We start from the raw sequence: 57,286 nt of genomic DNA on the forward strand, positions 1-57,286 counted from the left end.
GGCGCAGGTCGACCTGCGCCGCGTCGCCTGCGAGAAGTCAGAGTGGGTTGTTGTCTGCTTTTGCGGCCTCTTGAACCTTGTATTGGACCGTCACGCTGCCCACCTCGCTGAGATAGCCGAGGGGCGCATCCTGCGGATCGTAGCCAATTTGATTGGTATCGAGGCTCAGGAACGTCACCTGCAGCTTCGGGAAACTCCATTTTGCGCTGTAGTAACTTTTCAGTGTTCCCGCAGGGGTTTGAATCGTGAATTTTTCAGTTGATGCGGGTGGCCCGTACTTCTTCGACACGGTTTGAAACGCATTCTGTTCGTTTCTGTTTTGGAAATAAAACCGGACGCCGGTCAGTTTCGAGTCCTGGATTCCGATCCAGATATCCTCGCTGTCGGCGATCGCAGGTCTCGAACTGTCTGCGTAGACAAGCTTGACCTTCTGATTGTTGGGCGGCAGTGCCGGCGGCAAGCTTGCCCCGGGGGTTGGCGAGCTGGTGTAGAAGGGCCCGACCCTCTGGAAGCATTTGTCGGCTGACGGCTTTGCCTCGGTATAGCGATACATTTTCGAGATGTGATCGGGTTTGCCGAGCAGGCCTCTGTTGCGTTTTGCGACCGCGATGCCTTCCATGCCCATCTGCTGTTCGAGAACTTCGTATTTGCATTCCCTGATGTTGAATGGCTCTCCCAGAGTCAGATCGAATACCGACGTGGGGCCCGAGTCTTTAGCGAGGGCCGTGGTCGAGGACAGCAAAACAAAAACGAACGCAAACGCGATTGGTGCAAATTCTGGCCGGCGCATGTGAATCTCCCTTTGAGATGCTTGGTTCTATTCGATGCCCGAGTCGTTTTCCTTGCTCACGTTGACTGGAGGGCGGGACGCAGGCATGCGTAGATTTTGGACCGCCCACCCTGGATCCAACTTTCAATTGCCCTCGACGGATGCCGCATCAGCCAGCGGCGCGATCGAGCAGATACTGCGCGAGCAGCGGCACCGGCCGACCCGTCGCCGAGCCCTTGCGGCCTTCGTCCCAGGCGCTGCCGGCGATGTCGAGATGGGCCCAGCGGAAGCCCTCGGTGAAGCGCGCGAGGAAGCAGCCCGCGGTGATCGCGCCGGCGTACTTGCCGCCGATATTGGCGACGTCGGCGTAGCCGGTTTCGAGCTGGCTCTGGTAGTCATCCCACAGCGGCAGGCGCCAGGCGCGGTCGAGCGTGGCCTGGCCTGCGGCGAGCAGTTCGTCGGCGAGCGTGTCGTCCTGGGTCATCAAGCCGCTGGCGTGCTTGCCGAGTGCGACGACGCAGGCGCCGGTCAGCGTGGCTACGTCGATGATCGTCTGCGGCTTGTACTTCTGCACCCAGGTCAGCGCGTCGCACAGGATCAGGCGGCCTTCGGCATCGGTGTTGAGCACTTCGACGGTCTGGCCCGACATCGTCGTGACCACGTCGCTCGGCCGCTGCGCGTTGCTGCCCGGCATGTTCTCCACCGCCGGCACGACGCAGACGAGGTTGAGATTGAGCTTCAATTCGACCGCGGCGAGGAACGCGCCGAGCACGCCGGCCGCGCCACACATGTCGAACTTCATTTCCTCCATGCCGGCGGAGGGTTTGATCGAGATGCCGCCGGTGTCGAAGGTGACGCCCTTGCCGACCAGCGCGTAGGGTTGCTCGTCGGCCGCGCCACCCTTCCACTCGAGCACGATCAGCCGCGGCCTGTTCGCCGAGCCCTGGGCAACGCCGAGCAGCGCGCCCATGCCGAGTTTGTACATCTGCTCCTCTTCGAGCACCTCGCAGGTGACGCCGGGGTGATCCAGGGCGAGCTGGTGCGCTTCGCCGGCGAGATAGGCCGGGGTGCAGATGTTCGGCGGCAGGTTGCCGAGCCCGCGCGCGAAGCGCACGCCGCGGGCGATCGCGCTCGCCTGCACGAGCGCGGCTGCGTCGGTGTCGGCCGGCGCGGCGAAAGCGAGTGCATGCAGTTCCGGGCGCGAGCTTTTTTCGCGCGGCTTGAAGGTCGCCGTGTACTTGTAGGCCTGCGCGTCGCCGGCGAGCGCACCGGTGCGCAGTTTCCAGGCGAGGTCGCGGCCCGGCACGTCGATGTCGCTCAAGTACGACACGGCGGAGTCGATCGGCAGGTTCTTCAAAGCGCGCGCGGCATCGGCGCTGGTTTTCGCATAGCGCGCGGCGTCGAACTTCCTCGCTTCGCCGAGACCGACGACGAGCACGCGCTCGGCCTTGATGCCGGCAACGCCGAACAGGGCCTGGGAGGCGCCGGGCTTGGAAGACAGATCGCCCGATTCGAGCAGGCGCGTGAGCGTGCCGGCGGACGCCGCATCGATGCGGCGCGCGGCGGCAGAGAGCATATGGTCGTCGAACACGCCGACGACAACGCAGGGCGTTTCCGCGGTTTCCGGGAGGCGGGAATCGAGGCTGAACTGGAGGATCATCAGGTTACCGTCGTTGGTTGTGGGTCGGCTCGGCTACAATTAAGGTTGGGTAAACGTGCCTGCGTGTGCAATCGCGGCGCGCCGCGGCCAGAGCGCAAACACAAGAGAGCAAGTTTACCGCAACATGCGATTCCTCACCCTGCGCATCATCGACCGCTATCTCGCGCGCGAGCTGCTGGTCAGTTTCGTCGCCGCGACCGCGATCCTGCTGCTCGTCAGCATCGGCGGCACCGTGGCCGACCTGCTCAACAAGATCGCACGCGGGCGCATTCCGGCCGAACTGCTGTTCTCGCTGATCGGCTTGCGTACCGTCGATGCGCTGACCCTGCTCGCGCCGCTTGCCGTGTTCATCGGCGTGCAGATCGCCTACGGGCGCCTGTACCGCGAGAGCGAGATGGCCGTGTTCGCCGCTTCCGGGTTGCCCGTGACCGGGCTGCTGCGGCCGCTGGCGTTGCTCGCCGTACCGTTGGCTGCGGTGATGGCGCTGATCTCATTCTGGCTGGCGCCGGCCGCGGTGCGCCTGTCGCAGAATCTCGTGCTGCAGGCGAACCGTTCGTTGATCATCGCCGGGCTCGAGCCGGGCAAGTTCGTCGAGCTGCCGAACGGCGACGGCATGATGTACGTCGAGTCGATGAGCCCGGACGGCACGCAGTTCAAGAAGATGTTCGTCGCCAGCGAGCGCGCGCTGGGGATCGACAAGAACACGCCCGATGCCAGGGCGAAGGCCACCACCGCGCCGGTGCGCATCAACGTGATCACCGCGGCGGACGGCGAACTGTACCACGACGTCAACGGCGCCGAGCGCTACCTCGGCCTCAACAACGGCTTTCGCGTCGAAGGCATCATCGGCCAGGACAACTACCGCCTGCTGCGCTACGCGCGCAACGACGTCAAGCTCACCGACTCCGAACCCGACGCCAGCGCCGACGCGGTCAAGCGCGCCGCGCCGACCGCCGACCTGCTGCGCAGCGAGGACCTCGTGCAGCGCACCGAATTGCACTGGCGCCTGGCGGCGCCGATCTCGACCTTGGTGCTGATCCTGCTCGCGCTGCCGCTGTCGAAGTCGAGTCCGCGGCAGCCGCGCTATGCCGGATTGATCATCGCCGGCCTGTCCTGGGCGATCTACTACGCGTTCATGAACATCGCACGCAACCAGCTGGTCAGCGGCAAGCTCAGCTTTGCGTTGGGCATGTGGTGGGTGCACGTGCCGGTGTTGCTGATCGCGTTGTACCTGCTCTGGCGCAGCCAGCAGCTGCCGCGGCCGAAGCCGGCCAGGGCGATGCCCGTGGCGGGGGCGGCATGATGGCCCTCGTTCGCGCCATGCGTCGCGGCCTCGACCGGATGCGCTTCAAGAAGGTCGACAAGGTCGTCGCGTTGTCGGTGATCGGCGGCGTGCTGCTGGCCTGGTGCGTCGTTGTCGCGCTCGATGCGATGCAGGCTTTCGTCGGCGAGATCAACGACGTCGGCACCGGTGACTACACGCTGGCCAAGGCGGTGGCCTATATCCTGCTCACCGTGCCGCGGCGCATGTACCAGTACTTTGCCTACGGTGCCTTGATCGGCGGCCTGATGGGCATGGGCGCGCTCGCCGCCAGCGGCGAGCTGACCGCTTTGCGTGCCGCTGGCATGTCCAAGCTGCGCATCTGCGCGTCGGTCGTGCTCGCGCTGACCATCCTGACCGCGTTCGTCGCACTGATGGGCGAGGCGATCGCGCCGCGCGCGCAGCAGAAGGCCGAGTCGCTGATGCAGACGGCGAAGAACCGCGACATCGCCATCGGCAAGGGCGGCACGCTGTGGGCGCGCGATGGCGACACGGTGATCAATGCCAAGCGCGGGCGCACTCGCCGCGGGCACGACGGCACGCCGACGATCGAGCTGTCCGAGGTGCGCGTATTCGAATTCACCCCGGGTGGCCAACTGTCCGCGTTGTCGATCGCGAAGACGGCGACGCATGTTGCCGGCGAGTGGACGCTGCACGATGTGCGTCGCACCGAATTCGTCGGACGCTCGGCGACGAGCACGACGCAGGAGACGGCGCAATGGAAGTCGCGGCTCGACCCGGACGTGCTCGCCGTATCGATGATCCACCCGGAATACCTGTCGATGAACGATCTGGCGCGCAACATCGACTACATGAACCGTAACCGCCAGGATGCGACCAGCTACAAGCTCGCCTACTGGAGCCGCATCTTCTATCCCCTCAACGTGCTTGTGCTGGCCTTCTGCGCGGTGCCGTTTGCATTCGGTTCGCTGCGCACCGGCGGCCTCGGCAAGCGTCTGTTCATGGGCATGGCGCTGGCAATCAGTTACTACTTCTTCCAGAAATCCGTGGTCAGCATGGGTGCGGTATACAATTTCAACCTTGCACTCGTGAACGCGCTGCCGTCGCTGTTGCTTGCGCTGGCGGCGTTCGCCTATTTCCGCAGGGATGCGTAGACAAGGGCCGATGCGCGGGGCCGAAAAGCGGACAGGTGAGCTGCGCTGAGTACGGTCTGCCGCCGTCAGCCCCCAGTCTTCAGTCATTTCTCCATGCGCACGAGCAGTGTGCCGGTCGCGATGTCGTGCCAGGCGCGGCGCTCGCGGTCGATCAGACACCAGAGGAAGCCTGCGCCGAGCGCAGCGAACGAAACCAGGGCGACGGCGAAGCGCAGCAGCGCGCGGCGCAGGTCGATCGCGCCGCCGTCGGCGCCTACCACGCGCAGGCGCCAGGGCTTCATGCCGACGGTCTGGCCGCCGCGCAGCCAGGAGACAACGAAGTAAGTCGCGGTGATCGCCAGCACGAGCGCCTGCACGAACAGCTTGTGCGCGACACGGTGCACGTCGAGCGTGCCGCCGGTCAGCGCGAGCGCGAGCAGCACCGCGCAGAACCACAGCGCGAGCAGCGGAAACAAATCATAGACCGCGGCAATCAGGCGCCAGCCGAGTTGGGCGGGAGTGGCGGCGGCCCGCGCGGAAGTAGAATCCATCGGATATCTCGAAGGTCGTCATGTCCGCCTTCGCGGGTACGACAAAGCCAAGCCTCAAACGTGGCAGTTTATCCTCGACGCAGCGATGAAGAAATCCGCACGCCAATCCGCCACCGCCGCGCTACGCGTCAGCGACCGTATTGCGCCGGACGAGGGCCGCCTGATCGAGGACTTTCTCGAGCGCGCCTGGTCCGAGTCGGGCCTGGCCGAGAATTCGCTCGCCAGCTACCGGTGCGACCTCGAGGGCCTCGCACGCTGGTGCGCGGCCAATTCCAGCGGCCTGCTGCATTGCTCGCGCGAACATCTGCACCGCTACCTCGCCGAACGCGGTGAAGGCGGCTATTCCTCGCGCAGCAACGCGCGCCTGCTCTCGAGCCTGCGCCATTTCTACCGCATGCAGCAGCGCCTCGGTGCGATCGAGGCCGATCCAACCCTGTTGCTCGACACGCCCAAGCTGGCACGACCGCTGCCGAAGGCGCTGACCGAGAGGCAGGTCGAGGCGCTGATCTGCGCGCCAGATATCGCCACGCCGCTGGGCCTGCGCGATCGCGCGATGTTCGAGCTGCTGTATGCGACCGGCTTGCGTGTTTCCGAACTCGTCAACCTCGGCACCGACCAGATCAACCTGCGCCAGGGCGTGCTGCGCGTGACCGGCAAGGGCGGCAAGGATCGCCTCGTGCCGATCGGCGAGGAAGCGATGGACTGGCTCGAACGCTACTATCGCGACGCGCGACCGGTGCTGCTTGCCGGCAAGGTCGTCGATGCCGCTTTCGTCACGCGGCGCAAGGCGGCGATGACCCGGCAGATGTTCTGGACGATGGTCAAGCAGCATGCGGCCAGCGCCGGCATCGACGCCGGGCGCATCTCGCCGCACGTGCTGCGGCACTGCTTCGCCACCCATCTGCTCAATCACGGTGCCGATCTGCGCGCGCTGCAGATGTTGCTCGGCCACAGCTCGTTGTCGACCACGCAGATCTACACGCTGGTCGCGCGCGAAGGCCTGAAGCGCCTGCACGCGCAACATCACCCCCGAGGGTGAGCGCAAGCGTCTACGCGATGCCATGAATGGCATCGCCTGCGCGAGCGAACGCCCGAGGCAGGATGCGCGGGGCGGGGTTGTCTGGCGAGGCCGGGATGGCCGAGCGCGAGCACCTGTGCGGCGCGCGCACGCCGACTCGTGCGATAATCGCGGTGTTGGCGGCTGATCTGGTAATCGGCGTGCCGGATTCTGTAATTTGCTGTGCACAAGACGGGTCGTATCCGTCAGTCGCGCACGCTCCATCTGTCGGGAACCACCATGCTCAAACATTTGATTGTCGCCGCCAGTCTCGCTCTCGCCGCCTCCACCGCTTGCGCCCAGAGCAACGGCACGTTCGGCGATGTCGCCAGCAGCATTGCTGCGGCACCGGCTTCGGGCGAAGAGAAAGTCGTGCGCGATGCGCTCGCCAAGCTTGCGCCGGGCATGAAAGTGGAGGCGTTGGCGAAATCCGACCTGCCGGGTTTCTTCGAGGTGGTCATCGGCAATGGCCAGGTGGTCTACGTCAGTGCCGACGGCAAGTATCTGATCCAGGGCGAGGTCTACGATGTCGCGCAGAAGGCGAGCCTCACCGGCCGTGCGCAGGCGGGGATACGCCTGGCTGCGCTGAAGACCCTGCCGCAAAGCAAGCGTCTCGTGTTTGCGCCGGCGAATCCGAAGCACACGGTGACCGTGTTCACCGACGTGGACTGCCCGTACTGCCGCCAGTTCCACAAGCAGATCGCCGCCTACAACCAGGTCGGCATTGCCGTCGAGTACGTGCTGTTCCCGTTGGCGATTCACCCCGGCGCAGACAAGAAGGCCGAGGCCGTATGGTGCTCGCAGGACCGCAACGCTGCCTATACCGCGGCGATGAACGGGCAGGATCCCGGCAAGAAGACCTGTGCAAACCCGATCGCAGAAACGACCGCGCTGGCGATGAAGATCGGCATCGGCGGCACGCCAACCATCCTCAACGAGAATGGGGTGCAGGTGAACGGCGGTGCGGTACAGGACCCGGCAAAATTTCTCGCCGAGCTCGATCGTCTCGCGGCGCAGGCGGGCAAGGGGCCGGTTGCGGCGAAGTGACCGGCCGGATGCCGGCCATGCCGGGGCGACACGCATCCTGCCTGTCGGCTAAAATGCGCGCCCCTTCCGCAAGCAGCCGATGCGCGCCATGTTGGTTTTCGATGGGCAGCCGGCCCTCTCGGCGTTTCGCCTGGAGCGTCTCAATCGCGAATTGAACCGCACGCAGCCCGACTTCCGGGTCGGCGCTGCGCGCTACGTCTATTTCGTCGATCCCGCGCCTGCCGCCCAGGTCGACCGCGATGCGCTCAGTCGCGTGCTGCGTGCGCTGAATGCCGAGGCCGGGCCGGCGACGTTGTGGGTGGTGCCTAGGCTGGGCACGCGGTCGCCATGGTCGACCAAGGCGACGGAGATCCTGGGTGGTTGCGGCATGCCCGTGCGCCGCGTTGAACGCGGCGTCGCGTTCACGATCGCCAGGCCGCCGATGGCGGGTTCTACGCCGTGGCGCAAGCTCGCCGAGGCGCTGCACGATCCGATGACCCAGTCGGTGCTGGCCACGCTCGATGATGCGCGGGCCTTGTTCCGTTCCGCTGCACCGGAACCGCTGGAGCGCATCGTGCTCGGCGGCGATCCGGCATCGGCGCTGAACGAGGCGAACGCGCGCCTCGGCCTCGCTCTCGCCGCCGACGAGATCGAGTATCTGATCTCGCGCTATGCGGAACTGGGTCGCGACCCGACCGACGTCGAACTGATGATGTTCGCGCAGGCGAACTCGGAGCACTGCCGGCACAAGGTGTTCAACGCAAGCTGGACGATAGACGGCGCAGCCAAGGACAAGTCGCTGTTCGCGATGATCCGCAACACGCATCAGGCCTCACCCGCGCATACCTTGTCCGCGTACAAGGACAACGCAGCGGTGATCGAGGGCAATACCGCCGCGCGTTTTTTCCCGCGCGAAGACGGCCGCTTCGTCGCGGGTGTCGAAGCCGTGCCGTACGCGATCAAGGTCGAGACGCACAACCACCCGACCGCGATCGCGCCGTTTCCAGGGGCAGCGACGGGTGCCGGCGGCGAGATCCGCGACGAAGGTGCGACCGGACGCGGGGCCAAGCCCAAGGCCGGCCTCGTCGGCTACACCACCTCGTACCTGCGCATCCCCGATTTACCGCGGCCGTGGGAGAAGGAGCGGCCGTTGCCGCCGCGCATGGCGAGCGCGTTCGAGATCATGCGCGACGCGCCGATCGGCGCAGCGGCGTTCAACAACGAATTCGGCCGGCCCTGCCTCGGCGGCTATTTCCGCACGTTCGAGCAGGAAACGGCCGATCCGAACTACCGGCGCGGTTACGACAAGCCGATCATGATCGCCGGCGGCCTCGCCAACATGCGCCTGGCGGATGTGGAAAAGGGCTCGCTGTCGGCCGGTGACGCGATCGTCGTGCTCGGTGGCCCGGCCATGCTGATCGGCCTCGGCGGCGGCGCGGCGTCGTCGCTCGCCGGCGGCGATTCGAGCGAAGCGCTCGACTTCGCCTCGGTGCAGCGCGACAACGCCGAGATGGAGCGACGCTGCCAGGAGGTGATCGACCGCTGCTGGGCGCTCGGCGCGGCCAATCCGATCGTCAGCATCCACGACGTCGGCGCGGGCGGTCTGTCGAACGCGATTCCGGAAATCCTCAACGATTCGCATGTCGGTGGACGCATCGAACTGCGCCGCATTCCGTCGGCCGATCCGGCGCTGTCGCCGATGCAGATCTGGTGCAACGAATCGCAGGAGCGCTACGTGCTCGGCTTGCATGCCGCCGATGTCGCGCGCTTCGCGGCGCTGTGCGAGCGCGAGCGCTGCCCGTTCGCCGTGGTCGGCGAAGTCACTGCCGAACGCGTGTTGTTGCTCGATGACGCGGCGAATCCGCAGGCGCAGCCGATCGATCTGCCGATGGACGTGTTGTTCGGCAAGGCGCCGAAGATGCAGCGCGACGCCAAGCGCAAGGCTGCGCGTCTCGACATCGTGCCGGACCTCGACGGCATTGCGCTCGAGGATGCGCTGCAGCGGGTGCTGCGCGCGCCGGCGGTCGGCTCGAAATCGTTTCTCGTCACCATCGGCGACCGTACCGTCGGCGGCCTGTGCGCCCGCGACCAGATGGTCGGGCCGTGGCAGGTTCCGGTGGCCGATTGCGCGGTGATGCTGACCGATTTCGAGGGCTACGCGGGCGAGGCGATGGCGATGGGCGAGCGCGTGCCGGTAGCGATGCTGTCGGCGCCCGCTTCGGCGCGCCTCGCGGTCGGCGAGGCGATCACCAATCTGGCCGCCGCACCGATCGCGGACATCGGCGAGATCCGGCTGTCGGCGAACTGGATGGCAGCGGCCAGCGTGCCCGGCGAGGACGCGGCGCTGTTCGACGCGGTGCAGGCGGTGGGCATGGAATTGTGCCCGGCCCTTGGCATCTCCATTCCGGTCGGCAAGGACTCGCTGTCGATGGCGACGGTCTGGCAGCTCGACGGACGCAAGCAGAAAACCGTTTCTCCGGTTTCGCTCAACGTCACCGCGTTTGCGCGCGCGACCGATGTGCGTCAGGCACTGACTCCGCAACTGCGCACCGATGCGGGCGAGACCGAGCTGTGGCTGATCGATCTCGGCGCACGCAAAAACCGCCTCGGCGGCTCGATTCTCGCCCAGGTCTACAACCGCGGCGGCGGCTTGCCTGCCGACGTCGAGGATCCGCAGCGATTGAAGAATTTCTTCGCCGCGATACAGCAGGCAAACGCGAATGGGTTGCTGCTCGCCTACCATGATCGCGCCGACGGCGGCGTGCTCATCACCTTGATCGAAATGGCGCTGGCCGGGCATTGTGGTCTCGATGTCGAGATGAACGGCTGGGGTGAGGCGATTCTCGCCTCGCTGTTTTCCGAAGAACTCGGCGCCGTCGTGCAGATCCGTGCCGGTGACCGCACGGCGTTTCTCGCCCTGCTCGCCGAACATGGTCTCGACAAGTTCGCGAATTTCTGCGGCGCCCCGCACAAGCGCATGCGCGTGAAGCTCTGGCTAGGCGGCGAGCGCCTTGCGCGCTGGCCGTGGGAAGACCTGATGAGCGCGTGGTCGGAGACGAGTTTCCAGATGGCGGCGCGGCGCGACAATCCGCAGTGCGCGCGCGACGAAGACGGCCTGCGCAGCGATGACGGCAGCCCGGGCATCACGCCGAAACTGACATTTGATCCGGCTGACGACGTTGCCGCGCCGTACATCCACACCGACGCAAGACCGAAGATCGCGATCCTGCGCGAGCAGGGCGTCAATGGCCAGGTCGAAATGGCGGCGGCGTTCACGCGTGCGGGCTTCGATGCCTACGATGTGCACATGAGCGACCTGCAGAGCGGGCGCCGCAAACTTGCCGATTTCCGCGGCTTCGCCGCCTGCGGCGGATTTTCGTATGGCGACGTGCTCGGCGCGGGCCGCGGCTGGGCGACCTCGATCCTGCTCAACGCGCGGTTGCGTGACCAGTTCGCCGCGTTCTTCGCCGATCCGGCCCGGTTCGCGCTCGGCGTGTGCAACGGTTGCCAGATGCTCGCGGCGCTCAAGGAAATCATTCCCGGCGCCGAAGGCTGGCCGAGCTTCGAACGCAATGCATCCGAGCAGTACGAGGCGCGCTTGGTCACGCTCGAGGTGGTCGAATCGGCGTCGCTGTTGTTCAAGGGCATGGCGGGTTCGCGCATTCCGGTCGCGGTCGCGCACGGCGAGGGCCGCGCCGAGTTCGCCAGCGGCGCCGACCTGCGGCGCACGGCGGTGTGCCTGCGCTACGCCGACAACTATGGCCGCGCGACCGAGGCCTATCCGCTCAATCCGAACGGTTCGCCGGGCGGTCTTGCTGGCATCACCGCGGCGCAGGGCCGCGTAACCGCGTTGATGCCCCACCCGGAGCGCGTGTTCCGCAGCGTGCAGATGTCGTGGGCGCCGCGCGAGTGGGGCGAGGATTCGCCGTGGATGCGCATGTTCCGCAACGCGCGCGTGTGGGCGTGTTGAGCCTGCCGCTTGCGAACGCGTCGTCCGATCATGCCATCTGAGACGGGGCGATGACGATTTCCCCGCTCCGGCGCTTCCTGCTCGCGGCCGTGCTCTGGCTGCCGTTCGCGTTCTTCCTCTGGTTCGCGTTCCGCGCGCAGTTCGCCTGGCCGGTCGTGCAGATCGCCAAGGTCGCACTGCTGCATCTCTGGCCGGGCCTGTATCTCGACGTGCTCATCGGCGCCGACGAGATCAGCCAGGCGACCGGCCAGCTGATCGCGCATCATGCCGACTGGATGCAGATCAACAGCAACGTCCTCTACAACGCGGTCAGGGACGGCGCGCCGAAGTATGCGTTCTTCGATTTCATCGTCAATCCGATGATCTACGGCTACAGCGTGCCGTTGTTCGCCGGTTTGGTCATGGCCACCCCGCTGGAAAAGTGGCAACGCCTGGCGCAGATCGGCGCGGGCCTGGCCGTGCTCTGGCTGGTGCAGGCGTTCGGCGTCGTCGCGGAAACATTCAAGGTGCTCGGTTTGCAATTGCCCGAGGGCACGGCGAAGATGCACGAGCTGGGCTATTCGCTGGAGGCGATCGCGCTTTGCTATCAGTTCGGCTACCTGATCCTGCCCCCGCTGGTGCCGGCGGTGCTGTGGATCCTGTTCAACCGCCCGTTCATCGAAGAGCTGACGCAGCCGCCGCCAGCGGCCGCGGCGGAACCTAATCGCGAGACCGCGGTCGAAACGCGGCAGCAGGGGAACTGAAACGATCATGTCTGCCGTACAACCATTGTCAGCCCCTCGGCACGAGGAGCACGAAACCCTGGACGAGCGCATTTGCGCGTACCTCGTCGCCCGCGGCCGCCTGAAGGAAAACGACCTCGCGCGCGCGCGGCGCCTGCTCGAGGAAAACGGCGAGGGCAATCTGGTTCCGCTGCTGACGCGTCTGGGCCTGGTTTCCGAGCGCGAGATGGGCGATGCGCTGAGCGAGGTCATGGGCCTGCCGCTGGTCACGGCGAAGGAGTTTCCCGACGCGCCGCCGCAGAACGTGTCGATGTCGATCCGCTTCCTCAAGCAGCATCACATCGTGCCGATCGCCGAAACCGACGACAAGGTCACCTGGGTCGTTGCCGATCCGGCCGAGGAATATCCGATCGAGGCGGTGCAGCTTGCGACCGGCAAGAGCGCCGAGGTCAAGGTCGGTTTCCGCTCGGAGATCGACGATCTCATCGAGCGCTACTACGGCCAGGGCCGTTCGGCGATGGGCTCGATCGTCGAAAGCCTGTCCGAGGACGCGCAGCGCAGCGAGGACGACATCGAACACCTGCGCGACCTCGCCTCCGAGGCGCCGGTCATCCGCCTGGTCAACCTGATCATCCAGCGCGCGGTCGAGCAGCGCGCATCCGACGTGCACATCGAGCCGTTCGAGAGCCGCCTCAAGGTGCGCTACCGCATCGACGGCGTGCTGCTCGAGGCCGAATCGCCGCCGGCGGCATCGACCGCGGCGGTGATTTCGCGCATCAAGATCATGGCCAAGCTGAACATCGCCGAGCGTCGCCTGCCGCAGGATGGCCGCATTCCGCTGCGCGTGCAGGGCAAGGAGCTGGATCTTCGCGTGTCGACCGTGCCGACCAGCTTCGGCGAGTCGGTGGTCATGCGTATCCTCGACCGCGAATCGGTCGTGTTCGATTTCCACAAGCTCGGCTTCACCGACGAATTTTTGCCGAAGTTCCTCAAGGTGCTGGAACTTCCGCACGGCATCATGCTCGTGACCGGCCCGACCGGTTCGGGCAAGACGACGACGCTGTACACCGCGCTGTCCAAGCTCAACACGCCGGATGTCAAGATCATCACGGTCGAAGACCCGGTCGAATACCAGATCGAAGGCATCAACCAGATCCAGGCCAAGCCGCAGATCGGCCTCGACTTCAGCCATGCGCTGCGCTCGATCGTGCGCCAGGATCCGGACATCATCATGATCGGCGAAATGCGCGACCTGGAGACCGCGAAGATCGCGATCCAGTCCGCGCTGACCGGCCATCTGGTGCTGTCCACACTGCACACGAACAACGCCGCCGGCGCGGTCACGCGCATGCTCGACATGGGCGTCGAGGACTACCTGCTCACGTCCACCGTGAACGGCGTGCTCGCGCAGCGCCTGGTGCGCCGGCTCGACATCGAGCATGCGCAGAAATACGAGGCCCTGCCCGAGGTGGTCGAGGAATTCGGCCTGCGGCGCTACCAGCCGCAGGGAAAGGTCGAGTTGTACCGGCCGATGCCGTCGTCATTGTCGTCGACCGGCTACCACGGCCGCACCACGATCATGGAATTCCTCGTCATGAGCGAGCCGCTGCGTCGCCTCGTCATGCAGCACGCCGACATGACCAAGCTCGAGGAGCAGGCGCGCAGCGAAGGCATGCGCACGATGTACGAGGACGGCCTGGTCAAGTCGCTGCAGGGCCAGACGACAATCGAAGAAGTGCTGCGCGTGACCTCGGAAAGCTGATGCCGCTCTTTCGCTACAAGGCAGTCACCGCCGACGGCGAAATCGTCGAAGGTCAGTACGATGTCGCTTCGGAAAACGAGGCCGTCTCCAAAATCCAGGACGCGGGCAATATCCCGCTCGAAGTGGCTTCCGCCGACGGCGTGGCCGGCGGTGGCGGACTGGCCGGGCTGTTCAAGCGCGAAGCGATGAACCAGACCCAGGTGCTGCAGTTCACCCAGCAGCTCGCGACCCTGCTCGGCGCCGGCCAGCCGCTCGACCGCGCTCTGCAGATTCTTCTGGAATTGCCGGAGAGCGAAAAGGCCCGGCGCATCGTCGAGCGCATCCGCGATCACGTGCGCGGCGGCGCGCCGCTGTCCGAGGCGCTCGAGGCCGAGCCCGGCGTGTTCACGCGCCTGTACGTGAACATGGTGCGCGCGGGCGAGGTCGGCGGCGCGCTCGACACAACGCTCGCGCGTCTGGCCACCTATCTCGAACGCGCCAAGGCGCTCAAGGAGAGCGTGGTCAACGCGATGATCTATCCGGCGATCCTCGTCGTCATGGTGTTCGCCGCGCTCGTCGTGCTGCTCGTCTTCGTCGTGCCGCAATTCATGCCGATGTTCAAGGACATGAACGTCGAGCTGCCGTTCATCACCCAGATCGTGCTGTTCGCCGGCACGACATTGCAAAGCTTCTGGTGGCTGATCCTCGCGCTCGTCGTATTCATCGTGATGACGATCCGCAGGCGCCTGGCCGATCCGGAGAAAAAACTTGCCTGGGATGCACGCGTGCTGACCATGCGCGTGTACGGCCCGCTGGTCGCCAAGCTCGAAACCGCGCGGCTTGCGCGCACACTGGGGACACTGCTCAAGAACGGCGTTCCCTTGCTCACCGCGCTCGGCATCGGTCGCAACGTGCTCGGCAACACGGCGCTGGCGGAATCGGTCGACAAGGCGGCGGAAGACGTGAAGACCGGCGGCGGCCTCGCCCACGCGCTCGCCCAGAGCAAGCGCTTCCCGAAGCTCGCAACGCAGATGATTTCGGTGGGCGAGGAGTCGGGTTCGCTCGACGACATGCTGCTCAAGGTCGCCGACACGTTCGACATCGAAGCGAAGAACACGGTCGACCGCATGCTCGCCGGTCTCGTTCCGGTGATGACCCTGGTGATGACCGGCGTGGTCGGATTCATCATGATGGCGATCCTGTTGCCGATCATGAGCATCAGCGGTTCGATCCAATAGAATTCCCATCGATCCCACAGGACGAATACTTCCATGAACAAGATTTTCCTTGCACAAACGACGGCGCGGACCCGGCTCGCGCGCGTGCGCGGCTTCACCCTGATCGAAATGGTCATGGTGATCGCGCTGATCGGCATTGTCATGAGCGTGGTCGGCAGCTACGCCGTGCAGCGTTTCAACCAGGGCAAGTACAACGCCGGCAAGGCCGCAGTGCACTCGCTCGACATGAAAATCCAGGCGTACATGCTCGACAACGGCGGGCCGCCGGCGAGTCTCAACGATCTGGCCACGCGTCCCGGCAATGCGGCGAACTGGAACGGCCCGTATGCCAAGCCCGGCGACCTCAACGATCCGTTCAACCATCCGTTCGGCTACAAGGTGCCCGGCGATCACGGCGAGTACGACGTGATCTTTTACGGCAAGGACGGCAAGGCCGGCGGCGAGGGCATGGACAAGGACGTCGGCAACTGGGAGTGATCCCCGGTGAGCGGTCAGGCAGTGAGACGTGAACGGGAAGAACGCGGTACGCATGCGTCCCGCGCAGCGTTTCGCCGCACCTGTCGTTCACCGATCGCCGCTCGCCGCCCGCCGTCGGCACGCGGCTTCACCCTGATTGAACTCGTCTCGGTGTTGCTGCTGATCGCGATCGCGATCGGCATCGTCACGATGTCGTTCTCGCGCAGTTTCGCCGGTGCACGCATCCAGGCGGCAACCCGGGATCTCGTTGCGGCGCTGCGTTATGCCCGGGGTCAGGCGATCGTCACCGGCAAGGAGACGACGTTCGACCTGGATCTTGCGGCCAACAGCTACAAGGCGCCCAGCAAGGCCGTCGTCCAGTTGCCGAAGAACATGCACATGACGATGTACACGGCCGATCAGGAAATCCGCAGCGAGACTTCGGGCAGCATCCGTTTCTTCCCCGACGGGGCCTCGACCGGCGGTCACGTTTCGGTGTTCATGGGGCAGATCGAGTGGCGCATCAACGTCGACTGGCTGACCGGCGTGGTCACGCGCGAGGAATTGCGCAAGTGAAGACGATGCGCCGCATGTCGGGCTTGCGGGGCAGGGCCCATCAGGGCGGCTTCACCCTGATCGAGCTAATTGCCGCGTTCGTGATCTTCGCGCTCGGCTTCGGCATACTGATGCAAATTCTCGGTGGTGCGCTGCGTACCACGCGACAATCGGCGGAGGCGACCCAGGCGGCGCTGTACGCCCAATCGCTGCTCGATGTGCAAGGCATCGGCCAGCCGCTCAAGGAAGGCAGCGGCAGCGGCGATTTCGACAGCACCTATCACTGGCAGCTCAACATCCAGCGCTACCAGCCGCAGGCGGTGCCGGGCTCGACGATGGTGCAGGCGATGGCGGCTCCGGGACAGCCCCAGCTGTTCCAGCTCGAGTTGATCGTGAGTTGGGGCAATCAGTATCTGCAGCATCATGCGCGTTTCGTCACGCTGCGCGAGATGGCGCCGCCGCAGCCGGGCGGCAATCAGCCGCAATCTGGATTGCCACCGGGATTTGGCTAGCATGCGCCTGCAAAATTGCAAAAGCGTATCGGCGGCCCCCCACCATGCTCCGTTGCTGTCTGCGGACACGGCCAGGGGAGTGATCGTCAGGTCGCGCATGCCGCGCACATTCCAGGCGGCCGGCGGTTTCACCCTGCTCGAGATGCTGCTGGTGGTCATTCTGCTCGCAATCCTGCTTGCCGGTGCCTACGGTGGCATCAGCGCCTCCGTGCGCGGCATGCACTCGGGCGAGGCCGCTATCGAGCGCGTCGACAAGGTGCGCACCGTGCAGGAATTCCTGCGCCACCAGATCTCGCGGATCCTGCCGTTTCCGTACGCCCATTCGAAAGACGGCACGCAAGTCGAGATGTTCCGCGGTGATGGCAAATCCATGCGTTTCGTAGCGCCGATGCCCGGCTATCTCTCGCGCGGCGGGGCATATGTGCAAACGCTGGCGCTGGTGCCGGGCGACGACGGCATGCAGCTCGTTTTCACCAGCACCCTGCTCAACGGCTTCAATCTCGACAAGAGCAAGACCAGCGAGGAATCGACCGTGGTCCTGCTCGAGCATATCCGGGAAGGCGGTTTCAGCTACCGCGCGCTGAACGAGCGTGGCGAGCTGATGAACTGGAACCCGAACTGGAAGGATTCGAGCACGACGCCGCTGATGGTCGCGATCGACCTGCGCCTCGCCGCCGGCGGTCGGATCGAATGGCCGCGCATGGCCATTCCGCTGATGATGGATAGCGGCGCGCGACGCAGCGGTCCAACGGGGCTCAGCCGATGATCCGGGGTGGCTCGACGTGCGCCGCGCGGCGCGCGACACCGTCGTTCGAGAAGAGCGACGGCGTTGCCCTGATTCTCGTGATGTGGGTCATCGCGTTGATGGGGGTGCTGCTCGGCAGCTTCGCTCTGATCGCGCGCACGGAGAATCTGCAGTCCCGCCACATGTTCGACACGACCACGGCGCGCTACGACGCGATGGCCGGTGTCGAGCTGGCCCTGTTCCAGCTGCACAATCCCGATCCGCTGCAACGCTGGGTAGCGGACGGGCGGCCGTACGAGTTCCCGTACGAGGGCGCAACGGTGCGCGTGGAGATCACCAACGAGTCGGGCAAGATCGATCTCAACGTCGCCGACAGCACCACCCTGATGGCCCTGTTCCAGTCGGTCGGGCTCGATCTCGGTGCGGCCGAAGCGCTGTCCGATGCGATCCAGGACTGGCGCGATGCGGACAGTCAGGTGCGCCCGCACGGCGCCGAGGCGCCGCAGTACGCCGCCGCCGGCCTCGACTACGGGCCGACCAACCTGCCGTTCCAGACCGTGGCCGAGGTGCAACAGGTGCTCGGCATGAACTACGAGTTGTACAAGAAGATCGAACCCGCGATCACGGTGTACTCCGGTTCACGCACGCCGAACGCGGCCTATGCCCCGTACGAGGCATTGATGGCGATACCCGGAATGACCTCGCAGCTGGCGCAGCAGATCATCGCCGTTCGCCAGGCGGCCCCGCCGGGAACCATGGGGGCGATCGCGGGTCTTACCCTGCCCGGAGGCGCGGCGATCATGGCCACGGGCGGCGGCCTCACGTATAGTATCAAGTCCAAGGCCACCCTCTCCAATGGCGTCAGCATGACCTTCGACGCCACCATACGCGCGGGCGGGGTGAGCTCGTCGGGGAGGCCCTATACGGTGTTGCGTTGGCGCGACGGCGAAGCGTCGTAGCGAGAGAGCGGGCGGCTGCGGCAGTTTCCCGTTGCCTTTCGTTACGTTTCAAGAACTTATCCTTTGCGGCGCAGTCTGTAAGCCGCGCATTGCATTGTGAACAAAAACAGATCCTTGTCCTTCCTGTCGTCCCGATAGATTCTGCTCATGAGTGTGACGTCCGTCATTGACACCCAGCTTGCGCGCCTGCGTGTGCGCTACGCCGGGAGCGGGTTGCCGAAGTTCTTCGCGTGGTGGACGCGCGAGCTGAAAGGCCTGTTGCCTGCGCGCTGGCGTGGGCTGTTCGCCGAAGGTGCGCAGGAACTGCTGGTCGACACGGATGCGGGTGGATTGCGCGTCTGGCGCCAGTCGGGCGAGCGCTGCGTCGAATACGGACGTATCGCGCGTGACCAGGCGGCCGAGGACCTGCGCAACGAGTTCGCGCGGCTGCGCGACCGTATCGACGATCCCGGCGTGCGCGTGTTCCATTGCTTTCCGGCCAAGCGCACGCTGCGTCGCGAGTTGATCCTGCCCGCCGCGGCCGAAGACAGGCTGCGTCAGGTGCTTGCGTTCGAGATGGATCGGCAGACGCCGTTCAAGGCCGACCAGGTGTATTTCGACCATCGCATCGTCCAGCGCGACGCCGCGGCGAAGAATCTCAAGATCGAGTTGCACGTCCTGCCGCGTGGCCAGCTCGACAACGAATTGGCCGCGCTGACCGCAGCCGGCATCGCGCTCGACGGCGTGGATTGCTGGCGTGACGCGCCCGGCAGCGGCCGCGCGGGACTCAACCTGCTGCCGCAGGAGCGGCGCGTGAAGCGCGTCAACCAGCGCCTGCGCCTCAATCTAGCGCTTGGTGCGGCGACGGCGCTGCTGTTCGTCGCCGCCGGTCTGCTCTTTCTCAACAATCGCCAGACCGCACTCGACACGATGGGTGCCGAGGTCGACAAGGCCAAGACCGAAGCGAAGCAGACCGCGATCTTGACCAAGCGGCTCAAGGACAACGCGAGTTCGGCCAGTTACCTGTACCGGCTCAAGCGCGATTCGACGTCGATGACGGCGATGTTGGCCGATCTGACCAAGCGCCTGCCCGACGACACTTTCCTCGAACGCCTGACGGTCGACGAAAAGGGCAAGGTCGAAGTGCAGGGTCAGAGCGGCAACGCGAACAAGCTGATCGAAGGCCTGCAAAAATCCGACGTGCTCGACAACGCAGCCTTCATCGGCACGGTGCAGCCGGACCTGCGCACGAGGAAGGACCGCTTCACGATGAATTTCCAGCTGCACAAGCAGGCCGAGCCCGAACCGCAGGACAAGGACAAGAAGGCGGGTGACCGCAACGGCAGGAAGGCCGCGGAGAGTGTCGATGCGCCTGCTGCCTGAATCCGCGCGTGGCCAGCGTTTTCTCGCCGTGGTCCTGCTGCTGATCACGTTGCTGCTTGCCTACCTGCTGTTGGTGCACTGGTGGCTGGTGTCGCCGTATCTGGCGATGCGCGACGAGTACTATGACCTCAAGGATCAGCAATACCGTTTTGCCGAGCTGATCCAGAGCAAGCCGGTAGTCGAGCAGCAGCTCAAGGACGTCGCCGGACTCGAGCAGCAGAATCAGGCGTTTCTCAACGATGCCGATGCGGCCAGCGCGTTTTCGGACCTGTCGGAGCGGCTCAAGCGCGCGGTCGACCAGAACCTCGATCCGAATGGACGTTGTACGGTCAATGGCATTTCGCCGTCCGGCAGCCACACCCCGGAGGTGTACCTGCGCGTGTCAGCGAACGTCAACATGAGCTGCCAGGCGGAAACGTTCTCGAAAGTGTTGTATACGATTGAATCGAGCAATCCGTATCTGTTCGTCGATCGCCTCGTGATGTACCGGCAGCAACCGATGTTCGTTCCCGGCGGCAAACCCGCGCCGCCCGGCGCGACCCTGGTCAACTCCCAATTCATGCTTTCCGGCTTCCTGCGCCAGCCCGGCGGCGTGAAGGAGGGCAAATGAACCTGCGCGTCTCGCAGGGCCTGACCCTGGCGTTGGTCGGTGCGGCTGCATTCATGCTGCTTCTGGTTGTGCTGTTCTGGCTGGGGGTGGGTCGCGGCTACAGCTGGTGGCCGCTTGATCCGCTCGACCCGGCAGCAGGCAAGAAGAAGTTCGCCAATGCCCAGTTCAGGCTTGGCCCATGGGATAACTTCGCCGAGGTCAACGCACGACCGTTGTTCAACGAGGATCGCAGGCCGACGCCCCCGATGCCCGATATGCCGGGAGGAGAGGCAAAGCCCATTCCGAAGCTCGACGTGGTGCTGTCTGGCGTCATCATCACCTCCAAGGCGCGCCTGGCGATGGTCAAGGAAAAAGGCAAGGAAAAGTCGATGACGGTGAAGGAGGGTGCCGCGATGCCGGGCGAGTGGGCCGCCTGGAGTCTTGCCGAACTCAAGCCGCGCAGCGCGGTATTCAAGAATTCCGCCGGCCAGAGCGAGACAGTGGAACTCATTCCGGTCGCGAGCAGTCAGAGACCGACGCCGCCGCCGCCCTCGCGCGTGGCGAATACGCCGCCCGTGCCCGGACAGCCCGCGATGGCACCGCAGCCGGGCCAGGCGCCGCCGATGCTGCCTGCCCCGGTGCAGGCCGCCCCGGCGCAGCCGCCCTCGCCCGATGCGGCGGCGGCAGCGGATCTGCAGCAGCGCATCGAAGCGCGCCGCCAGCAGATACGCGAGCAGCAACAGCAGGCGCCGGCGCCCGAGGCGCCGCCGCAGCATCAGCAGTAATCTAGGTCTACTTTGGGTATATAACGATGTCGATGAAATCACTGTTTTTTTGCTTGACCGTAGCGCTCGCGCTTCCGTTGGTCGGCTGTGGCCGATCCAAACCGCCTGCGGCGAAGGCCGCCACCGCGGAGATCCCTGCGGAAGGCGAGGTCGCACCCCCTCCTCCACCCGATGAGTTGCCGCCGAAGCCGGTTGCGGCCCCCGTTGTCGCGCCACCGCCCGCGGCGGTCTCGTCGACGCCGGCGGTGTCGTTCACCCCGTTGCCGGCGGGAAGGGATCCCGCAGGCGATGCCGAACGCCAGAAGCAGAGCATGACCCGCGCGAAACAGGCCGAGGCGATCGCGAGAGAGAAGGCGCAACGGGCGGCGGAGCTCCAGAATCAGCCTGAGAGCGAGCAGTAGTGTCAGCCCGTCATTCGAAGGAGTGCTGAAGTGATCCCATGTTATCGCCCCGCCTTCATGGCGGCGTTGTCGATGCTGGTGCTGCTGACCGGCTGCGCCAACCTGCCCGGGATGAAGCAGGACGCCGTGACCGCAGAGCTGAGCACGGAGAAACCGGTGCCTCCGCCTCCGCCCTATCACGCGCCGGACGAGTCCAGACCGATCACGATCAAGCAGGGCGCGAGCGGCAAGCCGCGTACTGATTCGACGCTGACGCCGGGTACCGGGCGGCTGATTAACTACGATGTCGCCGCGGCGCCCGTATCGAAGCAGGCATCGGCGGCGGCGGGCGAAATCACCTTCAATTTTGAAAACCTGCCGATCCAGGCCGTGGTGCAGAACATCCTGGGCGGCCTCCTCAACGAGAACTACACGGTCTCGCCGACGGTCACCGGCAACGTCACGTTCTCCAGCTCCAAGCCGGTATCGATCGACCAGGCTCTGCCGATCCTGGAGATGCTGCTCGCGTGGACGAACAATGCGCTGGTGCGCAAGCAGGGGCGCTATGAGGTCGTGCCGGTCAAGGACGCGATCGCTGGCAGCCTGAGCCCGGGGTTGTACTCGGTCAAGGCCGTACCGGGCTATCAGGTGCGTGTATTCCCGCTCAAGTACATCTCGCCCAGCGAGATGCAGAAGCTGCTCAAGCCTTACGCCAAGCCCGATGCGATCGTCTCCGCCGACAACGCACGCGCGATGATCGTGCTGGCCGGCACCGCGTTCGAACTGCAGAGCTACGAGCACACGATCAACGTGTTCGACGTGGACTGGCTCAAGGGCATGTCGGTCGGCGTGATCGGCCTGCGCAACATGGATGTCGGCAAGCTCATGCCGGAGCTCGACAAGATCTTCGGCGAGAAGGCGGAAACGCCGATCGCGGGCATGTTCCGCTTCATTCCGATGGAGGCGACCAACTCCGTCGTCGTCATCACGCCGCAGGCGGACTACCTGAAGCGCGCGCAGGAATGGATCTACCGCCTCGATCTCGGTGTCGGCGAGAACGGCACCCAGCTTTACGTCTACGATGTCAAGAACGTCAAGTCCGTGGAGTTGTCCGATCACCTGAACGCGATCTTCACCGGCAGAAGCAGCGGTGCGACGAGCAGGAGCACCTCGGGCAATACCGCGCCGGGTCTGCGCGGCGGCACGATCGGCGGCGGCCTGTCGAGCGGCATCGGCAGTGGCGCGCTGAGCATCAACAACCAGCCGCGACCGCCGACGCCGAGTCTCACCACGACCGGAACCGGCACGCCGCTCGGTGGCAACAAGGAAACCGACATCCGCATCACCGCGATCGAGGAAAACAACCAGTTGCTCGTGATGGCGACGCCGGGCGAATACGATTCGATCCTCGCCGCAATCCATCGTCTCGACGTGCCGCCGTTGCAGGTGCAGATCGAGGCGAAGGTGCTCGAGGTCACGCTGCAGGGCGCGCTCAACTACGGCGTGCAGTGGTGGTTCGCCGGTTTGATCAACAACAACGGAAATGCGGCGTCGGGCTCCGGTACCGGATTCGACTACGGTTCCGGATATCAGGGCAACGTGGGAGATCGCCACCGGTTCTCGGCCGGCGGCGGCGGCTCGGCGACGCCGACCAGTGCCGCCGGCGGCATTTTCTACTCGTTTCTGAACAAGGACTTCCAGGTCGCGATCAATGCGCTGCAGACCGATGGCATCGCGAAGACTCTTTCGGCGCCTTCCATGGTGGTGTTGAACAACCAGCAGGCGAGCATCACCGTCGGCAGCCAGGTTCCGATCACGACGACGTCGTTCTATGGCGGCTCGGTCGTCACCTCGGGGACGAATGCCACCAGCAACACCATCGGTTCGACGTCCTACGTCAGCACCGGCACGACCCTGCAGATCACGCCGCGGGTCAATCCCGGCGGCCTGGTCTACATGGACGTGGCGCAGGAAATCACCACGCCCGGAACCCCGGCCACGAGCGGGGGCAACCCGCCGATCAGCCAGCGCAGCCTGAATACCCAGGTCGCGGTCCAGAGTGGGCAGACCGTGCTGCTGGGCGGCCTGATCCGCGAGGACAACGGCACCAACAACACTGGCGTACCCTTGCTCAGCAGCGTTCCCGTGGTTGGCAATCTGTTCAAGAGCTCGACCAAATCGCGCAACCGCACCGAGATCATCGTGCTGATCACGCCGCGCGTCATCTACAACAACGAAGACGCACAGACGATCACGCAGGAATATCAGGACAAATTCGAATCGCTGGCTCCGCTCCGCGCCAAGCAGAAGGCGCAGAAGGTGGAGGGGGCGCCGGATGCGCAAGGGGCAGTCGTCACCCCGCTTCCCGCGGCCGCGCCGATCGAAAAACCCAAGCAGTGAGTATCGACATGACCAGAACCAGGATTCTTCTTCTCGCCAGCGGCATGGGCATGGCGTTGCTCCTCGCGATGGGCTGCAGCCGGAAAGACCCGGCGGAGCTGGTCCGGCAGCGGGCGACCGAGCGTTGGGATTTGCTCGCCGGACGGCATGCCGTCAAGGCCTACGACTATCTCAGTCCGGGATATCGATCCACCCATACGCTCGAACAGTACGTGTCGTTCGTCGCCACCGCGCGGGTTCAATGGAAGTCGGCGAAGGTGGATTCGATCCAGTGCGACGCGGACAGCTGCACCGCCAAACTCACCGTGCTTACGGTTCTGCCCGGCGCGCTCATGCAGCGTCCGAGTGACATGGAGTATCCAGCCCCCGTGGTCGAGCAATGGGTGCGCAGCGACGGCGAATGGTATTTCTTGCCGGACGCGAAAATCGAAGCGAAGAGCATAGCGGAACAGGCGGCATCGCAAGCGGCAGCGCAGACGCCGGCGCCCGCTGCGGAAGTGCCTGCTGCCGAGGCGCCCAAGGCCGCCCCTCCCGCAGCCGCCGAAGCTGGAAGCAAGGATGACCGGAAGTAGCGGATCGATATCGGATTTCGGTATCTATCCAATTGTTTTTCCGGGGGTTCCGTCCGCGACGGGCGTGGCGCGGACGCGCCGGAGGTGCGTTCGTCCGGCCGCCAGCCGGCGGCGATTCGGCGAGCCGGGAAATTCGGCGCTGTCGGGGAGTTGCGCGGGCAATTCGGATATCGTAGACTTGAAGCGCTGTTGCTTGGGCTCGTCGGGACTTCTTGCAGAAAAAGCAGAAGCGCGAATGGGCGGGCCAGCAAAAACATAAGCCCTGTGACCGAAAGGAGTTTAGTAATGAAAAGAACCAGTCTTACGACTGCCGTCATCGCCGGTATCGCCGGTGTTGCTGGCATTTCCAACATGGCGAGCGCCGTCTATTTGAACAACGACGGCCTGGGCCAGGTCCTCATCTACCCGTACTACACCGTCAACGCCGGCAACACCACGTTGCTGACGGTCGTCAACACGACCGCTCAAGGCAAGGCCGTCAAGGTCCGCTTCCTTGAAGCCTACGACAGCCGCGAAGTCCTCGACTTCAACCTGTATCTGTCGCCGCACGACGTGTGGACGGCGGGCGTGGTTCCGGTCGGCGGCGGCGCCGGCGTGTGGACCAACGACAACAGCTGTACGGTCCCGACCGTTCCGTCCGGCGGCGCGGCCAATGCGTATCCGTTCCAGACCAGCGCGTTCGACGGCGGCGTCACCGCCACCGACGGCGGCCCGACGGATGTGTCGCGTACGCTCGAAGGTTATGTCGAGCTGATCGAAATGGGCACCGTCACCAACGCGACGAACAACAGCCTGAAGGCCATCACCCACGGCAGCAACGGCATTCCGGCCAACTGCGCGCAGGTTTATGGCGCGTGGAACGGCGGCTACTGGGTGCCGTCGGGCGCGGCCGACATCGCCTCCCCGACCGGTGGCCTGTTTGGCTCGGGTGCGATCATCAACGTCAGCCAGGGCACGATCGCCGGCTACAACGCCGACGCCATCGACCAGTTCTATCTGGCCGGCACGACCTTCCACACGGCTCCGGGTTCGCTGACCCCGTCGATCGCCAGCGCGACCTCGACGACCAGCTATGTGTTCGCTCCGAGCCCGGTCAGCAGCATCCCGACCCTGGTCACCACGACCTACGCGCTCGGTGTCGATGCGGTCAGCTCGCTGTTCATGGCTGATTCGCTGTACAACGAATACTGGACCAGCGGCGGTACGGCGGCGAGCTCCGAGTGGGTCGTCACCTTCCCGACCAAGCGTTTCTACGTCGATCCGACCATCGTTACCGGTCCGGTCATCGCGGATCCGCCGTTCGACGTCGTGTTCAGCAGCAGGAACGGTGGTACCTCGTGCTCGCCGATCGGCATCAACAGCTACGATCGCGAAGAGAAGTCGCCGGGTGGCACGATCAACTTCTCGCCGGTCAAGGTGTACGGCAACGCCCTGTGCTACGAAGCCCAGGTCGTGACGTTCAACCAGGGCACCGGTGCGAGCAAGGTGCTCGGCTCCAACCTGACGGCCAACATCAACCCCGGCGCGAACAACGGCTGGGTGCAGATCGACCTGTACAGCAAGGCGGCGACGCAGCACATCCTGCCGGCTTCGTACACGGTTGGCAGCTCCAACGTGTTCCGCGGCCTGCCGGCGACCGGCTTCTGGGTGGCCAACCTGGTCAACGGCAATGTCGGCGGCGTGCTGTCGAACTATTCGGCACTGTTCCGTCACAAGCTGCACCGCACCTGCGCCAACACCGCCGGTTCTGCCTGCTCCTGAGGCACGGAAGGTAGTTGATGTAGAGCTTCAAGAACGGGGAGGGGCGCAAGCTCCTCCCTGTTTTTTTTCCGGATCGAAAAAACCGGTTCGAGCGCAACCCTCTTGTCTGGCAGCCGCACGAACCCCATACGTTGTCGACGATAGACCAAAGCCTTGCAGTACGAGGAGAACAATATGTTGAAGAAATTGAGTTTTGCCAGCCTGACGCTGTTGCTTGCGTCCGGCGCATTCGCGCAGACCGCCACCATCACCCCCTCCAGCCCGGTAAGCACTACCGTTGGCGGCAGTTGCACCACCGTCATCAGCAGCGTTACCTACAACGCGTCGGACAACAGCTTCTCGATCAACGCCAGCAGTTGCGGAACGACCACGCCTACCCCGTCGTTTGCGTTGTCGATTTCCGCGACCACCTATACGATCGGCAGCGGCGCAGCAGCGCCCGTCATCACCTGGACGCCGAATGCGCAGGCTTCCGGCGCGACCTGTACGCTGACCCCGCCGGCCGGAATCACCGGCAGCATCAGCGGCAATACGTTCATCACCAACACGCCGACGACGGCGGGCACCTACACCTTCGCTCCGACCTGCACGTTGAACAGCACCGCGGTGGCCGTATCCCCGGCCTCGGTGTCGTTGACGGTCAGTACGAGTGGCGGCGGCGGTGGCGGTACCGGTAGCTGCGGTACGAGCGCCCAGCCCAGCTCGTCGATCAACGGCAAGGTCCTGCAGCGCCAGTGCAGCGGCGATGTGTTCATCCAACCGGGTCCGATCGCCGGCTCGCAGGGCCTGGCGCAGACCGACCTCGGCAAGGTGCTCGGCGGCACGTCGTTCGGGAGCTATTCGTATGCGGGTTACTCGCCGACGTTCTCGATCCAGAGCGGCTACTACATCGCGCTGCAGTTCACGCCGACGGTTTCCGGTTCGTTCCAGATGACGGCCAACCCGAGCTATGGAGACGGCGGCACGATCACGGTGAGCACGGTACCGGGCGCGATGACTCAGGGCAGCGCGGGCTTCGTTTGCGGCGTGGGCCGCAGTGCGGCGAACGGCATCTACGTGAGCACGGCAGGTGGCGTCTGCGGAGTGACGGTGGGCACGACCTACTACCTCAACATCGCCGACGTCGACCCTACCGGCAACAATCTGTGTTACAACGGCAGGCCGAATTCCTGCACGTTCTCGACGGTGTCCTACACGATCTATCAGTGAGGCCCGGGGTCTGATCGTTCGGCAGTCCCGGCGTGTGTCGCCGGGGCTGCCGGTCCGCCGACTTCTTTCTGGTTCAACTGTAAAAAGGCCGGTCGATTCCGGCCTTTGTTTTTTTTTCTGGTGACGACATGATGGCAAAGAAAATTCTTGTTGCGCTGCTGGCATTGGCCGGCGTTGCGGGCGATGCCTGTGCGGACGACAACGTGGAAATCGTCAAGCAGGGCGACGCCAGGGTGACCCTGACCGACGTCGAAGGTTTCCTGCAGCAGATGCCGGCGGACCGCCGGGTCGGCTTTCTGGAGAACCCGGCGCGCGTGCAACAGATGCTGATCGGTATCCTGCGCGACAAGCAGCTGGCGCAACAGGCGGTGGCGATGAAGCTCGACCAGGATCCGCAGATCCAGGCCGAGATCGCCGTGCTGAAGGACCAGGTGCTTTCGCGCCGGCGCATGAGCGCCTTCGAGGCCTCGCTGCAGATTCCGTCGATGGAATTGGCCGCGAAGGAGCAATACCTGACGCACAAGGCCGACTATGCGGTTCCCGAAGTCGCCGACGTGCAGCACCTGCTGATCTCGGAAAAGGGTCGCAGCGACGCCGAGGCCAGGGAGCTGGCGGAAAAGGCGCGCGCCGAGGCGGTGGCGAATCCGGCGGCCTTCGACCAGCTGGTGCAGAAGTATTCGGACGATCCGAGCAAGGTGAACAACCTCGGTCAGATTCGCGACGCCACCTCGGACAAATTCGTCAAGGAATTTTCGGCGGCGGCGAAGAAGCTGACCACGGTCGGCGAGATTTCGCCGGTCGTGAAGACCCAGTACGGCTACCATGTGATGAAACTGCTGCGCAAGACGCCGGCGCGGCAACAGGACTTCGCCGCGGTCAAGGATCAGCTGATCGCCAAGCTCAAGGACAACTACGTCGCCGAGCAGCGCAAGGCCTTTCTCGCCAAGCTGGACGAAACCACCCCGAGCGTCAATCCGCAAGGCATGGAAGCCCTGCAGCAGCACTACAAACTCGGGGATGTGCCCAACATCGGGGATGCGGTCAAGGCGGCAGCGCAACCCGGCTCGAAGTAACTCCGTGCGTTCCCGTCCCGATGCCTGCAAGACGCGACGTCATCGCCGAACCCGCCACCGCGCGCGGCAGAGCGGTGGCGCACAGGGGAAAGGCCCATCCGCACCCCGGCGCGCGCGGACGCGAAGGCGGGCCGGGTGATACGCGGGCATGCGGCTCGAAAATACCTTGGCCGATCGACGGCAGTCCGGCGGCATGACGCGCGATGACTCCCGTTTGCGCCGAGCGGAAAAATCGTGGGCCATCGCGGTCCACTTCATCCGTCGCGAGCTGCGCAACCGCTACCTAGGCAGCATCAGCGGCGGCCTGTGGGCCTTGTTGCAGCCGTTGATGCAGCTTGTGATCTATGGCTTCGTCTGGACCTACGTGTTCAAGATGCGCTTGCCCGGCGGTGACGCGTCGCCCGCGGCGATCGTGCCGTTCCTTGCGCTGGGCGTGTGGCCCTGGAATGCGTTCAGCGAAGCGGTGATGCGCTCGGCGACCGCGATCCAGGACAACGCGGGATTGATCGGCAAGGTTGCGTTTCCACGCGGGGTGCTGGTCCTGGCCGCGGCCAGCGCGAGCTTCCTGCTCCACGGCATCGGCTTCATCGTGGTCGTGGTCGTGGTCGAATTGCTCGGCATTCCGCTTCAGCTCGCGCATCTGCCGCTGGCCTTGCTCGCGTTCGCGCTGCTGTTTGCGCTCGCGCTCGGTTTCGGCTACCTGTTCGCCGCGATCCAGGTGTTCGTGCGCGACCTCTCGCAGGTTCTCGGTCAGGTGCTGCCACTGATGATGTTCACCGCACCGGTGCTCTACTCGCGCGAATTCCTGCCCGAACGGTTCCGCCAATGGCTGGACTGGAATCCATTCACGTTCTATCCCGAATATCTGCGCGCCGAATTGCTCGGCATGGGTTCGGTCGGCGTCGCCGCGCAACTGGGCGCGCTCGGGCTGGCGCTTGCGATCCTTGCCATCGGTTATGCGGTGTTCCGGCGCCTCGATCCGCGTTTCGAGGATTTCCTGTGAACGAGGTTAACGATCCGAACGCGCGACGCGAAGATGATTCTTTGCTCGCCGTCGCGCGCAATCTGGGCAAGTCCTATCCGAAGGTGTTTCGTCCGCGCGACCGCTTGCGCGCGCTTGCCAAACTGCTCGTCGGCAACGGCCACATCGATTCGGTGCCGGTGCTGCGCGGCGTGGACATCGATGTCACGCGCGGCGAGTCGCTCGGCCTGATCGGCGAGAACGGCGCGGGCAAATCGACTCTGCTCAAGCTGCTCACGGGCGTGCTGACTCCGAGTACCGGCAGCGTCGAGGTGCGCGGCCGGGTCGGCGCCCTGCTTGAACTCGGCGCGGGCTTCCACCTCGAATACACCGGTCGCGACAACATCGCCATGTCGGCGGCGCTGTACGGCCTCGCGGCCGACGAACTGCGCGAGAAGCTGCCGCAGATCATCGACTTCGCCGATATCGGCCGCTACATCGACGAGCCGGTGAAGCACTATTCCTCGGGCATGGTCGTGCGCCTCGGTTTCGCCATCGTGGCCGCGCTGAAGCCGGACCTGCTGATCACCGACGAGGTGCTCGCGGTCGGCGACGAGTCCTTCCAGAAGAAGTGCGTGCGCTGGATGGAGGGCTATCTGGCCAGCGGCGGCACCCTGATCCTCGTCTCGCACAGCATGTACCACATACAGAAGCTGTGCCGGCACGCGTTGTGGCTGCGCCAGGGGGAGATCGCCGCCGCCGGCGACGTGTTCGACGTAACCCAGGCGTACCTGGCGTATCACGAGCGCAAGTCCGCCGCCGGGCCGGAGCGCGGCATCATCGCGGCGCAGGGCGTCGAGTTCCACCTGCTCGGTCTGGCGGTCAATGGGACGGAGCAGGAAACGTCGTTGTTCCTCGACCAGGGCGACTCGCTGTGCCTTACCGCGCGCGTACGCTCACGCGACGGGCGCGAACCGACCGTCGCCTTCGGCATCGCGCGTGCGGACGGCACGGCCGTGTACGGCGTCAGCAGCGAGATGGACGGCGTGGCGCCGCAGCGTATCGATGCGCACACCTGGGTAGCCGAGATCGTGTTTTCGGATCTCTCCCTGCTGCCCGGAACGTACACGGTCAAGGCGCATCCGCTGGATACCGAGGGTGTACGCTTGTTCGACACGATCGAGCGCGGCATCGTCGTGCGCGGCAGCACGCGTGAGTTCGGCCTCGTCCGCCTACAACACCGCTGGGGTCCGGCGGTGAAGTCAGACGCTGCGCGAGATGCCGGCGATTCCGATTCCTGAGCACCCGCCATGACGACCTCAACCTCCGCTGCGGCCCTGGAGTTCACCGGGGAACGATTCACCCCCGAATGCGTGCGCGAAATCTGGTACGAGCATTGGGCGCGCTACGCCTTTGCTGCCGGTTTCGCGCACGGCAAGCGCGTACTCGACGCGGCCTGCGGCGAGGGCTTCGGCAGCGCCCTGCTCGCGCGCACCGCCGCGCAGGTCACCGGTCTGGACGTGTCTGCGCAGGCGGTCGCGCATGCGCAGGCGCGCTACGGCGGCGCGGCGAATCTGCGCTATGTGCAAGGCGATTGCACGCAGCTGGATCTGCCCGCGGCGAGCGTCGATCTCGTCGTTTCGATCGAAACGCTGGAACATGTCCTCGCGCAGGAGGACATGGTCGCCGGCTTTGCCCGCGTGCTGGGCGAGGACGGCGTGTTCATCGTCTCCTCACCCGACAAGCATGCGTATTCCGATGTCACCGGCTTCCGCAACGAGTACCACGTGCGCGAGCTGTATCGCGACGAGCTGCTGGCGCTGCTCGGGAGACATTTTCCAGAAGTGCGCCTGTACGGGCAGAAGCTGTTGTTCCAGTCCGCGATCTGGGCGCTGGACGAGGCTGGCACGAAGGTTGCCGGCATCGCCGCGACCACGGCCGAGGCGGCCGCCGATGGCTCGACTTTGCTAAAATCCGGGCTGCAATACGACCCTTTGTATTTCATCGCGGTGTGCTCGCGCCGGCCATTGGGCGATTTGCCCAGCCTGGCATTGTTCGGCGACCGCGCCGAATCGGTGTATGCACACTACAACCATGAAGTGCGCAAGAACATCGCTGCGGGCGGGCGCATCGCCGAACTCGAAGCGCAGACCGAAGCCCTGCGCGCCGAGGTCGAACGGCTGCGGGGCGCGGGCAAGCCTTAGCGCCGGTTCCGGCTGCGGTCGCGCAGCAGCATTTCCCTTCCAGGCATTCCCTTGAGCTATCAATTCAACTACACCCTGCCGCCACTCAACGCCGCGGCGCCGAAGACCGACCCGAACGCGCCGACCTATGCGTCCGAAGACGGCATGGTCGCCTCGCTGTCGAGCCAGGAGGTCATCTTCCAGATCCGGCGCACGGGCGAGCCGCACGTGATGACCATCCAGGTCCTGCAGGCGATGGACCAGTGCCGCGAATTCCGCACCCTCGACGAGCACGTCGCCCGCATCCAGTCGACCCAGCCCGCGCTCGCGGGCAAGCGCGATGACGTGAAGCGTGTGCTCGAAAGCCTGGTGCAGCGTCAGTTGCTGATCTCCGACGGCAGCTTCGTCGAACGCCTCAGCGCATCGTCCGCGATTGCCCAGGCGCCGATGCGCGCGGTGTTCATCCGCGCCTGTGACCGGCCGACGCAGCTTGCCCACCTGTTGACCTCATTGGCCGAATACGAGCGCCGTTTCCGTGCCGGTCGCCGCTACGTGCTGCTCGACGACTCGGTGCTGCAGGCAAGCATCAACGAACAGCGCGATCTGCTGCGCGAATTCGCGCGCACGACCGGCTGCAAGGTGCACTACATCGGCCACGCCGAGCGCAGCAAGATCGTCGACAAGCTCGCGCGCGAGTTCCCGCAGGCCAAAGCGACGATCCAGAACCTGTTTGTGCGCGACAAGAGCGCCAACACGCAGCGTTTTGGCGGTGGCCGCGGCTGGAACATGGCGCTGCTGCTCTCGGCAGGATCGCGGTTCGCGCTGCTCGACGACGACCTGCGCCTGAATCTGAAACGGCCACCGTTTTTGCGCGCGGGACTCGATCCGAACCCGTCGCCGCCGATGGAGGCCGCATTCCTGGCCAACATGGAGGAGGCGTTCGGCTATGGCGAGGACGTCGATCAGGATCCGTTCGCGTTGCATCTCGACGCCTGCGGGCAGATGCTCGGCGCGCTGACGCGCGCGGCGTATCCGCTGTCGCGCCAGGCGCTGCGCGGGGCGAACCTGTCGCGGCTGGAGCTGCTGTCGGCACCGTCGCGCGTCGTCGCCACCCAGGTCGGTACGTATGGCAGCGCGCGCACCGAGAACGGCCTGTGGCTGTACCGGCTCGAGGGCCGCAGCCGCGAGGAACTATGGCGCGAGCGCGCCAGCTACCTGCGCAACACCGAGGCGCAGCATATCTGGTTCGGCGTGGCCCAGGCCCATGCCAAGGAAATCACCGGGTTCACGCCGTTCACGTTCGACAACAACCTGTTGCTGCCGTGCACGAATCCGGTCGGGCGCGGCGAGGACAGCCTGTGGAGCGCGTTGACCCGCTACGCGCACCCCGACGCGGTCGTGCTCGAGTTGCCCGAGGCGGTCGCGCATGTGCAGGAGAGCCAGCGCATCCGCTCGGACATCACGCGTCAGGCCTATACGCCGCGCGTCAACCTGTTCCTGCGCGACTACGTGCAGCGCCAGCTCGGCTTGTACAAGGCGGCCGATCCCGGTCAGCGGCTGTCGCTCTTCGCCGACGTGCTGCGCGATCTCGCCGGCGCGAGCGCGACCGAGCGCGTGTCGAATCTGCGCGAGTACCTCAGCTATGCACGCGCCGATCTGATCGATCGCCTGCAGCACCAGATCGAGGCGGCAACCGAGGCGCCGGTGTACTGGCAGGCCGATGCGCGCGCGATCGTGGAAAGCAATGCCAAAGCCTTGCTCGCCAAGGCGCCGCCGCGCCTGGGCGACTGGCCCGAGGACATCGATGATGCCGGCTGCGCCAAGGCGCTGGTCGGCGAACTGGACGGCATGGCCGATGCGCTCGAGCATTGGCCGGCGCTGTGGCGTCACGCGGCCGAGCAGGGCGAAAAACTGCTCGGTGCGCTGTAGCCTAGACGGCCGTGGGCGATCCCTGCGAGCGATCGCGCGCCGGTGCCGCCGGCCTCACCAGCGTCGTCGTCGTCACCGCGGACAGTGGCGCGGACGTCGGCGACACCCTCGCGCGCGTGCTGTGCAGCACGGCGCCGGTCGAGGTGCTCGTGGTCGACAATGCCTCGCGTGATGGCAGCATCGGGCAACTCGCCGCACGCTTCGCGCAGAATCCGTCGGTGCGCATCCTGCGCAATGCGGAAAACCTCGGTTTCGGCACGGCCTGCAATCTCGGCGCGGCCGAGGCGCGCGGCGATGCCGTGCTGCTGCTCAACCCGGATTGCCTGATCGAAGCCGACACCATCGCGCGCCTGCGCGCGGTGCTCGATTCCGATCCCCACATCGGTCTGCTCGGAGTGTTGCAGACCGGCGCGGACGGACGCGTCGATCCTGCGTCACGCCGACACGACCCGCTGCTGAAGCGCGCCGTGTCGAGTGCGTCGGGGCTTGCGCGCTTCGCCGCACGCTGGCCGGGGCTTGCCGGCGTGGACATGCCGGCGAACGAAAACGGCGCCGCGGTCGAACCGGTCGATGCGGTTTCCGGCGCGCTGATGCTGCTGCCGCGCGTGGCGTTCGATCGTGTCGGCGGATTCGACCAGGGCTATTTTCTGCATTGCGAAGACCTCGACCTCTGCCGTCGCGTGCGCGACGCGGGCTGGCGCGTGGCCTGCGCCAACGAACTGCGCGTCGTTCACGTCGGGGGTGGGTCGAGCCGGCAGCGGCCGGTGTTCGTCGCCTGGCACAAGCGTCGCGGCATGTGGCGCTGGTTCGCCAAGTTCGATCCGGCCGCGCGCAATCCGCTGTTGCGCGCGCTCGTGTTCTGCGCGATCTGGGCCGCGTTCGCGGCCAGCGTGCCGTTACTGCTGCTGCGCCGCCGCCGCGCGCGCGCGGCGCAACAGGTCGAGGTTTGACCGAATTCCGGCGTGATCGGGCAGCATCCGCCGTGCCTGCATCAGCAATGTCTCGGCGCGATCGAAGTTGCCGGCGCGCAGGTTCGCCATGCCGGCGAGATTGAGCGCGTTGATGTCGTCGGGCCGCGCGACGAGTGCGCGTTCGAGATAGGCCAGCGCCTTTTCCGGATCGTTTTCGCGCAGGTATTGCTGGCCCACGTAGATCAACGTTTCCGGCTGACCCAGCAGCGGTGCGAAAAAGCTCGCCCACTTGCGATGCAGTTTGTCGTGGTAGAAGGCGTGCTGGGCGTCGTCCGAATTGCCGCCGTGGCCCGCGCCGGAGTCGCCGATGAAAGCGTTCCAGATGCAGGTGGTCGCATCAACGAACTGGAATTCGCAGCGCGTCGCGCAGTTGATGAAAAAATCGTGGTCCTCGTAAACCGGGAAGTCGGGATCGAAGCGCGCGCCTTCCTCGACCAGGCTGCGCTGGAACAGGGTCGCGGCCGGGTGCGAGCGGTTCTGGTAGTACAACTGCACGGGATAGCTCGCGAAGCCGACGCTGCCCACCGCCTTGCCGTGCTGGTCGTGCACGCGCGCGCGCGCATAGACGACGCGCGCCGCAGGCGTGCGCGGCGCGGACAGCAGCGTTGCGACATGCGCCGGCAACAACTCGTCGTCGTCGTCGAGAAAGTTGAGCCATGCTCCGCGTGCCGCGTCGAGGCAGGCATTGGCGGCGTCGGGGCGCGGCAGGTTGCGGTCGGGATGCGGAAAGACCAGACGCAGCTGGCGACCTTTCCAGGTTTCCGGCAGCGCGCGATGGCGGCTGCCGCAGGCGGCGACGACGACGAGTTCGATATTGGGCCAGGTCTGCGCCGCGGCGGAATCGAGCGCGCGTTCCAGGGTCGGCCGGTCCATGCTGCGGATCAGGATCGAAACCAGCGCTGGATCGTTGTGCGTTGCTTGCGCTGGCGCCGCGTCGGACATCGCCGCCACCGGTTGCGATGCGATGGCGGCGAGCGCCTGCGTCGCTGCGGCATCGCCGGGGCGCAGATGGAGAACCTGCTCGAAACAGGCTCGCGCGGCGACACGATCCCCGCCCTGCAGATATTGGCGGCCCGCGGACCACACGGCCTCGGCGTCGCCGAGCCAGTGCCGGAAGGCCGCATCCCATTTGCTGCGGAGGCGAAGCACGTGCTCCGTTCTCAGCGCTGCATCGGCATTCGCGCCGAAACCGCAGCCGGAATCGCCGGCCTGTGCATGCCACAGGCAGGTGGCCTCGTCGACGTAGCGGAACGGGGTGCGCGTCGCGCAGCCGACCTGGAAATCGTGATCCTCGTGCACCGCGAACGCCGGATCGAAACGTACGCCTTCGTCGACCAGGCTGCGCTGGAACAGCAGTGCGCAGGTCGTGGCGCGGCTGTGGAAATACAATTGCACATGGTTGCCGGCGTGACTGACATGGCCCAGCGTGCGGCCTTGCGCGTCGATGACGCGCGTGCGCGAGAACACGACGCGCTCGTCCTGCGCGCGCGGCGCGGCAAGCAGGGTGGCGAGATGCTGCGGCAGCAGTTCGTCGTCGTCGTCGAGGAAGTTGAGCCATTTGCCGCGCGCCGCCTGCAGCGCAACGTTGGCCGCATCCGGCCGCGCCAGGCGCCGCTCGGGCTGCGCGCGGACCAGGCGCAGCGGGCGGCCCTTCCATGCGTCGGGCAGCGGCCGATGTGCGGCGCCGTTGGCCGCGACGACGACAATTTCGAGGTTCGGCCAGGTTTGCGCCGCGGCGGAATCCAGCGCGCGTGTCAGCGTCGGCCGATCCATGCTGCGGATCAGGATCGAGACCAGCGGTGGAGTCGCGACCGTCATGCGACTACCTCGTGGCGCGGCGATACCGATTCGCCTCCGCGCGCAGCGATTGCGCGGCCTGGCGCGCGGCAATGGCGAAGTCTTCGCCGCTGCTTGCGTAGAGGATCGCACGCGAAGAACTGATGATCAGCCCCTCGCCGTTGCGCGTGCCGCCGTTGCGCACCACCGCCTCGACATCGCCACCTTGCGCGCCGACACCGGGCACGAGCAACGGCATGTCGCCGACCAGCGCGCGTACCTGCGCCAACTGTCCGGGCCAGGTCGCACCGACGACGAGGGCGCAGTTGCCGTTCGCGTTCCAGTCGCGCGCGATCGTTGCGGCGACGTGCTGGTACAGCGGCAGTTGCTCGCCGTTGGCGCCGCGCACGTTCAGTTCCTGCAGATCGGCCGCGCCCGGATTGGAGGTGTGGCAGAGCAGGATCGCGCCCTTGTCCGCGCGATCGAGGAACGCCTGCACCGAATCGCGGCCGAGGTACGGATTGAGCGTGACTGCATCGGCGCCGTAGCGTTCGAACGCTTCGCTCGCGTAATGCTGCGCGGTGGAGCCGATGTCGCCGCGCTTGGCGTCGAGGATCACCGGGATGCCGGGATGCTTCGCGTGGATGTGCGCGATCAACCGCTCCAGCGCATCCTCTGCGCGCAGCGCGGCGAAATGCGCGATCTGCGGTTTGAAACAGCAAACGAGGTCGGCGGTGGCGTCGACGATGGCGCGGCAGAACGCGAAGATCGCGTCAGGGTGGTCACGTAGCAGCGGCGGAAAACGCGATGGCTCAGGATCGAGGCCGACGCAAACGAGCGAGTCGTTCCGACGCCACGTTTGTTTTAGCGAGTCGACGAAGTTCATCTCGATGGGCAGTGTAGACTTTTCCCGAGTCCCGAGTCCCGAGTCCCGAGTCCCGAGTCCCGAGTCCCGAGTCCCGAGTCCCGAGTCCCGAGTCCCGAGTCCCGGCACCGCTTACGCCAGTTTGCGGTACTTGATCCGGTGCGGCTTGGCCGCCTCCTCGCCGAGGCGGCGCTTCTTGTCCTCCTCGTATTCCTTGTAGTTGCCGGCGAAGAACTCGACGTGCGAGTCGCCCTCGAAGGCGAGGATGTGGGTGGCGATGCGGTCGAGGAACCAGCGGTCGTGCGAGATCACGAAGGCGTTGCCGGGGAATTCGAGCAGCGCATCTTCGAGCGCGCGCAGGGTTTCGATGTCGAGGTCGTTGGACGGCTCGTCGAGCAGCAGCACGTTGCCGCCCTGCAACAGCGTCTTCGCCAGATGCAGGCGGCCGCGCTCGCCGCCGGAGAGGGTGCCTACGATCTTCTGCTGGTCCGGGCCCTTGAAGTTGAAGCGGCCGATGTAGGCGCGCGACTGGATCTCGATGCCGTTGATGTTGAGGATATCCGAGCCGCCGGAGACTTCCTGGAAGACGTTGTGCTTGCCGTCGAGTTTTTCGCGGCTCTGGTCGACGTAGGCAATCTTCACCGTCTGGCCTTCGATGATCTCGCCCTTGTCGGGCTTTTCCTGGCCGGTGATCATCTTGAACAGCGTGGATTTGCCGGCGCCGTTCGGGCCGATGATGCCGACGATCGCGCCGGGCGGCACCTTGAAACTCAAGTCGTCGATCAGCAGGCGCTCGCCGAACGATTTGGACACGCCCTTGAACTCGATCACGTTGTCGCCGAGGCGCTCGCCCGGCGGAATGAAGATTTCGTTGGTCTCGTTGCGCTTCTGGTAGTCGACCGATTGCAGCTCGTCCATGCGCGCCAGACGCGCCTTGCCTTTGCTGCGCCCGCCCTTGGCGTTCTGCCGGGCCCATTCCAGTTCGCGCTGGATCGCTTTCTGTCGCGCCTTCTCGCTCGAAGCTTCCTGCTTGAGGCGCTCGTCCTTCTGTTCCAGCCACGAGGAATAGTTGCCTTTCCACGGAATGCCGCGGCCGCGGTCGAGCTCGAGGATCCACTCGGCCGCGTTGTCGAGGAAGTAGCGATCGTGCGTCACCGCGACGACCGTTCCCGGGAATTTCTGCAGGAACTGCTCGAGCCACTCGACCGACTCGGCATCGAGATGGTTGGTCGGCTCGTCGAGCAGCAGCATGTCGGGTTTGGACAGCAACAGGCGGCACAGCGCGACACGGCGCTTCTCGCCGCCCGAGAGTGTCTTGATCTTCACGTCCCATGGCGGCAGGCGCAACGCATCGGCGGCGACGTCCAGGGTGCGCTCGAGCGTATGACCGTCGCCGGCGGCGAGTATGGCTTCGAGGCGCTGTTGCTCGGCGGCGAGCTTGTCGAAGTCCGCACCTTCCTCGGCATAGGCGGCATAGACCGCATCGAGCTTGGCCTGTGCATCGGTGATGTCGGACACGCCTTCCTCGACCGACTCGCGCACGGTTTTCTCCGGATCGAGTTGCGGCTCCTGCGCCAGATAGCCGATCTTGATCCCCGGTTGCGGCCGTGCCTCGCCGTTGTACTCGCTGTCGACGCCGGCCATGATGCGCAGCACGGTCGACTTGCCCGCGCCGTTGAGTCCGAGCAGGCCGATCTTGGCGCCGGGGAAGAACGAAAGCGAAATGTCCTTGATGATCTCGCGCTTCGGCGGCACGACCTTGGACACACCGATCATGGTGTAGATGTATTGCATGGGAGTCTTTTCGATGAGGGATGGAGCGCTGGGCCGCGTATTATCCCAAATCGCGGGCGGCGCCGCACGTTTGGTGATCACGGGAACCTCGGTGCGGTGCGGTCGGCGATGCAGCGCGTGGCTGCGGACCGGCGAAGCCCGGAACCTGTCCGACAAACATGATTGCGTCGTTTATATCAAGAATCCGGAGGGCCCGACGGCGCGACGGGCGGTTCCACGGTGCGCAGAAACGCGGCCAGCGCGGCAACCGCCGCGTCGTCGCGATAGAGCGTGGTTTTTGCGGCGTCGATCCGCTGTGCGAGTGCGTCGCGCCAGGCGGCATCCTGGGCAAGTCGCGTCGCGATGCGAACGTAGTCGTCGCGGTCGGTCGCGACCAGTTCGCCGACGCCGAGCAGGCGAAGCATGCCGCAGGTCTGCCTGCCGCGCATCAGCGCGCCGGGCAGGGTAACGATCGGCAGGGCGCGCCACAGCGAATCGAGGCTGGTGATTCCGCCGGAAAAGTCGAGCGAGTCCAGACACGCGTCCGCGTGGTCGAGAAAACGTCGATACTCGGTTGCCGCGAGCTTGGCGTGGACGCGACAGCGCGAGTCGAAGTCGACGCCGTGCTTCGCCAATTCCGCGCGCAGGCGATCGGCGAGTTCGTCCACCGTCGTCGCTGCCCTGGCGTTGCAGAGAATGTCGAGTCGGGCGTGCGCGCTGGCCTGGAGTACGCGGGCGAACAGCGCATCGTGGGCCGGATGCAATTTGTCCGCACTCTGCGCGCACACGAAGCGGAACGTTCCGTCGTTGGCGGCGCGCCGGACCGGTTGCTTGGTCGCGGCCGGCGGATCGAGGTAACAGCCCAGGTGCGGAAGCCTGATCAGGCGCTCGGAATAATGCGTGGCGGCATCGTCCGGTTCGCAGGCATCCGCGCCGAGAAAATAGTCGATCGTTTCCAGGCCGCTGGTCACCGGATGCCCCCATGCCGCAACCTGCACCGGCGCGTGGCGCAGCGCGGCTACCGCTTGCGTGGTCCGGTCCATGCCGATGTCGGGGAACAGGACGATGTCGGGCGAGTATGCGCGCAGCGCGTTGATCCAGGCTTCGGGAGAACGCTGGCCGTGCTCGAAGCGGGAGACGCGTGCGCGCCAGTTCGCGGTGCTCGCATCCTCCACGGTGCCGGGGTGAAATGCCGCGAGTTCGAAATCGTCCGAGGGTAGCGCAAGCAGTGTCGACGACCAGATGCGGCTGACGGAGTGCGCGTTGAGCGAGGCAGAGAACACCGCCAGCTTGCGTCGCCGATTGCCGATCGGCCGTGCGGCCAGGTCGCTCAATGCGGGATAGGCCGCACGCGCGAGCTTGCGCAGCACGCCCGCGTTGCGTTTTTGTTCGGCGACGAGCGGCAGGCCGAGATAGGCGAGATAGAAGTTCGTCGCGCAGACCAGCGTGTCTGCGGCCTGCGCGGCGATCCTCGGATCGCTCCAGTCGAGCGCCTCGAACCATCCCATGCCGCTGCGCCAGCGCGCCAGATATTGCTCGCGCGCCGCAGGGTCGCGAGCGACGATTGCCTCGGGCATCTGCAATCGTTGCCAGCGCGCGATCAGGTTGTCGGGCGCCAGCTCGAGCACGCGCTTCAGGTGCTCGTGCGCCTTGCCGTATTCGCCGATGCCGAACTGGGATGTGGCGAGTTGCAGGCGCATGTCGACCGCGCCGGGAGACAGCGCCAGCACCTGCTCGAGTACCGGGATTTGCTCGGCTTCGCCCGCGCCGCTGCGTTGCATGGCGGCGGCGAGCAAGGCCAGCGGCTTGAGTTGCCCGGGGGCGAGGGCGACGGCACGCTCGAGTGCTTCGCGCGCGCGCGCGGGATCGTTCGCCTGGAGCAGGCTGAGGCCCAGATTGATCCAGCTCTGGCCGTCGTGCGGCTGCAAACGCGCCGCATCGGCATAGTGGTGCGCAGCGGTGGTGAAATCGCGTGCGTCGTACGCGCGATTGCCGAGCTCGAATCGGCGCGCGGCTTCGTTCTGGGAGTGGGCGGATGTCGACATCGCGTGCGGCCGGATATGGGGCAGGAACCGGGCGCGGCCGCTCCCGCATCTGCCGGCCTGCGGCAAGCGATCCCTGCGACAAGCTCCGGGCGCCCAAGGTATACTAAAAAGTCACGAAATGGGAGTGCGCAATGTTCTCACGCGAGTTGAAGATCGAGGGTTACGATCCCGAGTTGGCCGGTGCGATCGCGGCGGAGATGCAGCGCCAGGAAGACCACGTCGAGCTGATCGCATCGGAGAACTATGCAAGCCCGCGCGTGCTCGAAGCGCAGGGCAGCGTTTTGACCAACAAGTACGCCGAAGGCTATCCGGGCAAGCGCTACTACGGCGGTTGTGAATACGTCGACGTCGCGGAACGTCTTGCGATTGAGCGCGTCAAGCAGTTGTTCGGCGCCGACTACGCCAACGTGCAGCCGCACTCCGGCTCGCAGGCCAACCAGGCGGTGTACTTCGCCCTGCTCAATCCGGGCGACAAGATTCTCGGCATGTCGCTCGCGCACGGCGGCCATCTCACCCACGGCGCCAAAGTCAATGTGTCGGGCAAGCTGTTCGACGCCATGCAGTACGGCGTCAACGACAAAGGGCTGATCGATTACGACGAGGTCGAGAGGCTCGCGCTCGAGCACAAGCCGAAGATGGTCGTCGCCGGCTTCAGCGCGTACTCGCAGGTCGTCGACTGGGCGCGCTTCCGCGCGATCGCGGACAAGGTCGGCGCCTGGCTGTTCGTCGACATGGCGCATGTCGCCGGCCTCGTCGCCGCGGGCGTGTATCCGAATCCGCTGCCGCACGCGCACGTCGTCACCTCGACCACGCACAAGACGCTGCGCGGCCCGCGCGGCGGCATCATCGTCGCCAAGGGCGCGGGCGAGGAGATCGAGAAGAAACTGCAGTCGATCGTGTTCCCCGGCATCCAGGGCGGCCCGCTCATGCACGTGATCGCGGCCAAGGCGGTGGCGTTCAAGGAAGCACTCGAGCCGGAATTCAAGGCCTATCAGCAGCAAGTCGTGAAGAATGCGCAGGCGATGGCCAGGGCGATCATCGCGCGTGGCTACAAGATCGTCTCGGGCGGCACCGAAAACCACCTGATGCTGGTCGACATGATCGGCAAGGGCGTCACCGGCAAGGACGCCGAAGCCGCGCTCGGCAAGGCGCACATCACGGTCAACAAGAATGCCGTGCCGAACGATCCGCAGAAGCCGTTCGTCACTTCGGGCCTGCGCATCGGCACGCCGGCGGTGACCACGCGCGGCTACAGGGAACCCGAATGCATCGCGCTCGCCAACTGGATCTGCGACGTACTTGACGCGCCGGGCGACGAACGCGTGATCGCGGGCGTGCGCGGCAATGTCGAGAAGCAGTGCAAGGCGTTCCCGGTTTACGGCTGAGGTAGATGCACTGCCCGTTCTGCCAGCACTCCGACACGCGCGTGATCGACTCGCGCGTATCCGACGATGGCGCCACGATCCGGCGCCGGCGCGAGTGCGAGCGTTGCGGCGAGCGTTTCAACACGTTCGAGACCGCCGAGATCAAGCTGCCCGGCGTGATCAAGAACGACGGTCGCCGCGAGACGTTCGACGAGCGCAAGCTGCGCACCAGCTTCGACCTGGCGCTGCACAAGCGGCCGGTGGCGCGCGACCTGGTCGATGCCGCGGTGCGTACGGTGATCGACGACTTGCGCAAGCACGGCGAGCGCGAAGTGCCGTCGCGGCACATCGGCGAACTCGTCATGCGTGCGCTGAAGAAGCTTGATCAGGTCGCCTTCGTGCGTTTCGCCTCGATCTACCGCAGCTTCGAGGACGTGCAGGCGTTTCGCGAGGAGATCGAGAAGCTCGAGCGCGACCTGCCGGCAATCGAGGGCCTGCAGCTGCCGCTGCTCGGCGATGTGGTCGTGCCGATCGAGAAGAACAAGAAGCGCTGATGTCCGCCGCGGTTGTCGCCTTCTCCGCCGTCGACCACGCGCATATGGCGCGCGCACTGCGTCTGGCCGAACGCGGCCTGTACACGACGCAGCCGAACCCGCGTGTCGGCTGCGTGATCGCGCGCGCCGCGGAAATCGTCGGCGAAGGCTGGCACGAGCGCGCGGGCGAGGCGCACGCCGAAGTTTTCGCCTTGCGTGCGGCGGGAGGGCGCGCGCACGGCGCGACGGCGTATGTCACGCTCGAGCCCTGCGGCCTGCACGGGCGCACGCCACCGTGTGCGGATGCATTGATCGCGGCCGGTATCGCACGCATCGTGATCGCGAGCGAAGACGCGTTCCAGCGCGACGGCGGTGCCGTCGAACGCATGCGCGCCGCCGGCATCGTGGTTGAGTCGGGATTGATGCGCGAGGCGGCGCGCGAATTGAATCGTGGGTTTTTCTCGCGTGTCGAGCGCGGGCGGCCGTGGCTGCGTGTCAAGCTGGCGATGAGCCTCGACGGTCGTACCGCGCTTGCGAGCGGCGAGTCGAAATGGATCACCGGCGAGGCCGCGCGCGCGGACGTGCAGCGCTGGCGTGCGCGTTCGTCCGCGATTCTCACCGGCAGCGGCACCGTGCTTGCCGACGATCCGCGGCTGACCGTGCGGTGGCCTCCGGCAGAACCAAAATTCGTTGCACCGATGCGTGTCGTGCTCGATCGCGAATTGCGCACGCCGCACGCAGCCCGCGTGCTCGACGACAGCGCACCGACGCTGGTGTTTCATGCCGCCGGCGCGGAGCCGGAGCACGAAGGCTTCGCGCGCGCCGAATTGATCCCGGTCGATGAACGCGACCGCCGCCTCGATCTGGCGCAGGTATTCGCGCACCTTGCCGCGCGCGGCGTCAACGAAATCCAGGTGGAAGCCGGACCGACGCTGTGCGGTGCCCTGCTCGAGGGTGGCTTCGTCGACGAACTGCTCGTCTACGTCGCGCCGCTCGTGCTCGGCGACAGGGCGCGGCCGTTGCTGGCGCTGCCCGATCTTGCGGCGATCGACGACGCGCAGCGTTGGCGCGTCGTCGATCGCCGCCAGGTTGGCGGCGATGCGCGTCTTCTGTATCGGGGGTAGAGCATGTTCAGCGGTATCGTGCAGGCGGTAGGGAAGATCGCATCCTTGCAGGCGCGTGGCGGCGACGTGCGCCTCGTGGTCGATGCGCAGGGTCTCGGCGTCGACGGCGTCGCGCCCGGCGACAGCATTGCGGTGGCCGGAGTGTGCCTGACCGTGGTCGGGATCGACGCGACGCGACTTGCGTTCGATGTATCGAACGAAACCCTGTCGCGTACGAGTCTGGGCACGCTCGACCCGGGTTCGGGAGTGAATCTGGAAAAGGCGCTGCGCCTGGCCGATCGCCTCGACGGCCATCTGGTCTCGGGCCATGTCGACGGCATCGGCCGCGTGCTTGCGATCGAGCCCGACGCGCGCTCGCAGCGCTGGACGTTCGAGGTGCCCGTGGAATTGGCGAAGTACATCGCCGGCAAGGGCTCGGTCTGCATCGACGGCACCAGCCTGACGGTCAACGAAACCGAAGGCGCGCGGTTTGGCGTCAACCTGATCCCGCATACCGTCGCGGTGACGACGTTCAAGGACCGGCGCGTCGGTGACGCAGTCAACATCGAGGTCGACCTGATCGCGCGCTACGTCGAGCGGTTGCTGCGCGGCTGACATGCGCTGGTTTCACCATCCCGTCGGCGCGCTGGTCGCGGAACTTGCGATTCTCGCGTTGCCGTTCAACGCGGCATACCGCTTTGCGATGCAAATTGTCTACCGGTTGGACGCGTTGTGGGGCGTACTGTTTGCACTTGTCACGGCGGTGATCGCCTGCAATGCGTATAACCTCTATGCGCGTTTCGTCGCGAGGCGCACAGCAGACGAGCTCGCGCCGCAGCGCACACGCGGGGCGTTGTACGGATCGGCGCTCGGCGCGTTGCTGATCGTCGTCGTCGTGGCAACGCTTGCCATTGAGGGTGCGGCCACATTCGACGTCGGCAGCGCGTTCGCGCGTGCCGGCCTGCCGGGCGTGGCGATCCTCGCCGGCACGTTCGAGGAACTCGTCGCGCGCGGCATCGTGCTGCGCAATCTGGAAAATGTTTTCGGCAGCTTTGCTGCCATCGCCTTGTCCGCACTGCTGTTTGCCTCGTTGCACATGAGCAATCCGGGCGCGACGCCGCTGTCGATCACCGCACTCGGCATCGAAGGCGGCGTGATGCTCGGCGTGGTCTACGTCGCGACGCGCTCGCTGTGGTGGACGGCCGGCATCCACACCGCGTGGAACTTCACCCAGACTGGCCTGTTCGGCATCGCCGATTCGGGCCATTCGGGGCAGGGCTTGCTGCGCACGGAACTGGCCGGCCCGGACTGGTTGACCGGCGGCGCCTTCGGCATCGAGGCTTCCGCCGTGAGCGTCGCGCTTTGCGCTATCGTGGCGGTGGTGTTCCTGATTCACGCACAACGGCATGCGCAATTCTTGCCGCCATTCTGGAAACGTACTCATGCAATTTGACGTCATCGAAGACATCGTCGCCGACATCCGCGCCGGGCGCATGGTCATCATCGCCGACGACGAGGACCGCGAGAACGAGGGCGACCTGATCATGGCCGCGCAGGCGGTGACTGAGGAGTCGATCGCGTTCATCGTGCGTCATTCCAGCGGCATCATCTGCCAGCCGATGCTGCGCGCGCGCCTGGACGAACTGCAACTGCCGCAGATGGTCAGCGACAACAGCGAGAGCCATCGCACCGCGTTCACGATCTCGGTCGACTACCGCCACGGCACGACCACGGGCATCTCCGCCGCGGATCGCGCGCGCACCATCCGCGCGCTCGCCGATCCGACCTCGCGGGCCGGCGATTTCGCGCGTCCCGGCCATATCTTCCCGCTGCGTTACAGCGAGGGCGGCGTGCTCACGCGCGCGGGCCACACCGAGGCGACGATCGACCTTGTGCGCCTTGCCGGTCTGCCCATGTTGTCCGGCATCCTCGTCGAGATCGTCAACGACGACGGCACGATGAAGCGCGGCGCGCAGCTGATCGAATTCGCGCGCGCGCATGGGCTCAAGGTCGGCACGATCGCCGACCTGATCCGCCATCGCCTGCAGACCGAAAAGACCGTCGCGCGCGCCTTCGAGCGCGAGGTCGAGACCGAATTCGGCCCGTTCCGCCTGGTCGGCTATCGCAATGCGCTGTCGGATCTGCCGCATTTTGCCCTGGTGCGCGGCAGGATCGACGACGGCGCGCCGGTGCTTACCCGGGTGCACGTGCGCGATACGCTGTCCGACGTGCTGCACCTGACCGACACGCCTTGCGGCCTGACCGCCGGTGCCGCGATGCGTCGCATCGCCGACGAGGGCCGCGGCGTCGTGGTCGTGCTCGCCGACGCGAACGAGGCCGCCGGCGCGCTCGAGCGGCTGGCGCGCGGCACGCAGGATCGCGCCGAGTCCGCGTTCGACGGCCGCCAGCACGGCCTCGGTGCGCAGATCCTCGCCGATCTGGGCGTGCGTCGCCTGCGTGTGCTCGGCACGCCGCGCCGGTTCCGCGGGTTGGACGGTTTCGGTCTGGAAATCGCCGGCTACGACGAGGTCCACGAGCAGCGGCTCGGGTAAACTAGGCAGGCGGAATCCTCCGCCGCCACCTTGTTGCTACCGATGCCCGACTACTCCGGCGAATTGCGTCGCCATGCCGATGCGCGGTTCGCGATCATCGCCAGCCGCTGGAATCCGGGCATTGTCGACGTGCTCGTCGACGGTGCGCGCCGCGCGCTGCGCGAGCATGGCGTCGATGACGAGGCGGTCGATCTGGTGCGCGTGCCGGGCGCGTGGGAAATTCCCTTCGCCGCGGCCAGGCTGGCGCGCGCAGGCGGGCATGCGGCGATCCTCGCGCTCGGCTGCGTCGTGCGCGGCGACACCCGCCACTACGAGCACGTCGCCGACAACTGCGCGCAGGCACTGATGCGCGTCGCGCTCGACGGTGGCGTGCCTGTGCTCAACGGCGTGCTCGCGGTCGAGCGCCACGCCGACGCGCAGGCACGCGCCGGCGGCGTGCATGGCAACAAGGGCGAGGAAGTCGCGCTTGCCGCGATGGAAATGGTCGATCTGTGGAACAAACTATGAGCAAGCACCCACGCCCCGACGGCATCGACCTGACCGCGCGCGCGCGCGCGCGCCGGCGCGCGTTGCAGGCCATCTACGCCTGGCAGATCAGCGGCAATTCGATGGCGAAAGTGATCGATGAATTCCGTCACGAACAAGACATGGAAGTCGCTGATCTGGGCTACTTCGAAGACCTCCTGCGCGGTGTCGACGCGCACTGTGCCGAGCTCGACGCGGACCTGGCGCCGTATCTCGACCGCGCCGTCGCCCAGGTCGATCCGATCGAACGCGCCGCGCTGCGCCTCGCCGCGTACGAGTTGCGCCACCGCATCGACGTGCCGTACCGCGTCGTCATCAACGAGGCGATCGAGGTAACCAAGCGCTTCGGTGCCGATCACGGCCATACCTACATCAATGGCGTGCTCGACAAGTTGGCAGCGCAGGTCAGGCAGGCAGAGTACGCGGCAGGCATACGCGGCTGAGCCGGAGGCGGCGATGATTTCCTGGGTCGAGGCCAAGGCAACGGCGCTTTCTTTGCCGGGTGCGGAAGAGCGCGATCATTTCGGCAGTCCGTCGTTCCGCGTCGGCGGAAAAATCTTCGCGCAGATTTCTGCACAAAAAAAATCCGAGCATCGTGCCGTGCTCAAGCTGACGCCGGCGGATCAAGCCGCGCTGATCGCCTCCTTTCCCGAAACGTTTTCATCGATTCCGCAATGGGGAAAACATGGGTGGACCCATGTGCAGCTCGACTCGATCGAAGACGCTTTGTTTCGCGATGTTCTGCTGAAAGCGTGGCGGCGGGTAGCGCCGAAGCAGCTGGTCGCCGCATTCGACGAAGCGAAACGGTGATGCGCGTGTCCGGGTCGGATCAGCATGGCCGAGTTTGATTTGATCGAGCTGATTCGCATGCGCTGCGCGCGCGCGCGCGCGGACGTACGCCTGGGCATCGGCGACGATGCGGCCCTGCTCGCCGTGCCGGGCGGGCAGGCACTCGCGGTCTGCACCGATACGCTGGTTTGCGGCGTTCATTTCCCGAAAGACACGGCGCCGTACGACATCGGCTGGAAGGCGCTCGCAGTCAATCTTTCCGATCTCGCCGCGATGGGTGCGACGCCGGCCTGGGCGACCCTGGCCCTGACCCTGCCGGATGCCGATGCGGGGTGGGTAGCCGCATTCGCCGACGGCTTCGCCGCGCTCGCGGGCGAATGCAAGCTCGCGCTGGCCGGCGGCGACACGACGCGCGGGCCGTTGACGATCACCGTCACCGCGCACGGTTTCGTACCCGAGCATCTGGCGCTGCGCCGTACCGGCGCGCAGCCGGGAGACGCGGTGCTCGTCACCGGTACGCTCGGCGATGCGGCTGCCGGGCTGGCGCTGCGTCAAGGTGCGCTACGCCCGGGCAGGGGCGAGGAGCAGTTGATCGCGCGGCTCGACCGACCGGTGCCGCGCATCGCGCAGGGCCTGCTGCTGCGCGGGCGTGCGCACGCCTGCATCGACGTGTCGGACGGACTCCTCGCCGACCTCGGCCACATCTGCAATGCCAGTGCAGTCGGCGCGGAAATCGACCTCGCGATGCTGCCCGCGTCGCCGGCCCTGCTCGGCCTGGTTGCCGACGATGCGCGTGTGCCGCTGCAGCTCGGCGGCGGCGACGATTACGAATTGTGCTTCACCGCGGCACCCGCGCTCGCCACCGGGTTGCTCAACGACCTCGCGCGCAGCGGCTGTGCGGCCACGCGCATCGGCCGCATCGTTGCCGAGCCGGGCGTACGCGTGCGCGACGTGGATGGCGCTTTCATCGCCTCGCCGCGCGCCGGCTGGGAGCATTTCTCCTCATGAAGCTCGACCCGGGTCAACGTGGCGTGCTGCTGCGCGATCCGGCCGGATGGATCGCCTGCGGTTTCGGTTCGGGGCTGAGTCCGCGTGCGCCCGGCACCGCCGGTTCGCTGGCCGCGCTGCTGCCGTGGTTTGCGCTGCGCGAGTTGCCCTGGGCGTGGTATCTCGCCGCCGTCGCGCTGGCATTCGCGCTCGGCGTCCGGGTCTGCGCGCGCGTCGTGGCGAAATTGCGCATCGCCGATCCGGGCTTCGTCGTCTGGGATGAATTCGTCGGTCAGTGGATCGCGCTGTTGCCGCTGTTGTGGCTGCCGTTCGCATGGTGGCAGCTTGTGGCGGGGTTCGCGTTGTTCCGCATCTTCGACATCGTCAAGCCCTGGCCGGTATCGTGGGCGGACCACAACGTCGGCGGCGGGCTCGGCGTGATGCTCGACGATGTGATCGCCGGCCTGTATGCCGCGCTCGTGCTGGCCGTGCTGCAGGGTCTGGCGGCAGCGTGGGGCCTGTCGTGACGCGCGCCGCGGTGCGACGATCCCGTACCCGGTTGCCGGGGCCGCAACCAGGGTCCGAGTCCGGACGCACGTTTGCACGAACCCACCGACGCGCGGCTTTGCCTGTTCTTCAGCCGCGCGATGGCGGGCATGGGTTGCTCAGAAAGTCGCGTCCTGGCTCGTGGATCGGCAGTCGTGTCGGTCGTGCTGCCGATTGCCGTTGAAGAAGAAAAGTTCGGCGAGGTGGCGCAACAATTTGCCGGTGCGCACCAATGCTGGCATTGGATCGCGCCAGTTCCAGTATGCCCAACTGCGGCAGCGCAGTGTCGAAGCAAACCAGTCCAGGAAACGCAGCTTGTGTGCTCCACGCAGCGCGCGAAAGGTTTGCAGGTCGCGATAGAAGTCGACCCACAGCAAACGCCGCAACCGCGGCTGCGGTTCGAGGTCCGACGGCAGTTCGCCGGTCAGCTCGCGGAATGCGAGCGCGGGCAGGTTGAGGCCGCAGTCGACGAGATGGCCTATGCTCGAGAACGGTCGCGCGTTGAAGTCGATCAGGCAGAAACGCCCGGTCTCGCGGTCGAGCAGCCACTCGATGCCGAAGATGCCATGGTAGTGCAGGCCACCGAGCAGGGTTCGCGTCTGCGCGAGCAAAGTGTCGTCCTGGTCGGCGGGCAGCCCGGCGGGAATTTCTCCGAATGAGGTCGTGCCGCAATCGGGCTTGTTCTGCCGCCAGCGCCGGTGGGTGGCCATTTGCACGACCCGGCCCGACGCGTCGCACAGGCCGTAGCAATCGAAGATGTAGCCGTCGCCGCCGCGCAGCATGCGTTGCACGATCGCGGCGCGGGCGCCTTTGCTGCGCACGTGATCGAGTAATTCGTCGCGTGTTTCGAATTGGCGGTTCTTGTCGTGGACGTTGTTGCCCGGCGCACCCACGTAGAACGGTTTGAGCAGGTAGGGTCCTGCATGTCCGGCACTCCATTGCTCGAGTTGCTCCGGCGTCGGCTCGGCGATGCCGGGCACGACGGGCAGGTCGAGTGCGGAGGCGATCGTGCCCAGGCTGTTCTTGGAAATGATGCGCAGCAGTTCGTCGTGGCTGGTCGTCCACAGACGGAAATGTGCCGACAGCCGTTGCGCATGCCGCGACAGCAGCAGGGCGTGTTCATCGCAAACCGGAATGAGCACGGGGCGTTCGTCGGCCGCGCAGCGCGGCCATTGCAACAGGAATTCGATCAACGCATCGCCGCCGCGCGCCTGTACCGGTACGTCGACGAGGTCGGCCATGCGTGTATGCCGAACGAGGTCGCGGTCGGAGAAGACGAGAGCCTGTGCGGCGATGCCGGCACGATGCAGCGCGCGGACGGTCGCAAGACCGGTCAGCGGACGCGAGAGAACGATCGCACGTGGCGTAGACATATTTCGTGCGGAGAGGAAACTGCGATATCCCGCTGCCATTGATGCGCGATTCCGGTCATTCCGCTGTTTGGCGCAGTGGCTCGGCGACCACGGACGACCTTGGCAAACGGATTTGCTTCATCGCTCTTTCCCCGCCGAATTTCCGGCCTGAGCAGATTGTGTGCCGAACGCGAGTGGCAGCCCCTCTTCCGGCGCCGCCGGCCGGCGCAGGTAAACCGCCTTGCTTGCTGTCCCCTTCCTTCCAGCCCCAACCGGAAGTCGGATTTTCACAACTATAGCAGTATTGCGCGATACGCGGCGCCCGGCGCGCCCAGGATTGCAGGCGCTTCGCAGGCTTCCGCGAATTTCCCGCGCAAACGACGTCGCCGCGAACGCCCGAATTGCCTCGCGATGGCGGGCTTAACAAGGCGCGTGGGATAGTGCGCGCGATGTTGCGCCGGCCTCGAAACGTGAAAATCGGACGGTAGCCGCGATCGTATTTCCAACAGATGCCGTGTCGGGTGCTTGCCATGACTGAAGACGAAATCCGCAAACGTGCGTTCGCAATGCCGATCGACAACCCGGCCTATCCGCCCGGGCCGTACCTGTTCGTCGACCGCGAATACCTGATCATCACCTACCGCACCGATCCCGACGCGCTCGCGAAGGCCATTCCGGCGCCGCTGGAGATGACCGACCCGGTGGTGAAGTACGAGTTCATCCGCATGCCCGATTCGACCGGTTTCGGCGACTACACCGAGTCGGGCCAGGTGATTCCGGTCAGGTACAAGGGCGAGGCCGGCGGCTACGTGCGCATGATGTTCCTCGACGACCATCCGCCGACCGCGGGCGGGCGCGAGATCTGGGGCTTCCCGAAGAAGATCGGCGAGCCGTCGCTCAAGGTCCATCGCGATACGCTGGTGGGCGAACTGCGGTATTCGGACCTGCCCGTCGCGCGCGGCACGATGGGCTTCAAGTACGCATCGATGGATCGCGACAAGGCCATCGCGGGCCTCGAGGCGCCGGCGTTCCTGCTCAAGATCCTGCCTCATGTCGACGGCACGCCTCGCATCTGCGAGCTGGTGCGCTATTCGATGCAGTGCAAGGAATTCAAGGGCGCGTGGACCGGCCCCGGTGCGCTCGAGCTGTTCGCGCATGCGCTCGCGCCGGTGGTCGACCTGCCGGTACGCGAAGTCTTGTCCGCGGTGCACATCAAGGCCGATCTGCTGCTGCCGTATGGGGAAGTGGTGCACGACTATCTTGCGTAGCGGGTACGTGCGAGGCGATCAGGTGTCGGTGTACTCGAACACCTTGACCACCTTGGAAACTCCCGCCACGTTGCGCGCAATCTCGACGACCGCGTCGGATTCTTCACGGCTGACCAGGCCCATCAGGTAGACGACGCCGTCGACCGTGGTCACGTTGACCCGGCTCGGGTCGAAATCCCCGAGGCTGGTGAGGTCGAGTAGTGCGGTCTTCACGCGTGCGGTCATCGTGTTGTCGGCGCGGCGGCGCCAGAAGCCGATCGGCTCGTCGGTAACCTCGATCTCGTTGACCACGCGTTTGACGCCGTCGAGATGCTCGGTCAGCGCCTGTGCGCGCTGCTTGAGGTCCGCGCTGCGCAACTGGCCGCAAAGCAGGAGGTTGCCGTTGTAGACGACGGTGTGGACGAAGTTGTCGTCGCGGACGAAGGCCTTGTCGCGGTTGATCGCATCGCTTGCAGCGAGCGCAAGACGGCGGTCGGCGAGCACCGTGCCCGCGTCGCGGCGGTCGTGCGCGACGCCGACGCCGGCAGCCACGCCCGCGCCGGCCACGGCGAGCAGGCAGCCGTGCAGCAACGGCGTGGCCAGGGCGAGCAGGAGTATCGATCTACGCAATGCGCGATTCATGGCGAGCGGTATGAAAGCGGGAGCGACACGGTCGCGCGGACGCGGTGACTCGAGGCTGAACGCGGGCCGGGTTCAGATCGCGTCGAAGGCGTTGCGCGTCCACTCGAACACCGGTCGCTGCGGCGTACCGGTGCAGCCGATCACGTCGAAACGGCAGGCCAGCGCGGCGAATTGTGCATGCGCCTGCAGGAAGATCTGCGCGGTCCGCACGAGCTTGCGTTGCTTGGCCGTGCCGACGGAAGCGGTGCCGCTGCCGCGCGTCGCATCGTCGCGATAGCGCACCTCGACGAACACGAGCGTGTCGCCTTCGTGCCCGCTGCGGTCGAGAAGGACCAGGTCGATCTCACCGTGGCGGCAATGGAAGTTGCGTGCCACGAGGCGCAGGCCGGACTTCAGCAGCCAGGCGAGCGCGGCGCCTTCCCAGATATCGCCGGTCGCGCGCGCCGTCATCTGCGGCGCCTTACGGGGCCGGGTTGCTGATCTGCAGGCTGCCGGTCGCCGGCGTGGCAACGCCGTCGCTGAAGCGCGCCCAGGTCAGCAGGCGCTGGATGCGGCCGCTGCCGTCGCTGCTGAGCTGGCCGGTGGCGCCGGGCAGATAGGCGTCGTGGTGCTGGCTCATCCAGTCGAGATACGGGGTGAGTGCGTACGCGTCCATGCCCATGGCGAACAGTCGTGCGCCGGCGCCGCGCGCGGATTCGAGCGAGTCGGCGATGTCGGCGTGGCGTGGCAGTCCGACGACGGCGTCGAACAGCCATGGCGCGTCGCAGAACTCGACGCCGTCGAGGTCGCGGTCCATGCCCGGGTTGGTAAGGCCCCCGAACAGGTGCGAGGTGGCGAAGACCGGCAGGTTGGAGTACCCGGCGAGCTTGAGCTGCGGCATGAACAGCCGCGCCTGCTGCGGCGTCATGCTGATGAACACGGCGCTGTTGTCCATGCCGGCCGCGTCGCTGCCCGCGGCGGATTTCTGCACGGGGGCCGTGGCGCTCTGCGCGGGCAGCACGGCGAGCGCGCTCTTTATGCTTGCGGAGTAGTTCAATTCGCCTGTCTTGATGCGCGACTCGCCGATCACGCTGCCACGCCCGGCTTCGAACTGGGCGCGGAACGCAGCGGCGGCGCGCTCGGCCCAATCGCTGTCCGCGGCGACGATCGCGGCATGGGTGATGCCGCGATCGAGCAGGTGCTGCGCGGCCTGCGCGCCCTCGGTATCGGGATTGAGGCCAAAAGCCGCGCTGCCCGGCGGCGGCGATTCGCCGCGTTCGGGCAGATTGAGCGCGAGCACGGGCGCCGGCAGCGGGTTCTGCGCGAACACGGCCGAGACCGCATCGCGGCGCAGTGGCCCGATCACGCGGTCGGCACCTTCGGCAACTGCGCGCTGGTACGCGGCAACCGCGTCCGCGGCGCTGTTGCCGACGTCGTACAGACGCAGCTCCGGGCGTGGCATGTGCGTGTCGGAGAAGTACGCGGCGAACACGCCGTCGCGTACCGCCTGGGCGACGGCCTTGAGCTGGCCATCGAGCGGCAGCAGCAATGCGATCGCATGCGCCGGACGGTAGCCTTCGCCGTTCAGCGCGTTCGCACCGCCTTGCGTACCGACCGGCACGCCCGGCTGCGCAAGAGTCTGCGGCAGCGCCTGGCCCGCGCGGCGCAACGCATAGTCGATGTAGGGGCGCAAGGCGTCGCCGGGCAGCAGCGCAGCGCCTTGCTGCTTGAGCGCCTGTGCATCCAGTTGTGCCAGCGTGTCGACGATCTGACTTTCGTTGCGCTCGCGGTCCTTGCCTTGCAGCGACGGGTTGAGCGCGACGCGCGTGCGCGCGCTGGCGAACGCGTCGCCGGCAAGCGCCAGTGCGCGTGCGCGCAGCTCGAGCGTGCGCAGGCGCAGCGGGCGCGGCAGCTTCGAATCGTCGAGCGCGAGCAGGGTCAGCGCGCGCTGCGCGTTCTTTTTCGACAGCGCCAGCTCGGCTTCGAGCAGATCGAAGCGCGGCTGTTCCGCTTCGGACAGGCGCTTTGCCTTGATGCTTTCCAGCGCCCAGGCGACTGCATCGAGATTGCCTTCCTCGCGAAACGCCTCGGCCGCGCGCAGGCGGTAGTGATCGCGGTAGTCACGATCGGCGTCGGCGATGTCCATGAACGCCTGGCCGGCGCGATCGAACTCGCCATTCTTGTACCACTGCTCGGCGTCCGTTGCCGCCGGCGTATTGTCGCGATTGCCGGACGTGCCGAGTTCGGCGCAGCCGCCCAACGCCAGCGCGATGATGACAACAAGGTGGCGCAGGGCGCGGCTCGTCGCGTGCATGAAAAGATCCGTCCTGGGTGTGCACGCATGATAGCGGAAGCATGGGGCGGCTAAACTATCTGTGGTTCCATTCAGGCGCATGGCATGAGCAGGCAGGACGACAAACCGGTGGCGGGCGGCAGACTGTTCGTCGTCGCAACGCCGATCGGCAATCTCGACGACCTGAGCCCGCGCGCGCGCGCGACGCTGGCGCAGGCCGACCTGATCGCGGCCGAGGATACCCGCCACAGCGCCGCGCTGTTGCGCCATCACGGCATCGCCACACGCACGGTGGCGCTGCACGAACACAACGAACGCGAGGCCGGCGCCGATCTCGTGCGCCGCATGCAGGCCGGCGCGAACATCGCGCTGATCAGCGACGCGGGCACGCCGCTGGTCAGCGATCCCGGCTATCGCCTGGTGCGCGCGGCGCGCGCAGCCGGCGTCGCCGTGTCGCCGATTCCCGGCGCATGTGCCGCGATCGCGGCGTTGTCGGCGGCGGGTCTGCCGTCCGATCGTTTCGTGTTCGAGGGGTTCCTGCCGGCGAAGTCCGCCGCGCGCCGCGCCACGCTGCAAACCCTGCGCGGCGAGACGCGCACGCTGATCTTCTACGAATCCAGCCATCGCATCGTCGAAACCTTGCACGATCTGGTCGCCGAGTTCGGCGGCGAACGCGAGGCGGTCGTCGCGCGCGAACTGACCAAGCAGTTCGAAACCGTGCTCGACGGCACCCTCGCGCAGTTGTCCGAACGTGTCGGCGACGATGCAAACCAGCAGCGCGGCGAATTCGTCGTGCTGGTGAAGGGCACGGACGGCGACGATGCCGCGGCCGTCCTCGCCGAAGGCATGCGCGTCTACCAAATCCTCAGCGCCGAGCTGCCGCCGAGCCGTGCGGCCAAGCTCGCCGCCGAGATCACCGGCGCGCCGCGCAAGGCGCTGTACGCGACGCACGGCAGGGAGGACGCGTGATGGAGGCATTGAGATCGTTCCGGCCGACGCGGCGCGATGGAAGGATCTGCAGACGGTGTTCGGTACGCGCGGCGGTGCGGCGGCTTGCCAATGCCAGCGCGCGATCCTGCCGATGCGCGAGTATTGGCACATGCCGCGCGACCTGCGCCGGGATTTTCTGCACGAGGAAGTCGTCAAGGCACGCGCGGCCGCGCCGGGCTTGATCGCCTATGTCGGGGACGAGCCGGTCGGCTGGTGCCGGCTCGGCCGGCGGCGCCAGTTCGCCCCGCTGCGCAACTCGCCCGTACCCTGGGCGGAGCGCCGAGAAGACAAGGAGGATGCGACCGTCTGGGCCGTCGTGTGTTTCGTCGTGCGCGTCGGCTATCGCCGTCGCGGCGTCAGTTATGCGCTGGCCGCAGCCGCCGTCGAGCATGCGCGGCGGCACGGTGCGGCGGCGATCGAGGGCTATCCGATGGTCACGCGCGGCGAGGAGATCACCTGGGGCGAACTGCACGTCGGCGCGGTCGGCGCATTCAGGGCGGCCGGCTTCAGGGAAGTCACGCACCCCTCGAAGCGCCGCTATGCGATGCGCATCGATTTCTGACGCGCGATCGCGAAGGCGAGTACGATGTCCCGCATCCTCAGAGTCCAGCCATGTCCGAATTCACCGTCCAGACATTGCTGAGAACCCCGACGGTCACCGTGCGCGACGTGTACTGCCGCGGCGATTGCCGGCACAAGAGCGCGGAGGAATGCGCGGCCGCGACGCATCTGGTCTTTCCGTACCGCGGTGTCTACGTGCGCCACGTCGGCCGCGATGAGGCGGTGGCCGACGCGAGCCAGGTGCTGCTGTTCAACGCGCAGGAAGGCTACAGTGTCAGCCATCCGGTCGATGGCGGTGACGCGAGCCTCGTCGTCGCGGTAGACGAGAACCTGTTGCGCGAAATCGCGCCGCCGGCCTTGCTGCACGAAGGCGTGCCGTTGCGCTTCCGCCGCCAGCGCCTGCGCATCGATGCGCGCGCCCAGGCGCTGGTCGCGCTGCTGCGGCACAGCCTGCGCGCGGGCATCGCCGAGCCGCTCGAAGCCGAAGGTCTCGCGTTGACGCTCGCGCAGCGTGCGCTCGGGCCGCGCACGACGCATGCGGCGGCGGCGAGCATGGGGCGCCAGCGTCTGGTCGATCGCGCCAAGCTCGTGCTGAGCGGCGATCTCGCGCGGCGCTGGACGTTGGCCGAGATCGCCGCCGACGTGGGCGTCTCGCCGGTCTATCTGACCCAGAGTTTCCAGCAAGTCGAAGGCCTGCCGCTGTATCGTTACCAGTTGCGTCTGCGCCTCGCGCGCGCGCTCGACCTGATCGCGCAGTACGACGACCTGAGTGCGCTGGGCCTCGAACTGGGCTTCTCCAGCCACAGCCACTTC

The 57,286-nt window shown here is 66.1% G+C and carries 53 protein-coding genes (1 of these 53 cut by a window edge); 42 read left to right on the forward strand and 11 right to left on the reverse strand.

What is annotated here, in order from left to right; genetic code table 11:
• Positions 1–37 precede the first annotated feature (37 nt).
• Positions 38–790, reverse strand: a complete 753-nt coding sequence (locus tag AC16HO_RS08230) for a hypothetical protein (protein WP_484335373.1) — start codon at positions 788–790, stop codon at positions 38–40.
• Between the two features lie 148 nt (positions 791–938).
• Entirely contained in the window at positions 939–2,429 is a 1,491-nt protein-coding gene (locus tag AC16HO_RS08235) for a leucyl aminopeptidase (RefSeq protein ID WP_395641583.1), read from the reverse strand.
• A gap of 124 nt (positions 2,430–2,553) precedes the next feature.
• On the opposite strand from AC16HO_RS08235, the gene lptF reads away from it, so the two are divergent.
• Positions 2,554–3,732 (forward strand): LPS export ABC transporter permease LptF, encoded by a 1,179-nt coding sequence (gene lptF / locus AC16HO_RS08240; RefSeq protein WP_395641584.1) that lies wholly within the window; start codon positions 2,554–2,556, stop codon positions 3,730–3,732.
• Complete coding sequence (gene lptG, locus AC16HO_RS08245) at positions 3,729–4,865, forward strand: LPS export ABC transporter permease LptG (protein ID WP_395641585.1); 1,137 nt, start codon at positions 3,729–3,731, stop codon at positions 4,863–4,865. Before lptF ends, lptG begins: the two co-directional genes overlap by 4 nt.
• Before the next feature lie 83 nt (positions 4,866–4,948).
• On the opposite strand, the gene AC16HO_RS08250 is transcribed toward lptG, so the two are convergent.
• On the reverse strand, positions 4,949–5,395 hold the full coding sequence (locus AC16HO_RS08250; RefSeq protein WP_395641586.1) for an RDD family protein: 447 nt from the start codon (positions 5,393–5,395) through the stop codon (positions 4,949–4,951).
• Positions 5,396–5,480: 85 nt separating this feature from the next.
• Between AC16HO_RS08250 and xerD the strand changes: the two genes are divergently transcribed.
• From xerD to AC16HO_RS08375, 25 genes are all read left to right on the forward strand, one after another.
• Complete coding sequence (xerD, locus tag AC16HO_RS08255; RefSeq protein WP_395641587.1) at positions 5,481–6,434, forward strand: site-specific tyrosine recombinase XerD; 954 nt, start codon at positions 5,481–5,483, stop codon at positions 6,432–6,434.
• A 258-nt stretch (positions 6,435–6,692) separates the two neighbouring features.
• Positions 6,693–7,499, forward strand: coding sequence for a DsbC family protein (locus AC16HO_RS08260; RefSeq protein ID WP_395641588.1), 807 nt, complete (start codon positions 6,693–6,695; stop codon positions 7,497–7,499).
• Between the two features lie 88 nt (positions 7,500–7,587).
• On the forward strand, positions 7,588–11,448 hold the full coding sequence (gene purL / locus AC16HO_RS08265) for a phosphoribosylformylglycinamidine synthase (protein WP_395641589.1): 3,861 nt from the start codon (positions 7,588–7,590) through the stop codon (positions 11,446–11,448).
• Between the two features lie 50 nt (positions 11,449–11,498).
• On the forward strand, positions 11,499–12,191 hold the full coding sequence (locus AC16HO_RS08270) for an exosortase H-associated membrane protein (protein ID WP_395641590.1): 693 nt from the start codon (positions 11,499–11,501) through the stop codon (positions 12,189–12,191).
• Between the two features lie 7 nt (positions 12,192–12,198).
• Positions 12,199–13,932, forward strand: a complete 1,734-nt coding sequence (gene gspE, locus AC16HO_RS08275) for a type II secretion system ATPase GspE (RefSeq protein ID WP_395641591.1) — start codon at positions 12,199–12,201, stop codon at positions 13,930–13,932.
• A complete protein-coding gene (gene gspF, locus AC16HO_RS08280) occupies positions 13,932–15,149 on the forward strand; it encodes a type II secretion system inner membrane protein GspF (RefSeq protein WP_395641592.1) in 1,218 nt (405 codons plus the stop codon). Before gspE ends, gspF begins: the two co-directional genes overlap by 1 nt.
• 33 nt (positions 15,150–15,182) lie before the next feature.
• Positions 15,183–15,626 (forward strand): type II secretion system protein GspG, encoded by a 444-nt coding sequence (locus AC16HO_RS08285; RefSeq protein WP_395641593.1) that lies wholly within the window; start codon positions 15,183–15,185, stop codon positions 15,624–15,626.
• Positions 15,627–15,647: 21 nt separating this feature from the next.
• Positions 15,648–16,181: a GspH/FimT family pseudopilin gene (locus AC16HO_RS08290; protein WP_395641594.1), complete on the forward strand. Its 534-nt coding sequence runs from the start codon at positions 15,648–15,650 to the stop codon at positions 16,179–16,181.
• A gap of 14 nt (positions 16,182–16,195) precedes the next feature.
• Positions 16,196–16,672: a type IV pilus modification PilV family protein gene (locus AC16HO_RS08295; RefSeq protein ID WP_395641595.1), complete on the forward strand. Its 477-nt coding sequence runs from the start codon at positions 16,196–16,198 to the stop codon at positions 16,670–16,672.
• Positions 16,673–16,769: 97 nt separating this feature from the next.
• Positions 16,770–17,438 (forward strand): prepilin-type N-terminal cleavage/methylation domain-containing protein, encoded by a 669-nt coding sequence (locus AC16HO_RS08300; RefSeq protein WP_395641596.1) that lies wholly within the window; start codon positions 16,770–16,772, stop codon positions 17,436–17,438.
• Entirely contained in the window at positions 17,435–18,376 is a 942-nt protein-coding gene (locus AC16HO_RS08305) for a type II secretion system minor pseudopilin (RefSeq protein ID WP_395641597.1), read from the forward strand. The genes AC16HO_RS08300 and AC16HO_RS08305 overlap by 4 nt, the downstream gene beginning before the upstream one ends.
• Positions 18,377–18,523: 147 nt before the next feature.
• On the forward strand, positions 18,524–19,738 hold the full coding sequence (locus AC16HO_RS08310; RefSeq protein ID WP_395641598.1) for a PilN domain-containing protein: 1,215 nt from the start codon (positions 18,524–18,526) through the stop codon (positions 19,736–19,738).
• Entirely contained in the window at positions 19,722–20,348 is a 627-nt protein-coding gene (gspM, locus tag AC16HO_RS08315) for a type II secretion system protein GspM (protein WP_395641599.1), read from the forward strand. The genes AC16HO_RS08310 and gspM overlap by 17 nt, the downstream gene beginning before the upstream one ends.
• Positions 20,345–21,112: a hypothetical protein gene (locus tag AC16HO_RS08320; protein ID WP_395641600.1), complete on the forward strand. Its 768-nt coding sequence runs from the start codon at positions 20,345–20,347 to the stop codon at positions 21,110–21,112. Before gspM ends, AC16HO_RS08320 begins: the two co-directional genes overlap by 4 nt.
• 32 nt (positions 21,113–21,144) lie before the next feature.
• Positions 21,145–21,513: a hypothetical protein gene (locus AC16HO_RS08325; protein WP_484335375.1), complete on the forward strand. Its 369-nt coding sequence runs from the start codon at positions 21,145–21,147 to the stop codon at positions 21,511–21,513.
• A gap of 30 nt (positions 21,514–21,543) precedes the next feature.
• Positions 21,544–23,892 (forward strand): type II secretion system secretin GspD, encoded by a 2,349-nt coding sequence (gspD, locus tag AC16HO_RS08330; RefSeq protein ID WP_395641602.1) that lies wholly within the window; start codon positions 21,544–21,546, stop codon positions 23,890–23,892.
• Positions 23,889–24,464, forward strand: a complete 576-nt coding sequence (locus AC16HO_RS08335; protein WP_395641603.1) for a hypothetical protein — start codon at positions 23,889–23,891, stop codon at positions 24,462–24,464. The genes gspD and AC16HO_RS08335 overlap by 4 nt, the downstream gene beginning before the upstream one ends.
• Before the next feature lie 285 nt (positions 24,465–24,749).
• Entirely contained in the window at positions 24,750–26,225 is a 1,476-nt protein-coding gene (locus tag AC16HO_RS08340; RefSeq protein WP_395641604.1) for a hypothetical protein, read from the forward strand.
• Between the two features lie 174 nt (positions 26,226–26,399).
• Positions 26,400–27,434, forward strand: coding sequence for a hypothetical protein (locus tag AC16HO_RS08345; RefSeq protein WP_395641605.1), 1,035 nt, complete (start codon positions 26,400–26,402; stop codon positions 27,432–27,434).
• A 131-nt stretch (positions 27,435–27,565) separates the two neighbouring features.
• Positions 27,566–28,507, forward strand: coding sequence for a peptidylprolyl isomerase (locus AC16HO_RS08350; protein WP_395641606.1), 942 nt, complete (start codon positions 27,566–27,568; stop codon positions 28,505–28,507).
• Between the two features lie 166 nt (positions 28,508–28,673).
• On the forward strand, positions 28,674–29,510 hold the full coding sequence (locus AC16HO_RS08355) for an ABC transporter permease (protein ID WP_484335376.1): 837 nt from the start codon (positions 28,674–28,676) through the stop codon (positions 29,508–29,510).
• A complete protein-coding gene (locus tag AC16HO_RS08360) occupies positions 29,507–30,769 on the forward strand; it encodes an ABC transporter ATP-binding protein (protein WP_395641608.1) in 1,263 nt (420 codons plus the stop codon). The genes AC16HO_RS08355 and AC16HO_RS08360 overlap by 4 nt, the downstream gene beginning before the upstream one ends.
• A gap of 9 nt (positions 30,770–30,778) precedes the next feature.
• Positions 30,779–31,672: a class I SAM-dependent methyltransferase gene (locus AC16HO_RS08365; RefSeq protein ID WP_395641609.1), complete on the forward strand. Its 894-nt coding sequence runs from the start codon at positions 30,779–30,781 to the stop codon at positions 31,670–31,672.
• Between the two features lie 51 nt (positions 31,673–31,723).
• Positions 31,724–33,580 (forward strand): hypothetical protein, encoded by a 1,857-nt coding sequence (locus AC16HO_RS08370; RefSeq protein ID WP_395641610.1) that lies wholly within the window; start codon positions 31,724–31,726, stop codon positions 33,578–33,580.
• Positions 33,581–33,591: 11 nt separating this feature from the next.
• Positions 33,592–34,530, forward strand: a complete 939-nt coding sequence (locus AC16HO_RS08375; protein WP_395641611.1) for a glycosyltransferase family 2 protein — start codon at positions 33,592–33,594, stop codon at positions 34,528–34,530.
• On the opposite strand, the gene AC16HO_RS08380 is transcribed toward AC16HO_RS08375, so the two are convergent.
• The 4 genes from AC16HO_RS08380 to AC16HO_RS08395 form a co-directional block, all read right to left on the reverse strand.
• Positions 34,477–36,369: a glycosyltransferase gene (locus AC16HO_RS08380; protein ID WP_395641612.1), complete on the reverse strand. Its 1,893-nt coding sequence runs from the start codon at positions 36,367–36,369 to the stop codon at positions 34,477–34,479. The genes AC16HO_RS08375 and AC16HO_RS08380 overlap by 54 nt on opposite strands.
• Before the next feature lie 4 nt (positions 36,370–36,373).
• Complete coding sequence (gene pyrF, locus AC16HO_RS08385; RefSeq protein ID WP_395641613.1) at positions 36,374–37,213, reverse strand: orotidine-5'-phosphate decarboxylase; 840 nt, start codon at positions 37,211–37,213, stop codon at positions 36,374–36,376.
• Positions 37,214–37,324: 111 nt separating this feature from the next.
• On the reverse strand, positions 37,325–38,986 hold the full coding sequence (gene ettA / locus AC16HO_RS08390) for an energy-dependent translational throttle protein EttA (protein ID WP_395641614.1): 1,662 nt from the start codon (positions 38,984–38,986) through the stop codon (positions 37,325–37,327).
• A 176-nt stretch (positions 38,987–39,162) separates the two neighbouring features.
• Positions 39,163–41,010 carry an O-linked N-acetylglucosamine transferase, SPINDLY family protein gene (locus tag AC16HO_RS08395; protein ID WP_395641615.1) on the reverse strand — a complete coding sequence of 616 codons (1,848 nt, stop codon included), beginning with the start codon at positions 41,008–41,010 and terminating at the stop codon, positions 39,163–39,165.
• A 131-nt stretch (positions 41,011–41,141) separates the two neighbouring features.
• Here AC16HO_RS08395 and glyA point away from each other — a divergent pair, with 131 nt between their 5' ends.
• The 11 genes from glyA to AC16HO_RS08450 are packed head-to-tail and all read left to right on the forward strand — an operon-like array spanning position 41,142 to position 49,390.
• Positions 41,142–42,395 carry a serine hydroxymethyltransferase gene (glyA, locus tag AC16HO_RS08400; protein ID WP_395641616.1) on the forward strand — a complete coding sequence of 418 codons (1,254 nt, stop codon included), beginning with the start codon at positions 41,142–41,144 and terminating at the stop codon, positions 42,393–42,395.
• 5 nt (positions 42,396–42,400) lie between these two features.
• Positions 42,401–42,928 carry a transcriptional regulator NrdR gene (gene nrdR / locus AC16HO_RS08405; protein ID WP_395641617.1) on the forward strand — a complete coding sequence of 176 codons (528 nt, stop codon included), beginning with the start codon at positions 42,401–42,403 and terminating at the stop codon, positions 42,926–42,928.
• Entirely contained in the window at positions 42,928–44,031 is a 1,104-nt protein-coding gene (ribD, locus tag AC16HO_RS08410) for a bifunctional diaminohydroxyphosphoribosylaminopyrimidine deaminase/5-amino-6-(5-phosphoribosylamino)uracil reductase RibD (RefSeq protein WP_484335377.1), read from the forward strand. Before nrdR ends, ribD begins: the two co-directional genes overlap by 1 nt.
• Positions 44,032–44,034: 3 nt before the next feature.
• Positions 44,035–44,625, forward strand: coding sequence for a riboflavin synthase (locus AC16HO_RS08415; protein ID WP_395641619.1), 591 nt, complete (start codon positions 44,035–44,037; stop codon positions 44,623–44,625).
• A gap of 1 nt (position 44,626) precedes the next feature.
• Positions 44,627–45,463: a CPBP family intramembrane glutamic endopeptidase gene (locus AC16HO_RS08420; protein ID WP_395641620.1), complete on the forward strand. Its 837-nt coding sequence runs from the start codon at positions 44,627–44,629 to the stop codon at positions 45,461–45,463.
• A complete protein-coding gene (gene ribB, locus AC16HO_RS08425; RefSeq protein ID WP_395641621.1) occupies positions 45,453–46,562 on the forward strand; it encodes a 3,4-dihydroxy-2-butanone-4-phosphate synthase in 1,110 nt (369 codons plus the stop codon). Before AC16HO_RS08420 ends, ribB begins: the two co-directional genes overlap by 11 nt.
• A 42-nt stretch (positions 46,563–46,604) precedes the next feature.
• Positions 46,605–47,069, forward strand: a complete 465-nt coding sequence (ribH, locus tag AC16HO_RS08430; protein WP_395641677.1) for a 6,7-dimethyl-8-ribityllumazine synthase — start codon at positions 46,605–46,607, stop codon at positions 47,067–47,069.
• Entirely contained in the window at positions 47,066–47,530 is a 465-nt protein-coding gene (gene nusB, locus AC16HO_RS08435) for a transcription antitermination factor NusB (RefSeq protein ID WP_395641622.1), read from the forward strand. Before ribH ends, nusB begins: the two co-directional genes overlap by 4 nt.
• Before the next feature lie 13 nt (positions 47,531–47,543).
• Entirely contained in the window at positions 47,544–47,897 is a 354-nt protein-coding gene (locus AC16HO_RS08440; protein ID WP_395641623.1) for an MmcQ/YjbR family DNA-binding protein, read from the forward strand.
• A 24-nt stretch (positions 47,898–47,921) separates the two neighbouring features.
• Positions 47,922–48,884 carry a thiamine-phosphate kinase gene (thiL, locus tag AC16HO_RS08445; RefSeq protein WP_395641624.1) on the forward strand — a complete coding sequence of 321 codons (963 nt, stop codon included), beginning with the start codon at positions 47,922–47,924 and terminating at the stop codon, positions 48,882–48,884.
• On the forward strand, positions 48,881–49,390 hold the full coding sequence (locus tag AC16HO_RS08450; RefSeq protein WP_395641625.1) for a phosphatidylglycerophosphatase A family protein: 510 nt from the start codon (positions 48,881–48,883) through the stop codon (positions 49,388–49,390). The genes thiL and AC16HO_RS08450 overlap by 4 nt, the downstream gene beginning before the upstream one ends.
• Before the next feature lie 138 nt (positions 49,391–49,528).
• Here the strand turns inward: AC16HO_RS08450 and AC16HO_RS08455 are convergent, their stop codons facing one another.
• On the reverse strand, positions 49,529–50,782 hold the full coding sequence (locus AC16HO_RS08455; protein WP_395641626.1) for a carboxylate--amine ligase: 1,254 nt from the start codon (positions 50,780–50,782) through the stop codon (positions 49,529–49,531).
• Between the two features lie 509 nt (positions 50,783–51,291).
• On the opposite strand from AC16HO_RS08455, the gene AC16HO_RS08460 reads away from it, so the two are divergent.
• Positions 51,292–52,029, forward strand: a complete 738-nt coding sequence (locus AC16HO_RS08460; RefSeq protein WP_395641627.1) for an acetoacetate decarboxylase — start codon at positions 51,292–51,294, stop codon at positions 52,027–52,029.
• An 18-nt stretch (positions 52,030–52,047) separates the two neighbouring features.
• Here AC16HO_RS08460 and AC16HO_RS08465 read toward each other — a convergent pair whose 3' ends face one another.
• The 3 genes from AC16HO_RS08465 to AC16HO_RS08475 all read right to left on the reverse strand — a co-directional run bounded on the left by AC16HO_RS08465 (position 52,048) and on the right by AC16HO_RS08475 (position 54,943).
• A complete protein-coding gene (locus AC16HO_RS08465; RefSeq protein WP_395641628.1) occupies positions 52,048–52,638 on the reverse strand; it encodes a BON domain-containing protein in 591 nt (196 codons plus the stop codon).
• An 84-nt stretch (positions 52,639–52,722) separates the two neighbouring features.
• On the reverse strand, positions 52,723–53,100 hold the full coding sequence (locus tag AC16HO_RS08470; RefSeq protein ID WP_395641629.1) for a YraN family protein: 378 nt from the start codon (positions 53,098–53,100) through the stop codon (positions 52,723–52,725).
• A gap of 10 nt (positions 53,101–53,110) precedes the next feature.
• Positions 53,111–54,943: a penicillin-binding protein activator gene (locus tag AC16HO_RS08475; protein ID WP_395641630.1), complete on the reverse strand. Its 1,833-nt coding sequence runs from the start codon at positions 54,941–54,943 to the stop codon at positions 53,111–53,113.
• Between the two features lie 84 nt (positions 54,944–55,027).
• Here AC16HO_RS08475 and rsmI point away from each other — a divergent pair, with 84 nt between their 5' ends.
• The 3 genes in view from rsmI to AC16HO_RS08490 are tightly spaced (at most 55 nt apart) and all read left to right on the forward strand, a layout consistent with a single transcriptional unit that may run on beyond the window.
• Complete coding sequence (gene rsmI, locus AC16HO_RS08480; RefSeq protein WP_395641631.1) at positions 55,028–55,891, forward strand: 16S rRNA (cytidine(1402)-2'-O)-methyltransferase; 864 nt, start codon at positions 55,028–55,030, stop codon at positions 55,889–55,891.
• Between the two features lie 55 nt (positions 55,892–55,946).
• A complete protein-coding gene (locus AC16HO_RS08485) occupies positions 55,947–56,474 on the forward strand; it encodes a GNAT family N-acetyltransferase (protein ID WP_395641632.1) in 528 nt (175 codons plus the stop codon).
• A gap of 50 nt (positions 56,475–56,524) precedes the next feature.
• On the forward strand, positions 56,525–57,286 hold the 5' portion of the coding sequence (locus AC16HO_RS08490; RefSeq protein WP_395641633.1) for a helix-turn-helix transcriptional regulator. 75 nt of this gene lie beyond the right edge of the window; the window shows 762 of its 837 coding nt (coding positions 1–762); the start codon lies at positions 56,525–56,527; its stop codon lies beyond the right edge, outside the window.

Source organism: Rudaea sp. (genome assembly GCF_057139185.1).

Coding starts and splice junctions, on each gene's coding strand:
- AC16HO_RS08460 (WP_395641627.1), top strand. CDS start 51,292: ATGACTGAAGACGAAATCCGCAAACGTGCGTTCGCAATGCCGATCGAC.
- nusB (WP_395641622.1), top strand. CDS start 47,066: ATGAGCAAGCACCCACGCCCCGACGGCATCGACCTGACCGCGCGCGCG.
- AC16HO_RS08260 (WP_395641588.1), top strand. CDS start 6,693: ATGCTCAAACATTTGATTGTCGCCGCCAGTCTCGCTCTCGCCGCCTCC.
- AC16HO_RS08450 (WP_395641625.1), top strand. CDS start 48,881: ATGAAGCTCGACCCGGGTCAACGTGGCGTGCTGCTGCGCGATCCGGCC.
- glyA (WP_395641616.1), top strand. CDS start 41,142: ATGTTCTCACGCGAGTTGAAGATCGAGGGTTACGATCCCGAGTTGGCC.
- AC16HO_RS08470 (WP_395641629.1), bottom strand. CDS start 53,100: ATGACGGCGCGCGCGACCGGCGATATCTGGGAAGGCGCCGCGCTCGCC.
- ribH (WP_395641677.1), top strand. CDS start 46,605: ATGCCCGACTACTCCGGCGAATTGCGTCGCCATGCCGATGCGCGGTTC.
- rsmI (WP_395641631.1), top strand. CDS start 55,028: ATGAGCAGGCAGGACGACAAACCGGTGGCGGGCGGCAGACTGTTCGTC.
- AC16HO_RS08300 (WP_395641596.1), top strand. CDS start 16,770: ATGCCGCGCACATTCCAGGCGGCCGGCGGTTTCACCCTGCTCGAGATG.
- AC16HO_RS08420 (WP_395641620.1), top strand. CDS start 44,627: ATGCGCTGGTTTCACCATCCCGTCGGCGCGCTGGTCGCGGAACTTGCG.
- gspF (WP_395641592.1), top strand. CDS start 13,932: ATGCCGCTCTTTCGCTACAAGGCAGTCACCGCCGACGGCGAAATCGTC.
- xerD (WP_395641587.1), top strand. CDS start 5,481: ATGAAGAAATCCGCACGCCAATCCGCCACCGCCGCGCTACGCGTCAGC.
- AC16HO_RS08270 (WP_395641590.1), top strand. CDS start 11,499: ATGACGATTTCCCCGCTCCGGCGCTTCCTGCTCGCGGCCGTGCTCTGG.
- lptF (WP_395641584.1), top strand. CDS start 2,554: ATGCGATTCCTCACCCTGCGCATCATCGACCGCTATCTCGCGCGCGAG.
- AC16HO_RS08415 (WP_395641619.1), top strand. CDS start 44,035: ATGTTCAGCGGTATCGTGCAGGCGGTAGGGAAGATCGCATCCTTGCAG.
- AC16HO_RS08340 (WP_395641604.1), top strand. CDS start 24,750: ATGAAAAGAACCAGTCTTACGACTGCCGTCATCGCCGGTATCGCCGGT.
- AC16HO_RS08250 (WP_395641586.1), bottom strand. CDS start 5,395: ATGGATTCTACTTCCGCGCGGGCCGCCGCCACTCCCGCCCAACTCGGC.
- AC16HO_RS08320 (WP_395641600.1), top strand. CDS start 20,345: ATGAACCTGCGCGTCTCGCAGGGCCTGACCCTGGCGTTGGTCGGTGCG.
- AC16HO_RS08285 (WP_395641593.1), top strand. CDS start 15,183: ATGAACAAGATTTTCCTTGCACAAACGACGGCGCGGACCCGGCTCGCG.
- gspM (WP_395641599.1), top strand. CDS start 19,722: ATGCGCCTGCTGCCTGAATCCGCGCGTGGCCAGCGTTTTCTCGCCGTG.
- AC16HO_RS08365 (WP_395641609.1), top strand. CDS start 30,779: ATGACGACCTCAACCTCCGCTGCGGCCCTGGAGTTCACCGGGGAACGA.
- AC16HO_RS08325 (WP_484335375.1), top strand. CDS start 21,145: ATGAAATCACTGTTTTTTTGCTTGACCGTAGCGCTCGCGCTTCCGTTG.
- lptG (WP_395641585.1), top strand. CDS start 3,729: ATGATGGCCCTCGTTCGCGCCATGCGTCGCGGCCTCGACCGGATGCGC.
- AC16HO_RS08380 (WP_395641612.1), bottom strand. CDS start 36,369: ATGACGGTCGCGACTCCACCGCTGGTCTCGATCCTGATCCGCAGCATG.
- AC16HO_RS08395 (WP_395641615.1), bottom strand. CDS start 41,010: ATGTCGACATCCGCCCACTCCCAGAACGAAGCCGCGCGCCGATTCGAG.
- ettA (WP_395641614.1), bottom strand. CDS start 38,986: ATGCAATACATCTACACCATGATCGGTGTGTCCAAGGTCGTGCCGCCG.
- ribB (WP_395641621.1), top strand. CDS start 45,453: ATGCAATTTGACGTCATCGAAGACATCGTCGCCGACATCCGCGCCGGG.
- ribD (WP_484335377.1), top strand. CDS start 42,928: ATGTCCGCCGCGGTTGTCGCCTTCTCCGCCGTCGACCACGCGCATATG.
- pyrF (WP_395641613.1), bottom strand. CDS start 37,213: ATGAACTTCGTCGACTCGCTAAAACAAACGTGGCGTCGGAACGACTCG.
- nrdR (WP_395641617.1), top strand. CDS start 42,401: ATGCACTGCCCGTTCTGCCAGCACTCCGACACGCGCGTGATCGACTCG.
- AC16HO_RS08295 (WP_395641595.1), top strand. CDS start 16,196: ATGTCGGGCTTGCGGGGCAGGGCCCATCAGGGCGGCTTCACCCTGATC.
- purL (WP_395641589.1), top strand. CDS start 7,588: ATGTTGGTTTTCGATGGGCAGCCGGCCCTCTCGGCGTTTCGCCTGGAG.
- thiL (WP_395641624.1), top strand. CDS start 47,922: ATGGCCGAGTTTGATTTGATCGAGCTGATTCGCATGCGCTGCGCGCGC.
- AC16HO_RS08440 (WP_395641623.1), top strand. CDS start 47,544: ATGATTTCCTGGGTCGAGGCCAAGGCAACGGCGCTTTCTTTGCCGGGT.
- AC16HO_RS08310 (WP_395641598.1), top strand. CDS start 18,524: ATGAGTGTGACGTCCGTCATTGACACCCAGCTTGCGCGCCTGCGTGTG.
- AC16HO_RS08345 (WP_395641605.1), top strand. CDS start 26,400: ATGTTGAAGAAATTGAGTTTTGCCAGCCTGACGCTGTTGCTTGCGTCC.
- gspE (WP_395641591.1), top strand. CDS start 12,199: ATGTCTGCCGTACAACCATTGTCAGCCCCTCGGCACGAGGAGCACGAA.
- AC16HO_RS08350 (WP_395641606.1), top strand. CDS start 27,566: ATGGCAAAGAAAATTCTTGTTGCGCTGCTGGCATTGGCCGGCGTTGCG.
- AC16HO_RS08230 (WP_484335373.1), bottom strand. CDS start 790: ATGCGCCGGCCAGAATTTGCACCAATCGCGTTTGCGTTCGTTTTTGTT.
- AC16HO_RS08475 (WP_395641630.1), bottom strand. CDS start 54,943: ATGCACGCGACGAGCCGCGCCCTGCGCCACCTTGTTGTCATCATCGCG.
- AC16HO_RS08235 (WP_395641583.1), bottom strand. CDS start 2,429: ATGATCCTCCAGTTCAGCCTCGATTCCCGCCTCCCGGAAACCGCGGAA.
- AC16HO_RS08455 (WP_395641626.1), bottom strand. CDS start 50,782: ATGTCTACGCCACGTGCGATCGTTCTCTCGCGTCCGCTGACCGGTCTT.
- AC16HO_RS08305 (WP_395641597.1), top strand. CDS start 17,435: ATGATCCGGGGTGGCTCGACGTGCGCCGCGCGGCGCGCGACACCGTCG.